This is a genomic window from Gemmatimonas sp. (assembly GCF_031426495.1).
Classification (GTDB): domain Bacteria; phylum Gemmatimonadota; class Gemmatimonadetes; order Gemmatimonadales; family Gemmatimonadaceae; genus Gemmatimonas.
Genome location: NZ_JANPLK010000051.1, coordinates 1 through 57,671, shown reverse-complemented (window position 1 = coordinate 57,671; position 57,671 = coordinate 1). Strand labels below are relative to the sequence as shown.

At 64.8% G+C, this 57,671-nt stretch carries 38 protein-coding genes, 5 tRNA genes and 1 pseudogene; 32 read left to right on the top strand and 12 right to left on the bottom strand.

What is annotated here, in order from left to right:
• Window positions 1-94 precede the first annotated feature (94 nt).
• From RMP10_RS13735 to RMP10_RS13675, 13 genes are all read left to right on the top strand, one after another.
• Complete coding sequence (locus RMP10_RS13735) at window positions 95-1,411, top strand: efflux RND transporter periplasmic adaptor subunit (protein ID WP_310570794.1); 1,317 nt, start codon at window positions 95-97, stop codon at window positions 1,409-1,411.
• A 12-nt stretch (window positions 1,412-1,423) separates the two neighbouring features.
• Entirely contained in the window at window positions 1,424-4,558 is a 3,135-nt protein-coding gene (locus tag RMP10_RS13730) for an efflux RND transporter permease subunit (RefSeq protein ID WP_310570793.1), read from the top strand.
• Window positions 4,555-7,629 (top strand): efflux RND transporter permease subunit, encoded by a 3,075-nt coding sequence (locus RMP10_RS13725; RefSeq protein WP_310570792.1) that lies wholly within the window; start codon window positions 4,555-4,557, stop codon window positions 7,627-7,629. Before RMP10_RS13730 ends, RMP10_RS13725 begins: the two co-directional genes overlap by 4 nt.
• 208 nt (window positions 7,630-7,837) lie before the next feature.
• Window positions 7,838-8,623, top strand: coding sequence for a DUF547 domain-containing protein (locus RMP10_RS13720; RefSeq protein ID WP_310570791.1), 786 nt, complete (start codon window positions 7,838-7,840; stop codon window positions 8,621-8,623).
• Complete coding sequence (locus tag RMP10_RS13715) at window positions 8,620-10,038, top strand: radical SAM protein (protein WP_310570790.1); 1,419 nt, start codon at window positions 8,620-8,622, stop codon at window positions 10,036-10,038. Before RMP10_RS13720 ends, RMP10_RS13715 begins: the two co-directional genes overlap by 4 nt.
• Window positions 10,038-10,898, top strand: a complete 861-nt coding sequence (locus RMP10_RS13710) for an NAD(P)-binding domain-containing protein (protein ID WP_310570789.1) — start codon at window positions 10,038-10,040, stop codon at window positions 10,896-10,898. Before RMP10_RS13715 ends, RMP10_RS13710 begins: the two co-directional genes overlap by 1 nt.
• Window positions 10,899-10,974: 76 nt before the next feature.
• Window positions 10,975-12,204 (top strand): hypothetical protein, encoded by a 1,230-nt coding sequence (locus RMP10_RS13705; RefSeq protein ID WP_310570788.1) that lies wholly within the window; start codon window positions 10,975-10,977, stop codon window positions 12,202-12,204.
• 54 nt (window positions 12,205-12,258) lie between these two features.
• Window positions 12,259-12,441: a hypothetical protein gene (locus tag RMP10_RS13700; RefSeq protein ID WP_309672943.1), complete on the top strand. Its 183-nt coding sequence runs from the start codon at window positions 12,259-12,261 to the stop codon at window positions 12,439-12,441.
• A 238-nt stretch (window positions 12,442-12,679) separates the two neighbouring features.
• Window positions 12,680-14,206, top strand: a complete 1,527-nt coding sequence (locus RMP10_RS13695; RefSeq protein ID WP_310570787.1) for a serine/threonine-protein kinase — start codon at window positions 12,680-12,682, stop codon at window positions 14,204-14,206.
• A gap of 214 nt (window positions 14,207-14,420) precedes the next feature.
• Window positions 14,421-17,327, top strand: coding sequence for a TonB-dependent receptor (locus RMP10_RS13690; protein ID WP_310570786.1), 2,907 nt, complete (start codon window positions 14,421-14,423; stop codon window positions 17,325-17,327).
• An 11-nt stretch (window positions 17,328-17,338) separates the two neighbouring features.
• Entirely contained in the window at window positions 17,339-18,619 is a 1,281-nt protein-coding gene (locus RMP10_RS13685; protein ID WP_310570785.1) for a RagB/SusD family nutrient uptake outer membrane protein, read from the top strand.
• A 114-nt stretch (window positions 18,620-18,733) separates the two neighbouring features.
• A complete protein-coding gene (locus RMP10_RS13680; protein WP_310570784.1) occupies window positions 18,734-19,561 on the top strand; it encodes a creatininase family protein in 828 nt (275 codons plus the stop codon).
• Window positions 19,561-20,376: a creatininase family protein gene (locus RMP10_RS13675; RefSeq protein ID WP_310570783.1), complete on the top strand. Its 816-nt coding sequence runs from the start codon at window positions 19,561-19,563 to the stop codon at window positions 20,374-20,376. Before RMP10_RS13680 ends, RMP10_RS13675 begins: the two co-directional genes overlap by 1 nt.
• A 102-nt stretch (window positions 20,377-20,478) precedes the next feature.
• Here the strand turns inward: RMP10_RS13675 and RMP10_RS13670 are convergent, their stop codons facing one another.
• The 6 genes from RMP10_RS13670 to RMP10_RS13645 all read right to left on the bottom strand — a co-directional run bounded on the left by RMP10_RS13670 (window position 20,479) and on the right by RMP10_RS13645 (window position 32,534).
• A complete protein-coding gene (locus tag RMP10_RS13670; protein ID WP_310570782.1) occupies window positions 20,479-23,223 on the bottom strand; it encodes a TonB-dependent receptor in 2,745 nt (914 codons plus the stop codon).
• 155 nt (window positions 23,224-23,378) lie between these two features.
• On the bottom strand, window positions 23,379-23,876 hold the full coding sequence (locus RMP10_RS13665) for a hypothetical protein (protein ID WP_310570781.1): 498 nt from the start codon (window positions 23,874-23,876) through the stop codon (window positions 23,379-23,381).
• A gap of 50 nt (window positions 23,877-23,926) precedes the next feature.
• Window positions 23,927-26,746: an Ig-like domain-containing protein gene (locus tag RMP10_RS13660; protein WP_310570780.1), complete on the bottom strand. Its 2,820-nt coding sequence runs from the start codon at window positions 26,744-26,746 to the stop codon at window positions 23,927-23,929.
• Window positions 26,731-28,566, bottom strand: a complete 1,836-nt coding sequence (locus RMP10_RS13655) for an ankyrin repeat domain-containing protein (RefSeq protein ID WP_310570779.1) — start codon at window positions 28,564-28,566, stop codon at window positions 26,731-26,733. Before RMP10_RS13655 ends, RMP10_RS13660 begins: the two co-directional genes overlap by 16 nt.
• A gap of 42 nt (window positions 28,567-28,608) precedes the next feature.
• Window positions 28,609-29,985 (bottom strand): DUF1552 domain-containing protein, encoded by a 1,377-nt coding sequence (locus RMP10_RS13650; RefSeq protein WP_310570778.1) that lies wholly within the window; start codon window positions 29,983-29,985, stop codon window positions 28,609-28,611.
• 11 nt (window positions 29,986-29,996) lie between these two features.
• Window positions 29,997-32,534 (bottom strand): DUF1592 domain-containing protein, encoded by a 2,538-nt coding sequence (locus tag RMP10_RS13645; RefSeq protein WP_310570777.1) that lies wholly within the window; start codon window positions 32,532-32,534, stop codon window positions 29,997-29,999.
• Window positions 32,535-32,821: 287 nt separating this feature from the next.
• Between RMP10_RS13645 and RMP10_RS13640 the strand changes: the two genes are divergently transcribed.
• Window positions 32,822-33,142, top strand: a complete 321-nt coding sequence (locus RMP10_RS13640) for a hypothetical protein (RefSeq protein WP_309671282.1) — start codon at window positions 32,822-32,824, stop codon at window positions 33,140-33,142.
• A 3-nt stretch (window positions 33,143-33,145) separates the two neighbouring features.
• Here the strand turns inward: RMP10_RS13640 and RMP10_RS13635 are convergent, their stop codons facing one another.
• Window positions 33,146-33,907: a TspO/MBR family protein gene (locus RMP10_RS13635; protein WP_309671281.1), complete on the bottom strand. Its 762-nt coding sequence runs from the start codon at window positions 33,905-33,907 to the stop codon at window positions 33,146-33,148.
• A gap of 124 nt (window positions 33,908-34,031) precedes the next feature.
• On the opposite strand from RMP10_RS13635, the gene RMP10_RS13630 reads away from it, so the two are divergent.
• From RMP10_RS13630 to RMP10_RS13615, 4 genes and pseudogenes are all read left to right on the top strand, one after another.
• Window positions 34,032-34,475 (top strand): hypothetical protein, encoded by a 444-nt coding sequence (locus tag RMP10_RS13630; RefSeq protein ID WP_310570776.1) that lies wholly within the window; start codon window positions 34,032-34,034, stop codon window positions 34,473-34,475.
• 200 nt (window positions 34,476-34,675) lie between these two features.
• A pseudogene (locus tag RMP10_RS13625) lies at window positions 34,676-35,057 on the top strand (type II toxin-antitoxin system RelE/ParE family toxin).
• Window positions 35,041-35,364 (top strand): DNA-binding transcriptional regulator, encoded by a 324-nt coding sequence (locus RMP10_RS13620; RefSeq protein ID WP_309671278.1) that lies wholly within the window; start codon window positions 35,041-35,043, stop codon window positions 35,362-35,364. Before RMP10_RS13625 ends, RMP10_RS13620 begins: the two are co-directional and overlap by 17 nt.
• Before the next feature lie 22 nt (window positions 35,365-35,386).
• Window positions 35,387-36,382 carry a carboxypeptidase regulatory-like domain-containing protein gene (locus RMP10_RS13615; protein ID WP_345785797.1) on the top strand — a complete coding sequence of 332 codons (996 nt, stop codon included), beginning with the start codon at window positions 35,387-35,389 and terminating at the stop codon, window positions 36,380-36,382.
• 263 nt (window positions 36,383-36,645) lie between these two features.
• Here the strand turns inward: RMP10_RS13615 and RMP10_RS13610 are convergent.
• The 5 genes from RMP10_RS13610 to RMP10_RS13590 form a co-directional block, all read right to left on the bottom strand.
• Window positions 36,646-36,719, bottom strand: a tRNA-Pro gene (locus RMP10_RS13610).
• A gap of 36 nt (window positions 36,720-36,755) precedes the next feature.
• Window positions 36,756-36,829, bottom strand: a tRNA-Arg gene (locus RMP10_RS13605).
• 134 nt (window positions 36,830-36,963) lie between these two features.
• Window positions 36,964-37,037: transfer RNA gene (locus RMP10_RS13600), tRNA-Val, on the bottom strand.
• 19 nt (window positions 37,038-37,056) lie between these two features.
• A tRNA-Gly gene (locus RMP10_RS13595) sits at window positions 37,057-37,129 on the bottom strand.
• Window positions 37,130-37,171: 42 nt separating this feature from the next.
• Window positions 37,172-37,244: transfer RNA gene (locus RMP10_RS13590), tRNA-Ala, on the bottom strand.
• A gap of 294 nt (window positions 37,245-37,538) precedes the next feature.
• On the opposite strand from RMP10_RS13590, the gene RMP10_RS13585 reads away from it, so the two are divergent.
• From RMP10_RS13585 to RMP10_RS13520, 14 genes are all read left to right on the top strand, one after another.
• Window positions 37,539-38,426, top strand: a complete 888-nt coding sequence (locus RMP10_RS13585; protein ID WP_206044389.1) for an RNA polymerase sigma factor RpoD/SigA — start codon at window positions 37,539-37,541, stop codon at window positions 38,424-38,426.
• Between the two features lie 145 nt (window positions 38,427-38,571).
• A complete protein-coding gene (locus RMP10_RS13580; RefSeq protein ID WP_310570773.1) occupies window positions 38,572-39,345 on the top strand; it encodes an ABC transporter ATP-binding protein in 774 nt (257 codons plus the stop codon).
• 37 nt (window positions 39,346-39,382) lie between these two features.
• The gene (locus RMP10_RS13575; protein WP_310570772.1) at window positions 39,383-39,907 is read left to right on the top strand and encodes an NUDIX hydrolase; all 525 of its coding nucleotides are present in this window, start codon (window positions 39,383-39,385) and stop codon (window positions 39,905-39,907) included.
• Entirely contained in the window at window positions 39,907-40,722 is an 816-nt protein-coding gene (locus RMP10_RS13570) for a helix-turn-helix domain-containing protein (RefSeq protein WP_310570771.1), read from the top strand. The genes RMP10_RS13575 and RMP10_RS13570 overlap by 1 nt, the downstream gene beginning before the upstream one ends.
• Before the next feature lie 337 nt (window positions 40,723-41,059).
• A complete protein-coding gene (gene atpA / locus RMP10_RS13565; RefSeq protein ID WP_310570770.1) occupies window positions 41,060-42,625 on the top strand; it encodes a F0F1 ATP synthase subunit alpha in 1,566 nt (521 codons plus the stop codon).
• A gap of 1 nt (window position 42,626) precedes the next feature.
• Window positions 42,627-43,496, top strand: coding sequence for an ATP synthase F1 subunit gamma (atpG, locus tag RMP10_RS13560; RefSeq protein WP_310570769.1), 870 nt, complete (start codon window positions 42,627-42,629; stop codon window positions 43,494-43,496).
• 25 nt (window positions 43,497-43,521) lie between these two features.
• Entirely contained in the window at window positions 43,522-44,952 is a 1,431-nt protein-coding gene (gene atpD / locus RMP10_RS13555) for a F0F1 ATP synthase subunit beta (protein ID WP_310570768.1), read from the top strand.
• Window positions 44,953-44,956: 4 nt separating this feature from the next.
• Window positions 44,957-45,226: an ATP synthase F1 subunit epsilon gene (gene atpC, locus RMP10_RS13550; protein ID WP_310570767.1), complete on the top strand. Its 270-nt coding sequence runs from the start codon at window positions 44,957-44,959 to the stop codon at window positions 45,224-45,226.
• Window positions 45,227-45,459: 233 nt separating this feature from the next.
• Window positions 45,460-46,491 (top strand): LytTR family DNA-binding domain-containing protein, encoded by a 1,032-nt coding sequence (locus RMP10_RS13545; protein ID WP_310570766.1) that lies wholly within the window; start codon window positions 45,460-45,462, stop codon window positions 46,489-46,491.
• 637 nt (window positions 46,492-47,128) lie between these two features.
• Window positions 47,129-50,245, top strand: coding sequence for a TonB-dependent receptor (locus RMP10_RS13540; RefSeq protein ID WP_310570765.1), 3,117 nt, complete (start codon window positions 47,129-47,131; stop codon window positions 50,243-50,245).
• An 89-nt stretch (window positions 50,246-50,334) separates the two neighbouring features.
• Entirely contained in the window at window positions 50,335-54,645 is a 4,311-nt protein-coding gene (locus RMP10_RS13535) for a hypothetical protein (RefSeq protein WP_310570764.1), read from the top strand.
• Window positions 54,646-54,655: 10 nt separating this feature from the next.
• On the top strand, window positions 54,656-55,762 hold the full coding sequence (locus RMP10_RS13530) for a PorV/PorQ family protein (RefSeq protein ID WP_310570763.1): 1,107 nt from the start codon (window positions 54,656-54,658) through the stop codon (window positions 55,760-55,762).
• Window positions 55,759-56,466 carry an outer membrane beta-barrel protein gene (locus tag RMP10_RS13525; RefSeq protein WP_310570762.1) on the top strand — a complete coding sequence of 236 codons (708 nt, stop codon included), beginning with the start codon at window positions 55,759-55,761 and terminating at the stop codon, window positions 56,464-56,466. Before RMP10_RS13530 ends, RMP10_RS13525 begins: the two co-directional genes overlap by 4 nt.
• A gap of 12 nt (window positions 56,467-56,478) precedes the next feature.
• Window positions 56,479-57,585 (top strand): hypothetical protein, encoded by a 1,107-nt coding sequence (locus RMP10_RS13520; RefSeq protein WP_310570761.1) that lies wholly within the window; start codon window positions 56,479-56,481, stop codon window positions 57,583-57,585.
• Window positions 57,586-57,671: the final 86 nt, after the last annotated feature.

Sequence of the window (57,671 nt, the reverse complement as noted above, 5' to 3'; positions counted from 1 at the left end):
TCTCGCGCTGCTTGGCGCGCTCGAATCACCCCGTGCGCAGCATTTCGCCATCGCGCGATCCCGCCCCTCTCTCCATACTTGTCTCGCCTCCGCCGTGGCAACCTTTCCGCGCTACGGCGACTCCAATTGCGTGCCATCGCTCGGCGTCGCGCATCCGCACGCGCCGGCTTCGCTACTGACGATCCCAATGCAGACACCTCCCAGTCGTCCCGCTCGTGTTCTCGGCCCGCTGGTGGTCGCGCCACTGCTCGCTGCGCTCACGTTCACCGCCTGCAACAAGGGCGACGCCGCCGCTACCACCGATTCCGCCAGCGCCACCTCCACCGCCGCTCAGGAAGCGGCCGAGGAAGCCGGCCGCCCGGCCTTGGCCCTGCCGGTGATGGCCGAAGAGGCGCGCGACGGCGACCTGGTGCTGCGGGTAACCACCACGGGGCAGATCCGCTCCGACGCGGCGGTAAAGCTGCGCGCCGAAGTGGCGGGCACGGTGGCGCAGCTCGTGGTACGACCCGGGCAGTCGGTGTCCAAGGGACAGGTGCTGGCCCGTCTCGATGGGTATCCCTTCGATCTCTCGGTGCGCGACGCGCAGGCCAGCACCGATGAAGCCGAGCAGCGCTTTCTGGAAAGCTTCGTGCCCGAGTCAGTGGTCACGGGCCGTGGCCCGACGCCGGAACAGCGCAAGGCCCTGATGAACAAAGCCGGCCTGGTTGGCGCGCGATTGCGCCTCGAACGCGCCAAGTACGAGCAGGATCGCGCCACGATCCGGAGCCCCGTAAATGGCATCGTAGACGCCATCGAGATCTCGGCCGGCGAGAAGGTCAGTGCCGGGCAGCCGCTGCTCACGGTAGTCGACACGCGCAATCTGCGTATCGAGGCGCAGGTGCTCGAGCATGACTTGCCGCTGGTGCGGGTGGGCGGTGAAGCCAGCATCAGCAGCGCTGGCGCGCAGGGTCGATTGCTACGTGGTCGGGTGGATGCGCTGTTGCCGTTGGTAGACTCCGTCACGCGCGCCGGCCGCGCCATCGTGCGCGTGCAGGGCGACGGTACGCTACGCCCCGGGATGTATGCCGACGTGCAACTCGAGGCCACGCGATTGCCGGGCCGACGCATGGTACCGTCGCGTGCCGTCATCGAGCGCGATGGACGACCGCTGGTGTTCGTGGTGAAAGACGGACGCGCGCAGTGGACCTACATCGTGCCGGGTCGCACGAATGGCATCGACACCGAGGTGCTGCCTGATTCCACCACCGGGCAGATTCCGGTGAATCCGGGCGATCAGATCATTACCGAAGGACATCTCACGCTCACGCACGACGCGCCGGTACGCGTGACGGCGCCGCGCGAAGCGTCGCCCGCTACCGGTGCGTCGGGTGAACGTGCGCCGAGCGATCGTGCGCCGAAACTCAAGCGATAGGGAGGGCGGCGCGTGAGTCTCGCCGCCTATGCGGTGCGTCGCCCCGTCGCGACGCTGTCCGCGATTCTGGCCGTCGTTCTACTGGGCTCGGTGTCGCTGAGTCGATTGCCGGTGTCGCTGCTGCCCGATGTGTCGCTGCCGGTGCTCACCATTCGCACGGTGTACACCGGCGCCGCCGCGCCCGAAGTGTCGCGCTTCGTGGCCGAGCCGATTGAAGAAGCGATCGGTGCCACGCCGGGGCTGACCGAACTGCGCAGTGTGAGTCGCAACAATGAAGTGACCACCACCGCGCGCTTCGAGTGGGGCACTGACATGCGCGCCACCGTGCTGTCGGTGCGTGAACGGCTCGACGCGGCGCGCAGTCAGCTACCGGAACGCGCCGATCGCCCCACGCTGCTCACCAGCGATCCGGGTGAACGCCCCATCGCGGTGCTGGCCATCAAGCAGTCAGCGTCGCAAGCGGCAAAAGCTTCGCGGGCACAAGGTGGTGGCGACCTGCGCAGCTTGGCGCGCACGGCCACCGAAGTGCACGCGCGACGTCTCGAGCAAATCGAAGGCGTATCGAGTGTAGCGGTGGTGGGGGCGCCCGACGATGAAGTCCGCGTAGAGCTCGATCCCGAGAAGCTGCGCGCTCTCGATCTCACGCCGGAAGATGTAGCAGCCGCGATCCGGGCCGAGAATGCCACCGGTGCCGGCGGCACCATTCGGAAAGGACAGTTCCGCTTCTCGGTGCGGGCGCTCACCGAGTTCCGGAACCCGTCGGAGATTCTCGACACGCCGATCGGACCCTTGGGCGCCGGCATCACGCTGCGCGATGTGGGCACGGTGTCGCTGGGGCTGGCCGATCCGCAAACGCTCACGCGTCTCGATGGTACGTCGGCCATCGGCATGGTGGTCTACAAAGACGCCGGCTCGAATACCGTAGCGGTGACGCGTCGCATGACCGACGCCATCGCGCAGCTGGAAAAGGAGTTCCCCGGCGTGTCGATGACCGTGGTGGCGGCGCAGGCCGACTTCGTGGTGGATGCGCTGTCGAATTTGGGGCAGGAAATCGTGGCTGGCGGGCTGCTGTCGCTGCTCGTGATCTTCGTGTTCCTGCGCAACTGGCGACTATCGCTCGCCATCGGAGTGACGGTGCCGTTGTCGGTGCTGATGGCGCTGGTGGCGCTGCAAGCCCTTGGTGTATCCATCAACGTGCTGAGTTTGGGTGGCCTCGCGTTGGGGACCGGCTTGTTGGTGGATACGGCGATTGTGGTGGCCGAGTCGGTGGGACGACGGCGCGAAGAAGGGATGTCGCTGTTGGAGGCGGCTGTCACCGGAACCGATGAAGTCGCGGCGCCGCTGTTCGCCGGCACACTCACCACGGTGTTGGTGTTCGGCCCCATCATCTTCGTGCGCGGCCTCGCGGCGGCGCTGTTTCGCGATTTGAGCTTGAGCGTGGTCACCACCGTGGCGGCGTCGCTGGTGTTGGCGCTCACGCTCATGCCGGTGATGATCGTTGGGCGGCGCAAGCTCGCGAACTCGGCGCCGGCGCCCATTGCGCCGCCGAAGGAGCCGTCGGCTGCCGCGCGCACGCTTGACGGCTGGGGGCGCACGCTCACCGCGTGGTACGAACAGGGCATGCGGTGGTCGCTGACGCATCCGCGATCGGTATTCGGCATGGCCGGCGCGTTGTTGGCGATCACGGTGGTACTGATCTACACGTTGCCGAAGGAGATTCTGCCGCGGGTGGACGAAGGCGTGCTGGTGGCGGCAGTTCAGCTGCCCGAAGGCACCAGCATTCAGGCCACGGCGGCGCAGGTCGCGCGTGTAGAGACTGCGGCACGGTCGCTTGGTGCCACGGGCATCTATGCTCGCGTGGGCAAGGCCACCGACGAAGAGATCCTGGCCGGTGCTGATCCGGGATCGAGTGCCACCGCGCAGCTCATCGTGCCGGTGCCGGCGAGCGCCGATGCCGCCCAGTTTGCGCAGCAGCTGCGGGCCAAGTTGCCGGATTTGGCCAAAGGTGCGCTGGCAATCGATCTGGCCGGGCAGTCGGAGTTCGGGTCGTTGATCGGCCGCGAAGGACGCCTGGTTCGCGTGGAGCTCTCGGCCCCCACGTTGGTGGAATCACAGCGATGGGCTGACACCGTGCGCCGAGCCATGCAAACGGTGCCCGCACTCACCGATGTGCGCGATGCGTTCGCCGCCACGCAGCCTATCGTGGAGGTGTCGCTGGAGCGTGCGCGCATGGCCGAGCGCAACATCGTACCGCAACAGGTGGCGAGTGCGCTGGCCGGCGCGTTGGGTGGTGTGAGTGCGAGCGAGCTGCGCGAAACCGACCGTCGCACGCCGATCATGGTACGCTATGCCGGTCTGCGCAACGAAGAGTTGGAGACCGCGCTCAAGACTCCGCTGCGCGGCGTACCGTTGGCGCAGTTGGTGCAAGTGCGAGAAACACGGGCGCCGTTGGAAGTGGTGCGCGTGGGGCAGCGCCCGGTCACCATCATTGAAGGGTTGGTGGAGAGCGGTGGCACGGCTAAGGCCACCACCGATGTGCAGTCGCGCATGGCGGCCCTCACGCTGCCGGCCGGGGTGTCGTGGCAAGTGGGTGGCGCCGACGCAGAGCGAGAGCGCACGAGCAATGAACTCACGCTGGTGGCGGTGCTGGCGGCGCTGCTCATGTTCCTGGTGTTGGCGGGCGAGTTTGCCAGCTTCACGATACCGCTGGTGGTCATGCTCACGGTGCCGTTGGCTGGTGCGGGCGCGGTGATCTTTCTGTGGCTCACCGGGCAGTCGCTCAACGCCGTGAGTTTGATCGGCATCGTGGTGATGATCGGCATGGCCGACAACGAAGCGGTGGTGAAACTCGATGCCATTCGCAAATTCCGCGAAGACGGATATGGCATAGACGAGGCGATCGTACGGGGCGGTGAACAACGCCTCCGCGCCATCGCGATGACGTCGATTACCACCGTGACCGGTGTGCTGCCGCTGGTGTTCGGTTGGGGCAGCGGTGGCGCGTTGTATCAGCCGCTGGCGGCTGGCATTATCGGTGGCAGTATCAGCGCGCTCTTGGTCACGTTTTTTTTGCTGCCCACCGCGTACGCGGTGCTCGAGCGGCGCACCGAACGCCGCGCGCTGCGTCGTGCTGAGCGCGCCGCATGATTCGCTTCGCGACCCACCGCCCGGCGGTGGTGTGGGCGATCTGCGTGGCCCTGCTCTTGGCCGGCGCGATCTCCTTCACGCGACTGCCGCTGGCCACGCGCACCACCGTGGAATTGCCGCGACTCAGCGTCTTCGCCAGCTGGCCCGGCGCGTCGCCGGAAGTGATCGAGACGTATCTCACGAGCCCGGTGGAAGCGGCCATTCAAGGCGTGCGCGGCGTACGGCGCGTATCCAGCAATTCGAACGACGACTACGCCAGTCTCACCGTGGAACTGGAGGAGCGCGCCGATGTGCAGATGGCGCGCCTGGCCATTCTCGAGCGACTCGAGCTGCTTCGCGCCGATTTGCCGCCCGGGGCGAGCGCGCCCACCGTGGCCAACTATGTGCCGGAAGGACTCGAAGAAGCGCCGCTGATGTCGCTGTCGGTGTTCGGACCGTACACGTCCGGCACGTTGCAGAAGTTGCTGGAAGAACGCGTAAGTCCGCGGTTGGGCAGCATTCCTGGTGTGGCCGGTGTAAGTGTGCGGGGCGGCACCGACATGGGGGTGTCGGTGTCGTACGATCCGGTCCAGCTGCGACGTATCGGTGTCTCGCCGCAGCGACTGTCGGAAGCCATTGCCGGTGCGCGCGTGGTACAGGCCCTGGGGGCGCTCGATCGCGGCAGTGATCCGGCCAATACCACTACACAGAACGTGGTCTTGCGCGACCAGCCGAAGGCGCTGGAAGATCTGCAGGCGCTGCCGGTACGTGGACCCGGAACGCGCGTGTTCAAGCTGGGGGAACTGGCCACGGTGCGGGCCGAAGAAGACGCCCGCGGCCGCTTCTTTCGCATTGATGGGGCCCCAGCGGTGGCGGTGGAGATTTCGCGGCATCCCGGCGCCGATGCCATCAAGACGGCGGCGGCACTGCGCGCGGCGATCAAGCAGCTCGAGCCCACCATGCCGGCGGCGGTGCGGCTGCGCATCAACAATGACGAAAGCGAAGACCTGAAAGAGGAGCTCGACGATCTGGCGCTGCGCAGTACGATCGCGTTCGGGTGCGTGCTGCTGGTGCTGGCGTTTACGCTGCGGCGCTGGCGCGCAGTGGCGGTGGTGATGGGGACTACGGCCGTCGCGATCGCGGCTACGGCGCTTTCGTTGTACCTGTTCAATATCCCGGCGAATCTGCTCACGCTGGCCGGGCTGGGCATGGGCGTCGGCATTCTGGTGCAGAATGGTCTCGTGGTGGTGGAGCGCTTGGGCACCGAGCCCGATACGCCCGACGGCCGCGCGCGCGCCACGCAGCGCATCATGCCAGCCATCATCGGGAGCACGCTCACGACGGCAGTGGTGCTCTTTCCGTTTCTGTATCTGCAAGGCGACACGCGGGCCGCGTTCGTGCCGTTCGCGGCGGCGTTCGTGTTCGCGCTGGGGTGGAGTGTATTCACCGCACTGCTCGTGGTGCCGGCCCTCGGGAAAGGCGTGGCCGCGCAGAATGCGTCGTGGCCACGATTGCGGCGACTGTACGCGCGCGTGCTCATGCGGCTGCTGCGGTGGCGTGCGGTCACCATGGTGAGCGCTGTGGCCGTGCTGGCGGTGCTCACCTGGGGCTTCATCAAGAAAGTGCCACGCTCATCGTTCGGTGGTTTCGGCGAACGACGCACGTCGTTAAGCGTGGGGCTGTCGTTCCCACGCGGATCCGATCCCGGTACGCTCGACCGTGGCATGGCGGAGTTCGAACGGCTGGTGGTGGGGCGCCCCGAGATCGAACAGGTGCGCGCCGCCGCGCGATCGGGCACGTCGGCGCAGATGTCGGTGCTGTTCACACGCAGCGGTGGCCTCACCGCGGTGCCACTCGAGCTGCAGGAGCTGCTCACGCAGCGCGCCGTATTGATCGGCGGCGCGAGTGTGAACGTGGTGGGTGACGGCCCGGGATTCTCGAGCGGTGGCGGCGGGTCGAGCTTCGCCACGTTTCGCATTCAGGTACGCGGCTACTCGTACGACGGTGTCGGGCGCGTGGCCGATGATCTCAAGTCGCGCCTCGAACGCATCACGCGCGTGCGCGAAGTGCGCATCACCAGCGGCGGCTACTTCGGCGGCGAGCGCGGCTATCAGGTCACGCTCGAACCCGATCGCGCCGCGCTCACGCGCTACGGATTGAACGCGTCGCTGCTGACCGGTGCCATCGCTCGTGAAGTGCGCGGGCCGGTAGGTCGACAGCTGCTCGAAATCGGCGGCGACGAACTGCCGGTCACGGTGAAGGCGGCCGGCGCGCGCGACCGCAGTCTCGAGGAATTGCAGGACGCCATCGTGCCCACGCTTACCGGCGCCCCGGTGCGCATCGGCGACGTGGCCATCGTAAGCGCGCGCGAAGCACTCAGTACGATCGTGCGCGAAGACCAGCAATATATCCGGCAAGTGTCGTACGATTTCCGCGGACCCGCCAAGCTGGCACGTCGTACGCACACGGCGTTCATGAAATCGCTGGCCGCTCCCGCGGGATACAGCATCATCGACCTCACCGACGGCTCGCCGTTCGATCGCGATGAAAGCGAGAAGGGCCTGTATCTCGTGTTCGCGATCGGCGTGGTGTTGGTGGTACTCGCCGTGGCGCTGGTGTTCGACTCGATGTGGGGCGCGGCACAGGTGTTCCTGTCACTGCCGCTCGCTATCGGCGGTGTCGTAGCCGCCTTCTGGCTGCTCAAGGCGGCGTTCACGCGCGAAGCCGCCGTGGGGGTAATTCTCGTGATCGGCCTGGCGGTGAATCAGGCGATCCTGCTGGCCGATGCGGCGCTCGAGAAGCGTCGGGCGTTGCATGCCGCCGGGCTCGATGCGCGCTTGCATGCGGGGCAGGTGCTGCACGCCGCGCTCGATCGCGCCGGCATGATTCTCATTGTCACGCTCGCCGCCATGGCATCGCTCATTCCGCTCTCGGTGGGCACCGACGCCACCCGCCTGTTCGGTGCAATCGCCCTCGCGACCGCCGGTGGAACCGTCGCGGGGACGTTGGGCGTAATGTTTGTGATGCCGGCGCTGCTGGTGGGGCGGCGCGTGCGGCGTACACGGGCCGTCGTGCCGGCCGCGAGTCCGTAGGTTCACGCGAAGTCCGCGAAGGGCCGCGAAGAGCGCGAAGAACAGCAACTACAAAGACTTTTCTTTTGCTGTTCTTCGCGCACCATCGCGGCCTTCGCGCCCTTCGCGTGAACTTACGATAGCTGGAATAGCCACCAAGCCCGGCTCCCGCACGTCCAATCCCCCCGCCACAAATCCAGCTGTGCGCGGTCGGCGTAGACACTTCACCATGCTGACTGCCGCCCTGTTCGCCGCCGCCCTCTCGCTTGCGACCCCGCAGCCCGCTCCGTCGCATGCCCCGTTCGACGCCCTGCTCAAGGCACATGTGCGCGGCGGGCTCGTCGACTACGACGCGTTCAAGCGGGCCCCGGAGTTCAAGGCCTACCTCGCCTCACTCGCGAAGACCGATCCGGCCTCGCTCAACAAAGCCGACGCCCTGGCCCTGTGGATCAACGCCTACAACGCGTACACCATCCAGCTCATCAATGTGCATGACGAGCGCGTGTCGATCCGGAACATCAACAAGAGCTTTGGCGTGGTGAAGGCGTATGGGCCGTGGAAGGAGAAACTCGCCGTGGTCGGCGGACGGGCCTACGGGCTGGATGAGATCGAGCAGGAGATCATTCGCAAGCGGTTCGCCGAACCGCGCATTCACTTCGCGCTCGTGTGCGCTGCCATGGGCTGCCCACCGCTCCGGAGCGAAGCGTATGCGGGCGCGACGCTCGACGCGCAGCTCGATGATCAGGCGCGTCAGTTCCTGCTGCACTCGCCCACCAAGAATCGGGTGGATGTGCCAGCCCGCGTGGCGTATCTCAGCCCGATCTTCGTGGAGTTCCGCGACTACATCAAGGACTTCGGCGGGTCGCAGGCGACCGTTGGTCGGTTCGTTGCGCGCTACTTCCCCGCTGGGGCCGAGCGCGAGCTGCTGAACAGCGGTCGCTTCACGGTGCGTGTCACTGACTACGACTGGTCGTTGAACATCATGCGGGCGTATACGTCGCCGCGCGGTTCATGAGCACGCAGTCGGGTTGGTCGGAGTTCGTGCAGATCGTGCGCGCGCCGGTTCGTGCCGAGGCGAAGCAGATGCTGGCCGAGAACTGGGCATCGTTGGCCCCCTCCATGCGCGTCCCGCAGCAAATGTTCGGGAGGCAGGGCAACGGGTGTGGTGCCACCATCGGTGCGATGCCTCGCTGCGATTTCGCCTGCCGCGGCTGCTATCTCAACGCCGGGGCCAACACGATTCCGGCGGCGAGCCTCGACGAAATCAAAGCGCAAATCCGCGCGCTGCGCCCCGTGCTCGGCCATGCCGGCAACCTGCAGCTCACCGACGGTGAAGTGACACTGCGCCCAGTCGACGAGATCGTCGAGCTGCTGAGGTACGCGCAGTCGCTCGGTCTCATCCCCATGCTCATGACACACGGCGACAGCTTCCGTCGTCGTCCGGGGTTGCTCGAAGACCTCATGGTCCGCGGCGGCCTTGTCGAAGTCTCGATTCACGTCGACACGACGCAGCGAGGCCGGCTGGGTGACCAGTGGCGGCGTGCCACGTCGGAATGGCAGCTCAACCCGTTGCGCGAAGAGTTCGCTGACATGATTCGGGCCGCGCAACGCACTACCGGGCTCCCCCTGCGCGCCGCGACCACGATGACCGTGACACGCGAGAATCTGCACGGCGTGGGGGATGTGATGCGCTGGCTCACGAAGCACAGCGATGCATTCCGCCTGATCAGTTTTCAACCGATCGCACAGGTCGGTCGGACCGAAGATGGTTTCGGTGGTGGTGTCGACGCCGAGTCGGTGTGGGAAGAGGTCGCTCGTGGCTTGCACGTGGATGGCGGGGCGCGGCGCATGAATGAGATGGGCGTCTGGTTCGGTCACGAGGCGTGCAACCGCATGGTGAACGGGGCGGTGTTGCACGATCCTGACGGGCGTCATCGCTTTCGCTCCATCCGCGATGCCGCGAATGCGACGGATGTGGCGATCGTTGACGGGTTTCTGGCGCGCTTCGGCGGCATCTCCTTCCGCCTCGACGGGCGCAAGCAGGCGCTCGCCCGCGCGGTGGGTCTCGTGCGCCACGCCCCCGGCTTCATGCTGCGTGCTGTACCGCGGTTCGCGCACCGTTGGCTGCAGCACATCGGCGGCGGCAATGCGTTGCGCGGGGCGGTCGGCCTCTTAGCCGGCCGGCGTCGACTCACCCCGCTCACCATCGTCAGTCATCACTTCATGAGTCGCGAGCAGATCGCGACGGCCGAGGGACAGGAGCGTCTCGCGCACTGTGTGTTCCGCGTCCCGGTGCGGGGAAAGATGCTGTCCATGTGTGAAGTCAATGCCCTCGGCTATCGCGAATCCTATTACGAAACGCTTCAGGCCGAGCGCTTGGCTGAACCTGTTCCGGCTTCACGCCGGGAGAAAGTGGCTATCTTTCAGTAATGACCACTATCGCGTTTCTCGGAACGGGGCTGCTTGGTAGCGGCTTCGTGGAAGCCGCCTGTCAACGCGGCGAGACGGTGACGGTATGGAACCGCACCATCGACAAAGCCCGCGCGCTCGAGTCGTTTGGCGCGATCGTTGCCGAAACACCGGCCGACGCCGTCCGTGGAGCGTCGCGGGTGCATCTGGTGCTCAAGGATGACGCCGTGGTGGACGACGTCGTCGCGCAGCTGCGAGCCGGACTGTCGCCTGACGCGATCATCGTCGATCACACCACCACGCAGCCGGCGCTCACCGCCGAGCGTGCCACACGTCTGAACGCCGAAGGGGTGCACTATCTGCACTGCCCCGTATTCATCGGACCGGCCGCGGCGCGACAGAGTCAGGGCATCATCCTCGCCGCCGGCCCCACCGCGTTGTACGACTCGGTGAAGGACGCCCTCGGCCATATGGCCGCGCGCGTGGAGTACTTCGGTGAGCGCAATGACCTCGCCGCGGCCTACAAGTTGATGGGCAACGCCTTCATCATCGGCATGGGCGCCCTGCTCAGCGACGTGTACAGCATTGCCAAGGGCAGCGACATCGCTCCAACCGATGCACTCAAGCTCCTCGAGTTCTTCAACCCCGGCAACATCCTGCAGGGGCGCGGTCGCACCATGGCCGCCGGCAAGTTCGACGCGAGCTTTGAGCTCACGATGGCGCGCAAGGACATCCGCCTGATGATGGAAACCGCCGGTGACCTGCCGTTGGCCGTGCTGCCGTCGCTCGCGACCCGCATGGATGCCGTGATCGCCGAAGGGTTCGGTGCCAGCGATTTTGCCGTCATCGCCAAGGACGCGATTCAGGGCACCGTCGCGTAGTTCGAGGAACCCAGGCAACCGCAGGCGGGGGGTGTGGTGACGAATTATCGTTCGTGACCTCCACCCCCCTCCGCCCATGCGCACTCCCTGCGTCATCGCGCTGTTGGCCGCAGCCGCCCTTCCCGTCGCCGCCCAGCAGCCCACCCGTACGCTGACGAAGCCGCTCGCCGAATACGGCGAACCCTTCTCGCAGATCGCCGCCGTTCGCGAGTTGAAGGACGGCCGGTTGCTCGTCGTCGATAGCCGCGACAAGCTCGTGCAGTTGATCAATCTCACGGCGAACCGTGCGACCAAGGTGGGTCGCGAGGGCTCGGGTCCCGGTGAGTACGGCATCCCCACGCAGCTGTTCGCCCTGCCTGGCGACAGCAGCGTGATTTTCGATCCGCTGAACCAGCGGTATCTCGTGGTGCACCCCGACGGCAAGCCCGGCGCGTCGTTCCGCGTGGGTGACGAGCCGTCGGCGCCGCCGCGCCCGCAACAAGGCCAGCGCCCCGAAGGCGGCGGACAGATGATGCGAATCGGAGGACTCGGGTTCGGCATGCCGCGCGCCGCTGACGCCCGGGGACGTCTGTATTTCGAAGGTGGCGGGATCTCGATGGGGCCGAACGGTCCTGTTACCGCCGACACCGCCCCCATCGTGCGGTATGATCGCACGACCAAGGTCGCGGATACGCTGGCCTGGGTGCACCTGCCCAAGAACAACGCCTCGGTGAAGTCCAGCGGCAGCGGTGGCAACCAGCGCATGGAGGTACGGATCGGTGGACGCACACCGTACCCCGCACGCGACGCCTGGACGGTGCTGCCCAATGGGACGGTCGTGATTGCCCGCGTGGGCGACTATCACCTCGATCTCGTGTCACCTACCCGTGCCGTCACGCGTGGCGCGTCCGTCGCGTTCACGCCGGTAAAGGTCGGGAACGCCGAGAAGCAGGAGTACAGCGATCAGTCGAAGAACGCGGGCGGGATCGCGATCATGCGTACCGAAGGTGGCCCCGGCGGCTCGCAGACGCGCGCCAGTACCGCGCCACCACCGTTCGAGGAGCCAGCCGAGTGGCCGTCAACCAAGCCACCCTTCAATTCGAACGGGATCTTCGCGACCCCCGCGGGAGAGATCTGGATCGCCCGCAATCGCGCGGCGTCCGATCCCATTCCCACGTATGATGTTTTCTCGGCGGCTGGAAAGCTCACGGGCAAGGTCGTCCTGCCCAGGCAGACCCGCGTGATCGGGTTCGGCGCCGGCGGCACGGTCTACACGATTCGGGTGGACGACGACGACCTGCAATACCTCCAGCGCTTCCGGGGCTGAGCGGGACCAGCTAATCTTCACCCGTTGTCGTTCTGAACCTTCGCGAGACTATCCATGCCGTTCTTTTCGTATCCCGCCAACGCCGATTGGCTCCTGCCGATCATCAAGCTGCCGTTGATGCTCATCTCGGCGATCTTCGGTCTGATCCGCGTGATCGGTCCGATTGGGCAGGTCGCGTTGGTCGCGATCATCATCGCGCTGTACGCCAGGAACATCATGGGTCCGGCTCGCCCGTAAGCGGTACGACGAACGGGTCAGGCATTCCGATCGAATGCTGAACCGATCACACAGAGACAAAGAGTGAAAGAGAAAAGGAGAACACCGGAGCCGGTCGCTCTGTGTTCTCCTTTTCTCCTTATCTCTGTGTGATCAGTTTATCTCTGTGCGATCAGTTCCGAGAAATCACCCAATCCTGCACACGGTACGAACGTTTTGGCGTATTCGGGGTGTCCAATCCAGTGTCCCCCATCACGCCATGACCGCCCTTCAAGACCAGATCCAGCGCCGACTCGGCGACGACTTCGCAATCGAGCGAGAACTCGGAGGCGGAGGGATGTCGCGCGTGTACGTGGCATACGACCGGCGTCTCGACCGGCGTGTGGTCATCAAGCTCCTGCGTCCCGAGCTATCGGCCGGCGTGAGCGTCGATCGGTTTCGGCGTGAGATTCTCACGGCGGCGGCGCTGCAGCACCCGCTGATTGTGCCGGTGCTCGACACCGGCGAGATCGACGGGCTGCCGTACTTCCTGATGCCGTTTGTGGAAGGGGAGTCGCTGCGCACACGGTTGCAGCGCGGGTCGCTCGGGGTGGTGGACACCGTGCGTATTCTGCGGGATGTGTCACGGGCGCTCACCGTCGCGCATGCGCGCGGCGTCGTGCACCGTGATATCAAGCCGGACAACGTGCTGCTCGCCAATGGAGCGGCCGTGGTGGCCGACTTCGGTGTGTCGAAGGCCTTCGCCGAAGCGCGTCACGGCGAGCGCGGCGATACCTCTGATGACGTTGCCGGTGGCCCACACACCACAGCGGGGGTTTCGCTAGGAACGCCCGCCTACATGGCGCCGGAGCAGGTGGCGGCCGATCCGGACGCGTCGTACCCGATGGACATTTACGCCGTCGGCGTGATGGCGTACGAGATGCTCGTCGGTGCGCCGCCGTTTGGCGGTCGATCGCCGCAGCAGGTGATGGCCGCGCACATTGCCGAGGAGCCGGTGCCGGTGCAGCGGCACCGGCCCGATATCCCGGCGGCGTTGGCGTCGTTGATCATGCAGTGTCTGGCCAAGGATCCCCTGCAGCGACCTTCCAGCGCGGCGGCGTTGGCGCAGGCGCTCGATGATCCGCAGGTGATCAGCGGCTCGTTCACGCCGATTCCCGACGACGGGTCCGGCCGCGACGCTATTCGTGCGCTCACCGGCGCGCGCGCATCGACACCGGTCGGCACGCCGTCGAAGCGTTGGCGTGCGCTGCTGGCTGGCGTGAGCGCGCTGCTGGTGGCGGCGCTGGCGTGGATTGCGGGTACGAACGACGGAGCCTCCGCGTCGAACGATGCCGGTGCGGTGCGACCGGCGATGACCGCGCTAGACACGACGCCAAGTGTGGCGGTTCTCCCGTTCGTGTACCTCAGTGCCGACTCATCGCAGGCCTTCGCCGCTCAGGCAATCGCCGACGCGATCACCGATGCGCTCTCGCGCGAGAAGGGTCTGCGCGTGAGCTCGCGCTCGGCGGCCGACGCCTTACAGAAGCGCATCGCCGCTGGCGATACCACCCGTCTCCCGGTGCGCACGCTGGTGGAAGGCGTCGTGGAAACCGAGGGAGACAAGTTCCGGCTCACCGTGCGACTGGTGAACGCCGCCGACGGGTTCACCCTGTATGCCGATCGACTGGAAGGCACGAAGGGCAATCTCTTTGCGATGGAAGACGAAGTCGCTGGCGCGATGCGGCAACTGTTGCGGTCACATTTCTCGCTGACTCCCACGGACAGCGGAGTACCGCGACCATCGTGACTGGGCGCGAGGGCGCGCCGCTGGGGCTCAACCGTGTGTTTCGTTCGTCAAATGATTGACAAGTTATTGCCTGAGGCCGAATCTAGTCGCGAGTCCGTTCCCGCGATTCGCGCGAGGCGCCCGGTCCATACCGATCTCGCCCAGCCGTTACACATCGCCTGCCTCCCTTCCCCGGCAGTGCGACGCGCTTCACCCCATTCCCCGTATGGAGGTCATGATGCGCTTCCGCCGTTACGTTGGCGGCCAAGCTTTCGCGGCGCTGGTCGCTGCGATTGCCATTGGCGGCTCGATGACGCCACTCCGCTCCGAGGCGCAAGGCGCGCTCGGCACGGTCCGTGGCACCGTTAGCAACAGTGGCACCGGTGCGCCGTTGGCGAACGTGCAGATCGCCATTCCCGGCACCACCTTGGGCGCGATCACGAACGCCAGTGGTACGTTCACGATCGCGTCGGTGCCCGCGGGTAACCAGGTGGCGCGGGCACGACTGATCGGCTATCAGCCGCTCGACAAGCCCGTTGTGGTGACAGCAGGAGCCACGACGACGGTCACCTTTGCCTTGACGGTCAGTGCGCTATCGCTCGACGAAATCGTGGTCACCGGCACCGGTGGTTCGGCGCGCAAGCGTGAAGTCGGCAACTCCATCGCGCAGGTCAAGGTGGCGGATCTCCCGGAGGTCCCCACGAATCTCTCGAATATGTTGTCGGGTCGGCTGGCCGGCGTCACGGTCGGCGGCGGCGTCGGCAACGCCGGCAGCGGCTCGGCGATCCGTCTTCGCGGCACCACCAGCGTGTCGCTCACGAATCAGCCGCTGATCTTCATCGACGGCGTGCGTACGCGCAGCGACGAGTATCCGCGCAACGGCATCTTCACCGGCACGACACAGCGCGGCGCGAACTCGAATTCCAGCCCGCTCAACGACATCAACCCCGAAGATATCGATCGCATCGAAATCGTGAAGGGCGCGGCCGCCGCCACACTGTACGGCACCGACGCCGCCGCGGGCGTGATCCAGATCTTCACCAAGCGCGGCGCTGGTGGTGCGGCCAAGTGGCAGGTGCGCTTCAATGGCGGTGTCAGCAGCCTGCAGAAGTTCGGCACCGACTCCGTACCCCTGATGTTCATGGATCCGTTCCTGCGCAACAGCGAAGGAACGGGCTGGATCCCGGGACTCGACAACTATGCCGCGCGCTATGGCACGGCCATTCAGGTGTCCGGTGGCAGCGGTGACAACCTGAAATACCTGCTCTCCACCAACGTTGAGAACGTGGATGGCGTGCTGCCGAACGACCGGGACCGCAAATATCAGGTGCGGGCAAATCTCGATTTCCAGCCCATGAAGAAGCTGGCGATGAACTGGAGCAGCGCTTACACCAACAATCTCATCGATCAAACGCCGGCCGGTAACAACGCGCAGGGTATCACGCTCAACGCCTTCCGTCGCGACCGTAATTATTTCGGGAGCGCCAACGCGGACACGATCCGCCTGGTGTTGCAGCAGAAACTGGCCACGAACATTGACCGCCTGATCATGGGCGTAACTAGCACGTTCACGCCGTTCACGCGCTTCTCGAGCCGCCTCACGGTTGGTTTTGATCGCGCGGCGCTGGAAAATCGTAACGTGCGCCCGTTCGGCTTCCCGGCGGCTCCCCTCGGTGTCATCCAGAATCAGCGCTGGTCGAACACGACGCTCAGCACCGACTGGGTGAACAACTATGATTTCAACCTTGGCGACGATTTGAAGATCACCGCCTCGGCGGGTACGCAGTATGTCAACTCGAATGTGGGCGATGTCGTTGCGCTCTCCGAGAACTTCGCGACGCCTTCCGACCCGACCGTACAGAGCGGCGCGATCAAGAACGCCGACGAGAATCGGCAGCGCGTCATCACCGGTGGCGCCTTCGGTACGGTGCTTATGGGATTCAAGGACCGCTACTTCGTGACGGTCGGCGGTCGACTCGACGGCAACAGCGCCTTTGGTAAAGACTTCGGCCTGCAGTTCTATCCGAAGATCAACGGTTCCTGGGTGCTCTCCGAAGAGTCCTTTTGGAAGGAGAAGTACGGCACGCTGAAGCTGCGCGGCGCCTTCGGTTCGGCCGGTCGCGCGCCCGGGGCCTTTGCCGCCGTGCGGACATACAGTCAGGTAGGCTGGGGTGCGTCGACGGCGGTACGGCCAAGCAACATCGGCAACGCCGATCTGGGCCCGGAGCGTACCACCGAGCTCGAACTTGGCTTCGATCAGACCTTGTTCAGCGGCCGTACATCGGTCGACTTCACCTACTTCAATGCCACCACGACCGACGCGCTGTTCAGCGTGCGCTCGGTGCCCAGCGAAGGGTTCCTCGCCAACACGTTGAAGAACGTGGGCGAAATGCAGAAGTCGGGCATCGAGCTCGCCGTCAACCACGACATCATCAATCGCGAGTCGTGGGGTTTGAAGGCTGGCATCAATCTCAGCACCAACGACAGCAAAGTGGTGAGTCTCGGTGGCGCACCGTCGTTCACCGTCGGCAACTCCGGCTGGGTGGTGGTGAACAAGCCGGCGCCTGTTGTGCGCGGCAAGCTCATTAAGAACTCCGATGCCCGTGGCGTCGCACCGGACACGCTGTCGAACTACGACTTCGGCCCGAGTCAGCCCACCAAGATCATCGGTGGCAACATCAACGTCCGCGGCTGGAAGAACATCAGCCTGTCGGTGCGCGGCGAGTATCAGGGCGGGCACTTCATCGAAGAGGGCGCGTCGTACAACGCCTTGTCGCGCTCAGTGCTGTGGCCGACCTGCTTCGACGCCTACGCCAACATTGCGGCGGGTAAGCCGATCACCGCCCGCGAAACGCTCACGTGCATTCCGGCAAACGTGCGCCCGGACATGTTCATCTTCAAGGCGGATTTCTTCCGTATCCGTGACATCTCGCTCACCGTGCCGCTGGGCAGACTCATTCCGCGCACGGCGAACAGCACCTTTGTGTTCTCGGCGCAGAATCTTTTCCGCAAGAACTACGGCATGCCGCTCTTCGATCCCGAAATGACGAACAACGACTCGTTCAACGCGGTCGTGCGTGGTATCAACGAGCAGATCCCAGCGCCCGCGATTTTCCAGATGTCGCTCCGCATCTCTTACTGAGGAACGCGCTGATGACTACTTCGATTTCCTCAGGGCGCGCTTTCGTGCCCCGTCACCTCCTTCGCGTCGCGGCACCGCTGTGCCTGCTGTCTGGTCTTTCAGGCTGCGCACTCGACGCCACCAATCCCGGACCGATCCGGGCAGAAGCATTGAACTCACCGTCGGCATTGAGTTCGCTGGTGAATGGCTCTGGTCGTGACTTGGCCGAAGCGCTCAACTGGGTCACGTACACCGGCGCTGCCGCCACCCGTGAGATTTTTCCGGCTGGTTCCACGGCGGCCTTCGGCATCTCCGTGCTTCACCAAAATGGCAAGCTGGTCGACAATGACGGTGACAACTATTGGAATTTTTCGCAACGCGCCCGCTGGACCTCCGAAGATGCCGTGACACGCATCAAGTCGGTGCTCGGGACCCCTTCCGCCAGCAGCGCCACGCTGGCTCAGGCTCTGGTCTGGGCGGGATACTCCAATCGGCACCTGGGCGAGAACTTCTGTGAAGGGGTGATCAACGGTGGCGCTCCCGGCCCGCACACGGTGTATTTCGAGCGTGCCGAGACGTACTTCACCGAAGCGATCACGGTGGCCACGGCCGCGAACAACGCCAACCTCGTTTCGGCGGCCACGGCTGGTCGGGCGTCGGTACGGTTGCTGCGCAACAACACGGCCGGTGCGGCGACGGACGCCGCGACGGTGGCGAGCACGTACGTGTATCGCATGCCGTACTACCAGAACGAACTCGATCAGTACAACCGCATCTTCTGGGCGAGCGCCAACCAGCCGTATCGCGCTCATACCGTGTGGAACACGTACATCGAGACGTATCGCCGGGCTACGCGTGATCCGCGAGTCCCGTACGACAGCAGCCTCACGGTGCTGGTTGGCGACGCGGCCGTCGGTAGCCTCGGTCGCGTGCGCTGGTACTTCCAGACCAAGTATCCCACGCTCACGTCGAACATCAATCTCTCGTCGGGCTGGGAGATGCGTCTGATTGAAGCCGAGCTGAAGCTGATTGCGGGCGATCTCAACGGTGCGCTCACGTCGATCAACGGTCGTCGCATCGCGCTGTCGCTGACGCCGGTAACGGCGACCAGCCTGACGGAAGGCTGGGCGGCGCTCAAGCGGGAACGCGGTATCGAATTGTGGCTGGAAGGACGCCGACTCGGCGATCTGCGTCGCTGGGCAGCGCTCGCCCGTCCGGGGGCCCTCGATCCCAAGGAAGAAATCCCGGGTCGTGACCTGTGCTTCGCCACGCCGCTGTCGGAGAAGCAGACCAACCTCAACTTCCCGCGGTAAGACACAGACATGCCGCGCGACGGCGTTGAGTGCGCGGCATGTACAAGCGTGGCGCCCGGGGATTCCGGGCGCCACGTTTGTCTTTCCCTATCCAGACACACGGAGATGTAGTCGATGCGACGGCCCGTACTCACCTTGTTGGCCATTATGCTTGCTGGCGCGCGCCTCGACGCGCAGCCCGCCGCTCCCCCTCGCACTCCGCCCGTGTTCATCGACGAGCTCACATGGATGGAGATCCGTGATCGCCTGCTCGCCGGGACGAAAACGATCATCATCGGCACCGCGGGTCAGGAGCAGAAAGGGCCGCACATGGTGACCGGTGAACACAAGTATGTGCTGCAGCATACCACCGAACGCATCGCTCGTACGCTGGGCGACGCCTTGGTGGCGCCGATCATCACCTACGTTCCCGAAGGAAGCTGGGAAACGCCACTTCGCGGGCACATGGCGAAGGCGGGCACGATCACGCTCCCCGAGGACCGTTTTATCGAACTTCTCGTGCATGCGGCCAAGAGTTTGCGCGCCGGCGGCTTCACCACCGTGATCCTGATCGGCGACTCCGGTGGCAACCAGAACGGCCTGAAGGCCGCCGCCGACCAGCTCAACGCGGCGTGGAAGGACACGGGCGGTCGCGCCCTCTTCATTGGCGATTACTACACGAAGTCCAGCGCGGATATTCGCACGTATCTCGGCAGCCTCGGCTTCCCCCTGGAGACCATCGGCAGTCACGCCGGGATGGTGGATACGTCGGAATTGCTCTTCGTGAATCCGTCGCTCGTGCGCCGTGACCGACTTGCTCCGAACGGCGGCTCCCCCGACAGCGGTGTGAGTGGCGATCCCACGAAGGCTACGGCCGCGCTCGGAAAGGCGCTTGTGCAGATCAAGATCGATAACGCGTTGGCGCAGATCCGTGCGTCGCGCCCCACATCAGGAGGATTCTGATGCGCGGACTGCTTCTGAGCGCGCTCGTCGCGCTGGGTACGACGCCTGCACTGCAGGCGCAGGATCGCCCGAATCTGCTGGCAGCGCCGTATCTCGAAGCGATGACGTGGACCGAAATCCGCGATGCTATTCAGGGCGGCAAGCGTGTGGCGATTATCCCCACCGGCGGCACCGAACAGAACGGACCGCACATGGTGATGGGCAAGCACAATTACATCGTCACCTTCGCCGCCGGACAGATCGCGCAGCGTCTCGGCAATGCGCTAGTGGCGCCCACGGTGCAATACGTACCCGAGGGCGACTACACGCGCCCGAACTTCGGCGACAAGCCCGGTGTCATCTCGCTGCCGTCGCCCAGTTACGATCGATTGCTCGACGCCGCCGTGCGATCACTGCGCGTGTCCGGATTCACCGACATTCTGTTGATCGGCGACAGCGGTGGTAATCAGGCGGGGCTCACCGCCGTCGCAAATACCCTCAATGCCGAGTGGGCGGGGACGGGCGTGCGCGTGTACGCACTGGTCGACTACTACCAGAAGGGGCGCGTGCAGATCCGTGACTACCTCAAGGCCACCTACGGCTGGGATGAGCAGATGGTCGGATCGCACGCCGGCACTAGCGATACGTCGCAGCTGCTCTACGTGTTCGGCGACGGGATCCGGCTCGACAAGCTCATGCCGAACGGTGGCGGACCGGATGCAGGTGTGACCGGCGATCCGACCAAAGCCTCAGCGGCGATCGGCAAGATCGCCGTCGATCAAAAAGTGAACGCGGCGCTCGCGCAGTATCGCGCCTTGAAGGGCGGCACGCCGTAGCGCAGTGACACGAGTGGTGCGACCAGCAAACGCCCCGCCGCATCCATGGATGCGGCGGGGCGTTTGTCGTGCGTGACTGGTTCGGGAGAACCAGACGATCGGTCAGAGACCGAAGCTCACACGCGCATACATGTATCGTCCGTTGAAGCCGAACGGCGAGAGACCGGAGAATCGGTATACCCCGAAAGTGCCCTGGCCACTGTAGCCCGCCGCGACGTCGCCGAGATCCTTGATGGCATCCGGGTATACGTCGAAGACATTGTCCGACCCGAGGGTCAGCGTGGCGCGCTTGAGCACTTTATACGACGCGCTGATGTCGGTGACGAACTTCGGGCTGAGCACCAGATCCGGCACCTGACGTGCGGTCCCGGTGGCGAGCGCCTGCACGCCGGTAACCTGCCCGAACCGCTGACTGCGTAGCGACAACGAGAGGTCACCCCGCTCGTAGGTCCCGTTCATCACCAGGTTATTGCGCGGCTGCCCTAGCTCGATGCGGCCACGTTCGGCACGGCCGAACAACGTTTCGTTCAGGTTGCCCAGCTGCGCCGGCGTGTTCACCACAACCTTCGTCACCTTCGTCCGATTCTGGTTGTAGCCCGCCGTGAGGCGCACGATGCCATTGGCCTTGAGGTCCAGGCCGTAGTTCACGACCACATCGAGCCCCTTGGTCTTGGTGTCGATCGCGTTGGTGAAGTAGCGTCCCCCGCCCACACCCGTGAGGCCATTCTGAGTGAAGAAGTTGACGACGCCCGGGCCGATGAAGTTCTCGGAGAGCACGACGCGGTCGCTGATGGCGATGTTGTAGTAGTCGGCCGTGACCGTGAGGCTCTTCGTGGGCTGCATCGTGATGCCGGCGCTCAGATTCACCGAGCTTTCCGGCTTAAGGTCGGTGGCCCCGAGTAGGCGTGCCTCCCTGCTGGCCACGGGGAGCGTCTTGATGTCCACCGGGAGGCCGTTCACGAAAGTGGTTGCGGTGGACGTGAAGTAGCTCTGTTGCAGCGACGGCGCGCGGAAACCGGTCGACGCCGCGCCGCGGATGGCCAACTTGTCCGTCAGCGCGAAGCGGGAGGTGAGCTTACCGGTCGCCTTCGAACCGAAGTCGCTGAAATTCTCGAAGCGTGCGGCTGCGCCGACCAGCCACTTCGTGGTCAGGTCGCTCTCGATGTCGAGGTACGCCGCACCGGCCGTGCGCGATCGGTCCAGCGCATCCTTCGGCGAGAAGCCGGGAAATACCTGTGAACCGACCAGCGCAATCGAGGTGTTGCCGGCGCCGTTGCGCACTGGATTCCCGCTCGCATCGAGCACCGGCACGCCGCCGTTCACGTACGAGGCCAGCTCACCCGCTTCGATAGAGTAGTTCTCCCACCGGAATTCCGCGCCGCTCGACACGCGAAGCGGGCGACCGTTCAGGTCGAACTTGCGTGTGAGGTCGAGGTTCGTGAGCGCCTGGCCGAAGCCGAGCGTCCCGGCGTCGAACTGCGTCGGACTGGCGAGCCCCAACGAGGCGTTATTCGAGTTCGAGATGATGAACTGGAACGCGTTGTTGCCGTACACCTGGCTGAGATCCCAGTCCCATCCCTTGGCCGTACCCTTCGCGCCGCCGCCGATCGAGATATCGTCGATGTTCGACTCGATGTTCGGCAGAAATCCGTTCGGGTAGAGCTTGGCGACCACCTGTGCGGTCTGAATTGGTCGGCGGAAGAAACCCGTGGAGCGGCCGTCACGCTTGCCGAACGAGCCAAACGTGTAGAGTTGCAAGTTGTCATTCACGGTGTGCGCGGCGTTGAACATGCCGACCAGATCCACCGTGGCCGCGTCACCTGACCAATGGGTGGCACGCTGCGCAGTCGCTTCACGGGGGTCGCCCGTGGGATACTGCTGGCGCGGATCGTTGAACGTACGGTTCGTCATGGCGCGGTTGCGCCATTCCACGCCGGCGTGAAAATAGCCGCCGTTGCCCCACGAGATCCCCTGATTGGCGCTCACCACCGTGTTGCTTCCGTCATTGCGCTTGCCCAGCCCCGGCACGTCGGTGTTGAATTGGCCGGTCTGGCTGAACACATCGCCCGTGCTCGCGCCCTTAAGGATGATGTTGATGACACCCGCGATGGCATCGGAGCCGTACTGCGCTGCCGCGCCGTCACGCAGGATTTCGATGCGGTCGATCATCGACGCCGGGATGGCATTGAGGTCCACCGCCGAGGTGCCACGACCAACGGTGCCGTTGTTGTTGATCAGCGCGCTCGTGTAGCGGCGCTTGCCGTTCACGAGCACCAGCGTCTGATCAGGCGCAAGGCCGCGCAGCGTGGCCGGGCGCACGTGGTCGGTACCGTCGGCCACGGCGGGGCGCGGGAAATTCAACGACGGTGCCGCCGCCTGCAGCATCTGCGCCGTCTCGACGCGTCCTGTCGACTTGAGCGCCGCCGTGTTGATCACGTCCACCGGCACAGGGCTTTTCACCAGCGTCCGCTCGCCGCCACGGGAGCCCGTCACGGCCACGGCCTCGAGCTGCGTGGTGGACTTCTCCAACACGAAGTTCTGCGTCACACGCCCGCCCGACGCCACCGTAATGCTGGCCGTCTTGCCCGCGTATCCCAGCATGCGCACACGCAGTTCGTACGTGCCCGGGCGGATCGTAAAGCGAAAGCTGCCGTCGGCGCGTGTGATAGCGCCGACCTGCGTACCCACCACGCCGATGGAGGCGCCTTGTAGCGCCTCACCGGATACACTCAAGGTGACCTTACCTTCCACCGTCCCGGTGGCCTGCGCACCTACTGGCTCGGCGCGGCCGAGGGCGGCCAGGCTGGCACTGCAAATGAGAACTGCGCGGTAGAGTTTACGTGTCATCGCGTACCATCCGGAAACGGGGGGAGTAGGCAATCGACCGGTTCAGGTTGACTGACTGCGATAACATCCGTCCGGTTGGGACTATGCGCAATATTCCGCCCATGAAGCGTGTTGGGCCATGGACAGTGAGAGCACCGCCACGGCCGACGTCTTCGTTAGCGTCCGCGCAGGATACCGTACGCGTTTGGGGCGCGGTCTACCGGACCAGCCCACCAGATTCTGGCCCCGCTCTGGTCGCGCAACGTTCGGGGAACGGCGGTCAAGGCCAGTCGGCGGTCATCGGAGAGGCGCAGCGCGAAGCCGCTGCCGTCACGTTCAAGGACACCGTCCAATGCGGCGAGACCATCCGCACTGCGAACGCTGAACCGTAGCGCCTCATACCGTGCGATCGGACGTGTCGCGCTGTCCGGCGCGGCCACGTGGCCGTGCACCGTCACCTCCAACCCAGCGGCGGCGCGCAATTCGGGCGTCGCTGTCCCGATGAGCTGCCATGCACGGCCGGCTGCCGTCGTCAGCTGCACGATCGACAATGGGTCGCTGCCGGTCACCGCGACGATGCCCCGCAACGTGTCGGCAACTGTTGCGGCGTCACGTGCCGGTATCGCACCGGACCGGCGGCATCCGTCGAGTGGAGCCAGACTTGCGACGGCCACGACGGCCGAGCTGACGAGGCGCCAACAGGACGGCACCTTAGGAGAGCGCATCACTGCAGGCGGAGGATGGACAGACGCAGATTCGTCGACGGCACGCCACCGGTGATACTGCGCAGCTGCAGCAGCTGCGCAGCGGACGACGTCCCCGATAGCTCGAAGTATGCATGCGCACCGCCACGCAGCCCGGTGCGCGAGGCCTCGAAGCTCCCGAAGGGGACCGACACCGGCGTGATCGGGAATGCACTGCTCCAACGCGTACGCCACGCGGGATCGGCGTTCAGTCCAGCGTAGATGTCACGCAGGTTCCAGGTTGGGAAGATCACGTCGGCGTTCGCGGTACCGAGGCCGGGATAGTCGTCGGCGAACAGTGCCAGTCCCCAGCCACCGATGAGTCGATCCATCGGCACGCCGGACACCGCGGCGAGATTCGTAGTGCCGTTTGTGAGGCTGTTGGTGAGCGCACCGAGAAAGGCGGCGTCGCTCGCGCCATAACGGTCAATCGCGTAGCGCAAGAGCGACCACACCGTTTGATAGAACACTGACCCCGATTGGCCGGTTGCATCGCCGTACGGCGACCAATCCCACGGATCGAGCAATTTGGGCCTGATCTCGTTGAACTGGCGGCGCATGCCGTAACTCGGCCGCCGCAAGGCATCGGCGGCGTTGCAAGTCGCATTGGCCGGGTTGAAATCGCAGAACAATCCGTTGGTGCCAGCGTTGCCGTAGCCGCTGTTCCCCTTCCACGGCACGCGCTGCAGCGATGAGCGCACCCAGATCTCCTCGGCATGACGTGCCGTACCCTCCTCCAGCCACGAGGTCTCGAACGCCGGGGCACCGTTCGCCACGCGCGCGGAGAGCGACGCGATATGCTTCACCTCATGCACCACCGTGCGTGCCATGAAGTAGAACCAGCCATCGGGGAACGCGGTGCTGTTCACATTCGACCCGGCGCTCGTGGGCACGGTGCCGTAGAACAGTTCTCCGAAATTGCTGCCCGCGCGATTCGTCGTGTTGCGCGGCGATTGATCGCATGACGTCACGTAGGCCGCGGCTCCGCTGCCGTTCAGCCGCTGCGTAAACACCATCTGTATGCGGCCGTCGTTGTCGAGTAGTGCATCGCGGCGCAGCGGGTCACCGAACGTGCTGCGAATGGCCTCGTATTGGTCGCCGTCGAAGATCTGCCCGAGTCGCGCGTAATAGTCGGCGAGCGCCGTGTCGGCCGACGACTGCAGCGTATTCGCCGAATCCTCCCAGAGGATCGCCCGCGTGCCGATGTGGATCGCGCGGCCGCGGAACGTCCTGGTGGAGTCGGCGCAGCCGCCGAAATTGTAGTAGAACTCGCGCATATCGCCCGCGGCGGGAGGGGCCACGATGCGCGCGGACACGGCAGCGGACGCGATCGAGCGGGCCGTGCGCTCGCGAAACGCGCCACTGGCCTGGAGCGAGGCATACAGTGCCCGTTCCCGCTCGAGATGCGCGAAGTGGGCGTCGGCGGGCTCTCGCGACGCCACACCCGTCGAGGCATCGCGGGCGCTCGACGCGGTGAGTCGCACCACGGTGGCGGCTGGCGACGGCGTATTGCCGGCGAGGAGAAAGTCGGTTTGCGTGTTCGCCGAGGTGGCGGCGCTCGACACGACCACGAGATAGCGGGCGCCAGGGGCGAGCGATGGGAGTTCGTTGCAGGCGCTGGCGTCGGCCGCGGTGAGAATCAGCGAAGCCCCGCGGTCGAGCGGCCGCGAGGTGACTGACACCGCGGCAACCAACGGGACACCGACGCCCAATGACGTGGTCGCCTGAACCGACACGGGCCCACCGTTCACGCACGGCACCACGAACGTGAGTTGTGTCGCCGATGCACTCACGACCGTCGCCGGTGTGCCGCGCACGGTGATGGTATTCCCGCCCGTCGACTCTGCGAAGCCGATGCCGGTGAGCGTGGCGGTCTGGCCGGGCGTCAGCGTAACGGGCGAAATTCCCGAGAGGACGGGGGCCTGTGACACCGTGACGGTAATCGTTGCACTGCCACTGCGTCCCTCGCTGGTTGCCACAATTGAGACGGTGCCGACGCCCAGCGCTGTCAGCACGCCGGATCCCGACACCGATGCCTTCGTCGCATCGCCCGACGTCCAGGTGATGGCCCGACCGACAAGCACTCCGCCCACGCTGTCGCGCATTGTCGCCGACAGTTGCAGCGTCCGCCCGATCGGAACGAGCGTGGCCGGCGTGGTGATTGCCACGCTCGCCACCGGCACAGGAAGCACCGAAACCGCAGCAGAGCCACTCCACCCTTCACTCGCGGCTGAAATGACGACAGGGCCTGTCGTGAGGGTCGTGACGAGGCCGCTGGCGGACACCGTTGCCCGCGACGCGTCGTTTGATGACCACGTGATGTCGCGACCAGACAGGACACTACCGATGCTGTCGCGCGCGGTGGCCGAGAGTTGCAGCGTCTGGCCCATCAGCAGCACCGCTGCGGAAGGCGTGACGTTGACGCTCGCCACCGGAACGGGAAGGATCGTGAGGGTCGCCGATCCGCTCCGACCTTCGCTCGTCGCGCTGATCGTGGTGGAACCGGTCGCGACGCCCAGAAGCAATCCAGCGTCCGAAATCGTGCCGACGGCGGCGTTGGAGGAACTCCACCGTACCACGCGGCCGGTCAGCGTCGCACCACTCGCTGCGATCGTCGATGCCGAGAGTTGCTGCGACTGTCCAACGAGCACCGTACTACTACCGGCGGCGATGACCACCGACGCGACGGGAGCCGGCGCGGTTGGCCCCTTTTCACCCCCGCCGCACGCCGCGGCGAGCAAGACGAGGCTAGTCGCGACGAGGCGCTTCGCAACCAGCGACCGGATCAGCAGGACACGCACTTGTGGCTATTCTTTGCGCCCAGCTTCTCGAGCAACGCCACCGTGTCCAGAAACGGCGAGATGCGCTGCACGGGTCCGTTCGCCATATCCACCGTGGTCTGTCCGGTGCGCGCGACCGCCATGACGTCGGCCCCCTTCGAGATGAGATACTCGATCATCGCGTTGTCGCCACGCGCGGCGGCGTGATGCAATGGCGTATAGCCGTTGAAGTCGCGCATGTTGACATCGAACTTGAGCTCTTCGACGAGAAAGCGCATGGCGGGCAGCCAGCCATCGGGCGTATGCCGGTGGTCGTTGGCCGCAAAGCCTTGTCCATAACCCACGCCTGCGGCGGCATGAACGGCGAACACGCCGAGGCCTCCTTCGGGGATCGGCGCCAGACCGGACGGATCTTCGCGTGTCACGGCCACGGCGCCCCGGCGCGCCCGCGGCTTGGGCTTCACCGTGGCAACCATCGGATCGGCACCGGCGGCGAGTAACAGTTTCATCGCCGGGATGTCGGTCGCGTACGCCGCGCGGAAGAAGGGCGTGGCACCAGTGAAATCGACGCCGAGATTGTCGCGATTGTAGGTGGTATACCAGAGCGAACGCGTAAGGCGCGCGTTGGGATTCGCCTTCGCCTTCAGCAGCGCATCGACCACCTCCAGATACGTAGCCTGCTGCTGCAACTGAAACGCCGGCTGCGGCGTGCGCGTGGTGGGCGCCCATTCCTTGTTCAGCACGGCGAAGAGCGGTGCGGCCCCGGCGTCGCTGGCCAGGTTCGGATTCGCCCCGCGCTTGACTAGCCGCATCACGAGGTCGTAGTGGCCATTGATCGAGGCCATCAGCATCGGACTCGTGTGGTCGCCGGCGCTCACCTGATCGATGTTCGCCCCACCATCGAGCAGCGCATCGACCGCGGCAACCTGTCCTTCGCGCACCGCCAGCAGCAGCGCGGTATGGCCGCCCTGCACGCCAAGCTGTTCGTTGTACGCCGGATTGTCGTCGTCCAGGCCTCGGCCACCCTGCGCGGCGAGGCGAGTTTCTTCGGCGGCGGCTGCGGCGGCCGCTCCTTCAAGGGCCGCCTTCGAGGCCGCCTGCACCTCCACTTCGCGCGACGCCTTCACCGCCGCCTGCACCTGCTGCGGATTCGGCATCCAGTTGGGATTCTTGGTCTGCCCTTGCTCCTCACGCAGCTGCGCCAGCACGGCGTCGCGCTTCGACTTGGCCTGTCGGTCCTGCGCCGCGGCGGCCATGATGTCCACCGTCTTTGCCGTGATGGCCGGGTCTGCCCCGGCCTTCAGCAGCGCACGGACCGCGTCGGCTCGACCTCGAGCGGCGGCGGTCATCAGCGGCGTTTGACCCCACGAAGGTTCCTTGGCGTTCACGTCGGCGCCTGCCGCGATCAACGCGGTGATCGTGCCGGGCACACCAGCGACGGCTGCGAGATGCAACGGCGTCGCCCCGTCGGTCGTTGCGGCGCGGGCATCGGCCTTCGCCGCCAGCAGGGCGCGTACCACGCCAGTCGCGCCGTTCTGACTGGCCACGTGGAGTGGCATATACCCGCCCACTCGCGTGGTGGCCGTGATTCGGGCTTTGGCGCGCAGCAGCTCCACGGTGAGTGACGAGTCACCACGATTCGCCGCCCAGTGCAACGCCGTCATACCGTCGCCTTGCGCCACGTTCACATCGGCGCCGCCCGCCACCAACGTGCGCACGGCGGTCGCATCACCCCGCATCGCGGCATCGGCCACCGGCGCTGATGGAGCGCGCACGATCGATGCGGTGCCGGGCAGGCCCAACGCGATCACACCGAACACGCTCAGCATCGCTCTATTCATACGTCGTTCGCTCCGCTTGGTCAGAAACAGGTCACAGACAGATCAGAACGTGAACTCACCGGTGCTGTCGCCGAACGTGTTGATGTTGTCCATACCCAACTTGTGCATCAGACTGAGCATCACGTTGGCCATCGGCGTGCCGTCGGGCGCCTTGAGGTGCTGATTGCCGGAGGTGAGTCCGTGTCCGCCGCCCATGATGATCAGCGGGCAACGACGGTGGTTGTGCGTGTTGCTGTCCGACATCGGCGAGCCGTACACGATCGTCGTCTTGTCGAGCAAGGGCGTATCGCCATCCATCGTGGTCTTGAGCTTCTCGAGCAGATACGGCAACAGGCTCACGTGATAGCGATTGATCTCGGCGAACTCGCGCACACGAGCGGGGTTGTTGCCGTGGTGTGACGATGGATGGAAACCGGTTGCCACGCCGCTATCAGGATACACGCGGGCCGACGCATCACGCCCCATCTTGAACGAGAACACGCGCGTCATGTCACTCTGCAGCGCGAGCACCTGCAGGTCGAACATGATCTTCACGTGATCGGTGAACGAGTCGGGTACGCCCGCCGGTGCACCGGCCAACTCGCGTTCCTCACCCGATGCGTTGCGTGCTTCGACCTGCTGAATGCGACGCTCGATTTCACGGATGTTCTCGAGATACTGCTCCATGCGACGACGGTCGCCGGCGCCCAGCTGCCGGTTCAACTGCGATACGCGACCGGTGATCCAGTCCAGCACACTCCCCGTACTGCGCGTGCGGTCCGCCCGTTCAGCCGGCGTGCCACCCGTGCCGAACAGTTGTTCGAACGCCACGCGCGGATCACGGATCATCGGCAGCGGCTCGGTGGGCGAGCTCCAGCTGATCGAGTCGGTGTACATGCACGAGTATCCGTACGCACAGCCACCGGCCCGATCGAGCGGTTCGATGCACAGCTGCATCGATGGAATCGGCGTGGCCTGACCGAAGCGCTGCGCGTACATCTGGTCGAGCGAGGTGCCCGCGAAGATGTCGGAACCTTCCGTCTGCGTGGGATGCGCCTGCGTGAGGAACACGGCGCTCGAGCGGAAGTGGTCACCGCCGATTTCTTCCGACTTGTACGCCTCTGCCATGCGTACATCGGTGTTGCTCACGATGGTCAGATACTTTCGCCACGATTCCAGCGGCGAGAGCGACGTAGCGCTCAGATCGAACGCGCGCCCGGTGGTCGGCGGAGCCCACAGATGCTCCGTCAGTCCGAATGGACTGCAGCCGGCCGCGCCGTGCACCATCTCGAGGCAGAGCAAGCGCGACGGATTGAGTGGCGCACTTGACGCGAACGCGGTCGTGGGAATCATCGCGTCCAGATACGGAAGCGCGACCATCGTGCCGAGTCCCTTGAGGAACGTGCGGCGCGGCAGTGGTTGGCGACTGATGAACGCCATGAGGCGGCTCCTTACCGGGACGACGAAGACGACGCGCCGGATGACGCGTCGGTGGCTTTCGGAATAGCACCTTCTGCCCGCTGCATGCGGAACGCTGGGCTGCGGACAACTCCGAGGATATAGGCCGACATGCGATGCTCCTGCTTCGACGCATCGCGCACGATCGCCCGCACCGACGGCATGTCGTAGGCCTCGATGCGACGGCCGATGGCGTAGGCCATCAGGTTGCGCGTGAAGGTGCGCAGCAGGGCGTCTTCCCGACGCAGGAGCGCCTGCTGCAGCTCGGCCACCGTGGTGGCCGTGGTGCCGTCCCACAAGTCGCCGCGCGAGTCGATCGGCATGCCGTTGTCGCGCACACGCAATCGGCCCGTCACGTCGTACTGCTCCATCGCCAGGCCGATCGGATCCATCATCTTGTGGCAGCTGGCGCAGGCCGGGCTCTTGCGATGTTGCTCCATCCGTTCGCGCACCGTGAGCAGGCGACCCGATGCGCTGCCGGGTGTCGCTTCAAGGTCCGGCACGCCCGGTGGCGGCGGCGGGGGCGGGGAATTGAGCAGCACTTCCATCACCCATTTGCCGCGCTCCACGGCCGACGTGCGGCCGGCATGCGAGGTCAGCGTCAGCACGCTGGCGTGCGACAGAATGCCGCGCCGTCCTGCGTCAGGATACTTCACCCGGCGGAACGACGGTCCGACGATGTTGGGTATGTCGTAGTGCTCGGCCAGCCGTTCGTTCACGAACGTGTAGTCGGCGCGATACAGATCGAGCAGCGGACGATCGCGGCGTACGAGATCGTCGAAGAACAGCTCCGTCTCCTGTCGCATGGCAATGCGAAGCTGCTCATCGAAATCCGGATACTGCCGAATGTCGGGCTGTACGATGTCGAGGTCGGGCAGGCGCAGCCACTGCGCCGCAAAGCGCGTGGACAGCGCCTTGGCCCGAGAGTCGCCGAGCATCCGACGGACTTCGCGCTCGAGCCCTGCCGTCTGCGACAGCGTGCCACGGCTGGCGGCGGTGAGCAGCGCTTGATCCGGCGGGGCCGACCACAAGAAGAACGACAGCCGCGACGCCAAGTCGATGTCGCGCAGTTTGTAGTTCGCACCGGCGGCCACGTCGCGCGGTGCCTGTTCGAAGCGGAAGACAAAATCGGGACTGGCCAGCATGCCTTCGAGAGCGGTGCGCACGCCGGTCTCGAAGGTGCCGCCCTTGCGGCCGGCATCGTACAGCGACATCAGTCCGCCGCGATCTTCATCGGTGAGCGGACGGCGATACGCCATCGTGCCCAGGCGATTCACGATCGATTGGGCGCAGGGCCGTTCGGCGGACACGGTGGCGGGGCGACAGCTGAAAATGTGGCGACGCACCGGCGTGTCCGACACGCCGGTCACCGCGTACGGGCCGTTCACCGTGAGTTCGCGCAGGTGCGGCAATAGCGAGAACCCATAGGCCACCGCATTCGACGTGCTGTTCAACGAATACTTGAGTGGGCTGATGAGATCCTGCACGACGCCCTGAAACGCCGGTGGCACGAAGGCGGCAGCGATCTTGTGCGGGCCGGCGGTGACGCGCACGCGCTCACTGCCCATCGCGACGCCATTCGGATCCGACGCGTGCATGAAGCGATCGATCGACAGCAGCGCGACGCGCTCACCGTCCACCGAAATCTCGATCTGTTCGCCACGGGCGAGGCCGCCGGCAAAGGCGCCCGTGGTCTCATGGAAGAAGTTCACGTCGAAGCGGTACTCGCCGTCGGCGGGGAACGTGTGCACCACGGCCATGCCGCCACGTGAGCCGAACGGCGTGCCTTCCACGTGGTCCACCTGCGACGCCATTTTCGGCATCGTATACGTATTCGACGCGGCACTCGCCGCCGCGTTCCCGATCGCCAGTCGGCTCAGATCACTCGCCGCGCGCAGATACGCGCTGAGCAGCGTAGGCGACAGCGCCTGCACATCGGCGATGTTGTCGAAGTTGTCGCTCTTGGTGTCCGGCGGGAGATATGCGGTGGCATCGACGTCGAGCTTCAGCAAATCCTCGATCGCCGCGCGATACTCGGCGCGATTGAGCCGCTGAAAGGTGCGCCGTCCTGGATTCGGATGCGCGAGGGCACTCGCGTCGAGTTGCCGCTCGAGGGAGATGACGAGCGCGTCGAGCGTGTCCGCACTCGGCCGCGCCGATCCCACTGGCGGCATCATACCGGAGCGCAGCTTCGCGACCACTTTCTCGGCGACATCGGCCTTCGCGTCGGGCGCCCCCACGTCGAAGTCGGCCAGCGAGAGATTGCCGCGCCGCATGGTGGGATTGTGGCACTTCTGGCAGTACTGCTTGACGACCGCATTGAGCTCCGCCGGCGCCATCCAGGATACCGGTGGCGACTTGGGGGCACCCGCGCGGCGTGCGACGGAGCGCCCCGAAACAGGGCGCGGCAACACCGGATGGCCCACCACGGCACGAGGCGCCGTGGGAGGGTCGGTGGGCCGAGAATCGCTATGGCCGGGAAGGGCGACGGCGAATGAGAGCGTGACCGCCAGTGCGGAGATCGCCTTCATGCCTGACCTCGTGCGGGGGGGAACTACAGGTGGGAACTGCCAACAGTGAACATTCAGTGCCGAAACCCTGGATGGCAAGCATAAAACGCATTGTGTCGCGCGGCCGTTGACGCCCGGTCCCGGGCGGCCGAGCTTCCGTCGGCGGTGTGGTGTGTGCCGCCTTCATTTGGCTCCCGGAGTCTCCTGTGCTGCGTGGTCTCGTTTCCGTGCTGGCGATCGGCTGTGCCACAATGGGTGTTCCTCACAGGCTCCAGGCACAGTCGGCCCCGCCTCCGCCTCCGCCGGCGATGGCGAGCGCGACGACCCAGGGAAAAGCGGTTGTGCCGCCGCACCCCGACAGCGTCTCGGCGATGCTGCCGTGCGCCCGGGCACACGTCGCCCTGATTTCCTTGCGGGAGCGGGCCGACGCCGAGTACGCGGAGCCCAAGAACAAGAAGCCCGAGGTGTTGGCCGCGTTGCGGAGCAAGTATCGTGCGGAGCGTGAACGTCTGCTTACGGCGCAGGGGCTGGCTGAGGCGACCTACAGTGAGCTGATCCGTCGCATCAGCAGCGATGACGCGGCGCGAGTCGCGTTCGAGGCCGCGCTCGCCAAGGTGACGGCGAAGTAAGACTCAGCGGCGCGTGCGGCGACTCGCGACCCACGCCAGGCCGCCGATCACGATGCCCGCCGGCACGAGCCAGCGCGTCGTGTCGGCAATGGGCGCGACCTCGGGGTAGCGTGCGCCAATACCGCGCAGCGCCCACGCCACCACCAGGGGAAAGAGCCAGTTGCCGCGCCCCCACGCCATGATCGCACCGAGCAGCGTGGCCACGAACATCATGGCCACCGCCCACGTCGATTCCGCGAGGCCGAAGCCGCTCCACTGCACGGCCTGCGCGAACTGAAAGCTGTTCGCGATCAGCGCCACCGAGATCCACGCGAGGTAGATGTCCTGCGGCCAGACCACGAAGGCGTGGTCAGCTCGCGACAGCGGTGCGCCCGAGCGTACCCGTTCGCCGATCACGACCAGCGTGATGAGAAAGATCACCATGACCATCAGCGCGAGTGCGAACTGCCCGAACGAGAAGAGTGAAATCCACGCTACGTTCAGCGCGCCGGTTACCGCCCACCACATGCCAAGTCGATGCACGGCGCGCTCGGCACCGGCGGTGGGGAGTGCCTGGTACACGGCCGAGGAAATGAGCCCGAAATAGATCACGCTCCAGATGCCGAACACGTAGTCGGCCGGTAAAAAGAGCGAGCGGTACCGGTTGGCGATCACGCCGATGGAGTCTCCGCTCATCGCACCGCTGGCCGCGAGCCCGTTGAGGGCGATGACCATCACGAGGGCGACTACGTTGCCCGCCTTTCGGCGTGACAGCGACATGGTCATCGGCATCGATGCGGGGAGTCGGGAGAAAGAATCAGCGCGGCGTGTGCACGCAGGATAACATTCCCCGGGCGGGAGACCGCAACACGACGCGTCTTGTGCGTCTCATTCTTCGGAGGACGATCGGATGTACGGGATCTTGATTGGTGCGCACAACCTGCTGGCCTGGGCCGTCCTCATCGTCGGCGTGCTGGTCCTGTCGCGGGCGGGCAGCCGCAGTGCCACGTGGTCGGAGGCCGATACCGGTCTGGTGCGGAAGCTGACGCTGCTCGTACACTTGCAGCTGCTGGCCGGCATCGGCCTGTGGTTCGTGAGCCCGGCGGTGGCCGCGGCGCGTGCGTCGATGAGCAGCACGATGAAGGATCCCGCCCTGCGCCGACTCGTGGTCGAGCATCCTTCCCTGATGGTGCTGGCCGTCATCGCGGCGACGGTGTCGAGCGTGATGGTGAAGAAGGCGTCGGACTCAGCCACCAAGGCCAAGCGGGCGCTGGTCGGCACGCTGTTCACGTTGGCGTTGGTGGCCGCGGTGATCCCGTGGCAGCGGCTGGTGACCAAGTGGACGCAGGGGTGACCGGCCCTAAACGGTGACACAAAGAACCCCGCAGCGACCGAAGTCGTTGCGGGGTCTCTATTTATACAGTCGGGGCGACAGGATTTGAACCTGCGACCTCCTGCTGCCGAAGCCGGATCGAGGCATCTGGGTCCCCGACAGACGCGACGCGTCATTCGTTTTATTTTGCTTTGTGTAGCACTTGGTGCTACAATTTATGTATGGCTGGCGCGCCCCGACCCTCCCGCATGTTCAAGACTGCCTGGTTCGCCAAGGCGGCCCGAAAAGGCGGGAATCGGTAACGAGGAGCTGTGCCGGGCCGTGAAGCAGGCCGTGGCGGGGCAGTGCGACGATCTGGGCGGCGGAGTTTACAAGAAGCGAGTGAGTCGGAACCTCTACCGGAGCATCATCCTGGCCAAGGGTGGTCGTCATTGGGTGCTGACATACCTCTTCGCGAAGAAGGACCGGGCCAACATCGATGCCGCCGAGCTGCAGGCGTTTCGAGAGCTGGCCAAAGGATACGAAAAGCTGACGGCCGCGCAGCTCACGGCGTTGCTGAAGACCAAGGAACTCGAGGAGATCTGTCGTGACGACCAAGCGTAAGTACAAGAGCGACGCCTTCGAGGCGATTCACTCCGCCGCGGCGGCACTCCACCAGGTGGGTGCCATCGGCAAGACCACCATGCGCCAGTTCGACGAGGCGGCGCTGAGTGCCCCAGAGCCGCTCGCGCCTGGGCAGATCAAGAAGCTCCGTGAGCAGGCCAAGGTTAGTCAGGCCGTGTTCGCACGGCGTCTGAACACCAGCGCCAGCACGGTGGAGAAGTGGGAGACCGGAGCGAAGCGGCCGAGCGGCGTCGCGCTCAAGATGCTCGCGGTAGTGAAGAAGCACGGGCTGGCAGTGTTGGATTAACCTGCTGCCGCACCGTCAGCGAATGTGCTTTGGGAATCTTTGGCCTATTGGTGCTGTCGCGCTCGTAATTCTTTCAGCGCGCAATGTTGACGCTCAACAGCGGGAACTAGTGCGCGGTACGGTACGCAGCACTGCGGGTGACTCTATCCCGAACGCGCGTGTCCGCGCGCTCGGGCTCGGTGTCGACACAATCGTGCGTACCGATTTCAGAGGACGCTTCTCGGTTGTGCTTCCGCGAGGCCGCGCGCAGTTAGTCACGACTATGCTGGGGTTCATGCCGGATTCTACAAGTTTCGAGATTCTCGGCGCCGATACTTTGTTCCGCGTTCAGCTGAGACGGCTGGCGCAGCAGATCGCCGAGGTTACGGTGCGCGCTGAGGCGTGGATCGGCATACGAGGAGTCGTCGGCGACGAGCAAACAATGGCTCCGCTCGCCGGCGTGCAGATCCGGTCGATGAAACGCGACGTGCGCGTTGTCACGGACAGCCTCGGTCGCTTTGAGTTCCCCTTGCCGAAGGCCGAACTCTCCACTCTCCAGCTTAGCCACGCTGGATACCTCTCCCGCCCCGCTATGACCAGGGTACAACGCGGCGACACCACGTCGCTGGTGTTGCTCATGAAGCGTGGAGAGGACCCTAAACAGCTTCGATTCGCGCTGTCCGACCTTAGTCACCGAATGGCGTGGGCAGGTATCGGAACGCTTGTGGCTAACCGGGCGCAGCTTAGCCGCTACGGTGCGCGGACTCTGGAAGACGGCATTTTTCTATCGGGACTATTGACACAACGTGGCATACAGCTGACTCGCCCAGTGTGCCTATTCGTAAACGGCGAGGCACAGCCGAATCGACCACTCTGGTCGATCGAGCTCGCCAGCGTGGACTTCATTGAGGTGTGGGGCCGCAACACAGAGCAATTCGGTTCGTTTCAAGCACGTTGGCCCGGAGGTCGGTGCGGTGCTGCCGCCACGACTCATCGCGGAGGCGGTCCATGGGTCTCGGTATGGCTCATAAGCCAGTAGTGACGAACCCATCGCGCATTCCTCATCGCCGACGAAACACCTTCTGACCGTGGTCACGAGCTGCCCCGGCAAACGGACGGCCAGAGCGTAGCGGGGAAAGCCCGCTGCCTGTTCCCGTAGTCGAGACCGAGTGGGTGTTCTCAACTCGACGCGTCGCATTCGAACCCGTGGCGATTCCGCTGGACCGATCTGATATTTTGACATGCTTGGACACAAAGAACCCCGCAGCGACCGAAGTCGTTGCGGGGTCTCTATTTATACAGTCGGGGCGACAGGATTTGAACCTGCGACCTCCTGCTCCCGAAGCAGGCGCTCTACCGGGCTAAGCTACGCCCCGTGCGATCTCATGGTGCGACCTGCATCCAAACCACTACGCGCCTAGAAGGACTCGAACCTCCAACCTTCTGATCCGTAGTCAGATGCTCTATCCAATTGAGCTATAGGCGCAGAACTCCGATGCACCACGATCAACGCACAGCCTCTCTTCACAGAGAGTCCCGGAACCTAGTGAATCGGACACGCTCACGCTACTGACGAGCAGTCACCAGGCCATCCAACAGCTACACCAGCAGACCAGCATATGGGTCGTACAAGACTCGAACTTGTGACCTCCACGATGTCAACGTGGCGCTCTAACCAACTGAGCTAACGACCCAAGACACCGCTGTACTACAAGCGGGAAACGGGACTCGAACCCGCGACCCCAACCTTGGCAAGGTTGTGCTCTACCAACTGAGCTATTCCCGCAGACGCACCAAAACCCTTCGAGCACACCTTCACCAACCGGAGTGGAGACGAGCGGGATCGAACCGCTGACCTCTTGAATGCCATTCAAGCGCTCTCCCAACTGAGCTACGCCCCCGGTACTGGCCTCCCGTGCATCCGCCGCGCCGCACCCCGTTCCAGCGGTACCGTGCCGGCGAGGGCATCAGGAACGCGCAGTCTAGTGAGGTGTATGTCCGGCGTCAAGCAGAGTTCCGCAGAATTAGACTGGCGAAAGACTCTCGTCGGCGTATCTTGCAAGGCTACCCTCGGAATTGCCCAGCCGCCGCCGGCTGGGATCTCGTGGGTCGCCGGCGCCGTTTGTTGGCAAGCCGTTTCCATTTCGTTTCCTCCTTCAGGGGTGATGTCTCATCCCAAGGTCTCATAGAACGCCATGACTGAAGTCAAGCGGAAGCGCCGTCGTGCGGCACCCGCGGGCATCGCGCCCAGTGAACCCGAGCGCGATATCCTCGACCAGTATCTCTACGAAGTCAGCACGTATCCGCTCCTGAAAGCGGCCGAAGAGATCGAGCTCGCGAAAAAGATCCGTACCGGTGACCAGGATGCGCTCCAGGAACTCGTCAAGCGCAACCTCCGCTTCGTGATTTCTGTTGCCAAGAAATATCAGAATCGCGGCCTGCCGCTCATCGACTTGATCGGTGAAGGCAACGTCGGCCTGCTCACGGCGGCGCGGAAGTTCGATCCCGATCAAGGCGTGAAGTTCATCTCGTACGCCGTGTGGTGGATCCGTCAGGCGATTCTCTCGTCGCTCGCGCGTCAGGGTCGTACGGTGCGTGTGCCGCTCAATCGCACCGCCGACCTGTCGCGCATCATCAAGGCGTCGGAAATCCTTCGGCAGAAGCTCCGTCGCGAGCCGTCGCCTGAAGAACTCGCGCAGGTTACCGGCCTGTCGGTCGACGTCGTGCAGTCGCTCGCCGCCCTGAACACGGGCGATGTGCGTCTCGATGCCCCGATGGATCCCGATGGTGATCGGTCGCTCATCGAGCGATTCGTCGCCGACGAGATGCCGGACACCGAAGAAGAAGCAATGAATCGCTTCCTCACCGATGAAATCGAGCAGGCGCTCTCCACCTTGCCGCCGCGCGACGCCAAGGTGCTTCGACTCTACTTTGGCCTCGAAGGCGGCCGCGAGCACACGCTCGAAGAGATCGGCAGCATGCTCGGTGTCACCCGCGAACGCGTGCGTCAGCTCCGTGACCGGGCCCTCAAACGCCTCCGCGAAGGCGATGTGGGTCGCGCCCTGTCCAGCTTCGCCGCATAACGCGCGTCTCACGCGTCACGAAGCAACGCGGCGCCAGCGGGGTATGCAGAAACGAGGGGCGCCCGACGGTCGGGCGCCCCTCCTGCGTTTCGCCGGCGGATGCACGCCTACCTTCGCCGAACTTTGGCGGTACATTTGTGACCTCATGATCGAGTTCAAGAACGTCCATAAGGCTTTCGGGCCCAAGCAGGTGCTCCGCGGTTTCTCCCTTCAGGTCAACGAAGGCGAGACCATGGTGATCATCGGCTATTCGGGAACCGGCAAGTCGGTGGCGATCAAACACATCGTCGGCCTGCTCGAGCCAGACGAAGGCGAAGTGTGGGTTGATGGTCTCCGCATCGATCAGCTCTCGCGGAAAGACTTGTACGCCCTACGCGGACGCATCGGGTACGTGTTTCAATTCGCCGCGCTCTTCGACTCGATGACGATCGGTGAGAATGTCGCCATGGGTCTGCGCAAGCAGGGTGAACTCAGCGAGTCGGAAATCACCGCGCGCGTGGACGAAGCGCTCTCGCTGGTCGATCTGCCCGATGTAAAAAGCCGCATGCCGGCCGAGCTCTCGGGCGGTATGCGCAAGCGCGTCGGGATTGCCCGCGCTATCGCGCTGCGCCCCAAGTACATCCTGTACGACGAACCCACCACGGGTCTCGATCCGGTCACCTCGGCCACCATCGATGCGCTCATGGTGCGCATGCGTGAGCAGCTGGGCGTGACGGGCATCGTCATCACACATGACATGCGCAGCGCCTATACCGTGGGCACGCGCATCGCCATGCTGTACGAAGGCCAGTTGCGCGCGGTCGGCACGGTCGACGAGATCCAGCATAGCACCGATCCGCTCGTGCGGCAGTTCATCGAAGGACGCGCGACACTCGAAGGCAGTGCGCCGCTCATTGGCGTCGCAGCCACGGCGAGCTGAGTCGTGTCCTCGCGCGGCATCCGCCGGTAGCATCGTCGTGACGTCATCGCGGGATCCGCAGAAACGCTCCGGGCGCGCCACGCTCGAGACCTCCGCTGGCGGCGTGGTGTATCGCGTGCAGGACGGCGAGCCGACGTTCTTGCTGATTCGCGACAGCTATCAGAATTGGGGATTCCCCAAAGGGCATCTCGAAACCGACGAGCCGCCTGACGCCGCCGCGTTGCGGGAAGTGCGCGAGGAGACGGGGTTGGATGACGTCGCGCTCGACGGCGCGATCGATACCATCGACTGGTTCTTCCGCTTTCGCGGTCGCCTCGTGCACAAGGTCTGTCATTTTTACCTCATGCGCAGCGACGCATCGGACACCACGCCGCAGCGGGCCGAAGGGATCACGGCCTGCCGCTGGGCGAGCTTCGACGAAGCCACGAAGCTCGTCTCCTACGCCAATGCGCGCGACGTGCTGATGCGCGCCAACGCCATGGTGCGTGGGGAAGACCCGGCGGCCGATCCCGCGCAACGCCCGACGCCGCGCGCCGGCGTGCACACCGAGCACTCCCGCTGATGGCGGCGCGTACCGGGGCCGACAGTAGCGCACCCCCGATGTGCGTGGTCGCACTGCTCAAGCGCGAGCGCGCGCGGGCCCTCGTGCGGGCGGCCTTTCCGCGTCGTCGTGCCCACGTGCATGCCGCCAAGAGTGCGGCCGATGTCGAGGAGTATCTCATCAAGGAACTCGTCGATGTCGTAATCATCGATGCCGGTGCCGGCGACGACGCGCAGCGGTTGATGGCGCGCGCCGAAGAGTTTCCGAGTCTCCCGTTCGTACTGATCACGACGCTGCTGCCGGCCGATGCGCCGCTCGTCGCGCGGGCGGCCGATGCCGGCGTGACCGACGTGCTCGTGGAAGGCGTGGACGACAGCGTCGCCCGCGAACTCGTGCTCCGTCGCGCCTTCTCCAGCCGCTTCGAGCGCGCGCTGTCGCAGCCGCCGGCCATGCTGCATCTCGAAACGCCGTTACAAATTGCCGTCTGGCAGAGCGTCGTCCGTCGTGCCGGCCGACCCGTGCGCACCGACCAGTTGGCCAAGGAGCTGAGCGTGTCGCGCGAGCACCTCTCGCGCAGCTTCGCCGTGGGACAGGCACCGACCCTGAAGCGCGTCATCGACTTGGTTCGGGTGCTGGCCGCCGCCGAGCTGTCCAAGAACGCCGGCTTCGACGTTCGCGATGTGGCGCAGGTGCTCGGGTTCGCCAGCTCATCCCACCTCTCCAGCACCACCCAGCGCCTGGTCGGCGCCCGCGCCTCCAGCCTGTCCCGCCTGCGGGCTGTCGACCTGCTGGAGCGCTTTGGCCAAGCCGCGTTCGGCGATCCGGCGGGCAGTTAGGGGCAGGCCGCAGCACCAGCATCCGCGAAGTCCCACACAACAACAGCTTCACCGCGAATTTCCACTGATATGGCGCGGATAGTCGCGACCGTGCCGACTGCCCTGTGGGCCATTACAAGTCGTTGCGTTTCTTGTTGTTAAGCAAAAAAAGTGACAGCCTGACGTCGATGTGCCGATTGTCGTCGATGACGATACCATCGGCGTGTTGTCGGCGAAAATCAGCGGTAAAGCTGTCGCTGTTGTTGTCCCGCACAGCCGGGTTGCACCGACTCACCCCTTGTGATAATTTTCACAAGCTGTCCCCGAATCGTTACCACGCATATAAAGCCCCTGCCTCATGGCTACTCAGACCGCCCTGCGCCCCGGCGAAATCAAAGACATCCTCCTCCGCGAAATTGAAGCGGCGGATCTCGCCGATCTCAATGTCGAGGAAGTCGGTTCCATCCTCGAAGTGAAGGACGGCATTGCCCGCGTCTATGGCCTGGGCAAGGTCATGGCAGGCGAGATGCTCGAGTTCACGGCCTCGGAAACGAAGGCCGTCATCACCGGCATGGCGTTGAACCTCGAAGAGGACAACATCGGTGCGATCATCCTCGGTGATTACCTCCAGCTCAAGGAAGGCGATGAAGTCCGTCGCACCGCCCGCGTGCTGGAAGTGCCCGTCGGACCGGAGCTGATCGGTCGCGTCGTTGATCCCCTCGGCCGTCCCATCGACGGTCTCGGCGAGATCCGCAGCACCGCGTTCCGCAAGGTCGAGTCGCCCGCCCCCGGCATCATCGTGCGGCAGCCGGTCAAGGAGCCCATGCAGACGGGCATCAAGGCCATCGACTCGATGATCCCGATCGGCCGCGGTCAGCGCGAGCTCATCATCGGTGACCGGTCCACGGGCAAGACCGCCGTGGCCATCGACACGATCATCAATCAGAAGGGCCAGGGCGTCGTGTGCGTCTACGTCGCCATCGGTCAGAAGGCCTCCACGATCGCCACGGTCGTGGAACGTCTCCGTCTGGCCGGCGCGCTCGACTACACCATCATCGTCGCCGCCTCGGCGTCCGATCCGGCGCCCATGCTCTACATCGCGCCCTATTCAGGCTGCGCGATGGCCGAGTACTTCATGTACAACGAGGGCAAGCCCACGTTGTGCGTGTACGACGACTTGTCGAAGCAGGCCGCGGCGTATCGTCAGCTGTCGCTCATCTTGCGCCGTCCGCCCGGCCGTGAAGCCTATCCCGGCGACGTGTTCTATCTGCACAGCCGTCTCCTCGAGCGCGCGGCCAAGCTGCGCGAAGACGACGGTGTGGTCGATGGCAAGACGATCCTCAAGCCGGGTGGTTCGCTCACCGCGCTGCCGATCATCGAAACGCAGGCCGGCGACGTCTCGGCGTACATCCCAACGAATGTCATCTCGATCACCGACGGACAGATCTTCCTGGAAACGGACCTCTTCAACGCCGGCATTCGCCCGGCCGTGAACGTCGGTATCTCGGTGTCGCGCGTCGGTGGCTCGGCCCAGACCAAGGCTATGAAGAGCGTGGCTGGCCGTCTCCGCCTCGACCTCGCGCAGTTCCGTGAACTCGAAGCCTTCGCCGCCTTCGCGTCGGACCTCGATCCCGCCACCAAGCGTCAGCTCGAGCGTGGTGCGCGTACCGTGGAAATCCTCAAGCAGGGGCAGTATCAGCCCATGCCGTTCGAGGAGCAGGTGATGGTGATTTACGCCGTGACCAACGGTCTCCTGGACACGATCGACACCGGCAAGGTGCGGGCGTGGGAGAAGGGATTCCTCGAGTTCATGCGCGCGCAGTTCCCGCAGGTCGCTGAGACGGTCCGCACCAGCAAGGCGCTTTCGAAGGAAATGGAAGCGGAGCTGAAGCGCGGCATCGAGCAGTACTCCAAGAGCCTGTAAGATGGCCAAAGGCCGCGAACTCAAGGGGCGCATCAAGTCCGTCGAGAACACGCGCAAGATCACGCGCACGATGGAAATGGTCGCCACTTCCAAGATGAAGCGCGCGGCGGATCGCGTATCGTCAGCGCGTCCGTACGCGCTGGCGCTGGGCGAGGTGCTGTCGCATGTGTACACGCCGGAACTGGCGGAGCGTTTTCCGCTGCTGCGTCGTCCGGCGCAGATCAAGAAAGTGGCGCTGGTGGTGCTCACGGCGAACCGCGGCCTCTGCGGCGCGTTCAACACCAACCTGCTGCGTGAAGCGCGCGCGCGTCTCGCGGAGCTGGAAGGGAAGGACGTCAGCGTCGAGCTGCACATCGTGGGTCGCAAGGGCATCGGCTTCTTCAAGTATCTGGGACGCGAGCTCGCGTCACAGCGCGCCGACATCAGCGACAAGCCCACGTCGGCCGATGCGACGTCGCTCATCGACACGCTCATGACGCGCTTCGCGTCGGGCGATCTCGATGCGGTGCACGTCACCTACGCCAAGTACAAGTCCGCGCTCTCCACGCCGCCGGCCACCGAACAGGTGTTGCCGGTCGTGGCACCGACCACGGCCGGTGCCGGGTTGTCGCGCGATTTCATTCTCGCTCCGTCGGCCGACGAAATCCTCGAAGCGTTGTTGCCGCTGTACGTGCGCAACACCGTGTACCGGGCGCTCGTCGAAACCGCCGCCGGTGAGCAGGGCGCGCGTCGGACGGCAATGAAGAACGCCACCGACAACGCGACCGAGATGCTGCAACTGCTCAAGCGCACGTACAACTCGGCGCGGCAGGCGCAGATCACGCAGGAAATCGCCGAAATCGTCGGCGGCGCATCGGCACTGCAGGGCTGATTTCCCTATCTCCATATAGAGTCTCATGGCTACCACTGCCGCGCCGACCACTGTCGGCAAGATCATTCAGGTTATCGGTCCCGTCATCGACGTGGCCTTCGAAAACGATCATCTGCCCGAGTTGTACAACGCGGTGCGGGTGGAAGGCACGGCGCCTGATGGACAGGTGATCTCCGTGACCGCCGAAGTGCAGCAGCACATCGGTCGCAATCAGGTTCGCGCCGTCGCCATGTCGAGCACCGACGGCGTCACGCGTGGCATGGATGTCGTCGACACCGGTGGCGCGATCACCGTGCCCGTCGGCGCGCCCGCGCTCGGCCGCATTCTGAACGTGCTCGGTGAGCCGGTGGACGAAGGCGCACCGATCCCGAAGGACGCGCTGCGCTGGCCGATTCACCGCAAGCGTCCCGACTTCGTCGATCTGCTCCCGAAAACGGAAGTGTTCGAAACGGGCATCAAGGTCGTCGATCTCGTCGCCCCGTTCGTTAAGGGTGGAAAGATCGGACTCTTCGGCGGCGCCGGCGTCGGCAAGACGGTCATCATTCAGGAGCTCATCAACAACGTCGCGAAGGGACACGGTGGTAAGTCCGTGTTCTGTGGCGTCGGTGAGCGTACGCGCGAAGGCAACGACCTCTATCTCGAATTCCAGGAAGCTGGCATTCTCGACAAGGTTGCGTTGATCTACGGACAGATGAACGAGCCGCCAGGAGCCCGTCTCCGCGTCGCGCTCGCCGGTCTTACCGTCGCCGAATATTTCCGCGACGTCGAGAACGCCGACGTGCTCGTGTTCGTCGACAACATCTTCCGCTTCACGCAGGCCGGTTCGGAAGTGTCTGCGCTCCTGGGCCGCATGCCGAGCGCCGTGGGGTACCAGCCCACGCTCGCCACGGAAATGGGCGAACTGCAGGAGCGCATCACGTCCACGCGCAACGGCTCGATCACGTCGGTGCAGGCCATCTACGTGCCGGCCGACGACTTGACCGACCCGGCGCCCGCCACGGCGTTCGCGCACTTGGACGCCACGGTCGTGCTCAACCGGAAGATCACCGAGCTCGGCATCTATCCCGCCGTGGACCCGCTCGACTCCACGTCGCGCATTCTCGATGCGCAGTACATCGGTGAGCGCCACTACAATGCGGCGACCACCACGCAGCGCATCCTGCAGCGCTACAAGGAGCTCCAGGACATCATCGCAATCCTTGGCATGGACGAACTGTCCGAAGACGACAAGAAGATCGTGGGTCGTGCGCGCCGTCTGCAGCGTTTCATGTCGCAGCCGTTCGCCGTGGCCGAGCAGTTCACGGGCATCCCCGGCAAGTATGTGAAGCTCGAGGAGACGATCTCCTCGTTCGAGCGCATCTGCGCCGGCGAGTTCGACAACCTGCCGGAGCAGGCGTTCTTCATGGCCGGCGGCGTGGACGACGTGGTCGCCAACGCGAAGAAGTTCCAGAGCTGATAGCATGAGCGACTTACTCAAGGTGTCGGTGATTTCCCCCGAGCGCGTGTTGTTTGAAGGCACCGCGCGGGGCGTCATCGCGCCGGCGTTCGATGGCGAGATGGGCATTCTGCCGATGCACGCGCCGCTGATGACGCTGCTGGGCAAGGGCACGCTGCGTCTCGATACGGCAGAGGGCGAAAAGCGCTTCGGCGTCGAGGGTGGCTTTCTCCAGATCATCGACGATCAGGTTCGCGTCGTGACCGAGCACGCCACGGCGACGACCGCGGCGTAAGTCGTCGAAGCCGAGGGACCTCACACGTGGGACATGGGTTTGACCATGTCCCACGTGTTTTGCTTGTGGCGACCCCGTACGCGGCGATTTCTGATGGTTTCGTCATTTGGACGCAACGTCCAGACGCCGTGGTCCGTATGCTCTATGGCGCCCCCGGTGTGCACTGTCGTCTGGCAGCTCGCGACGCCGCGGTCGTGATCGCAGCATGTCTGCTCGCGTTTACACCAACACTCATGGCTCTCCGTGTCGTAGTTCTCGGCCAGATTCCGGCATCCTTGCCCGAACAGCTGGCCCACCTACCCGCTTCGCTCGACGTGTCGGTACTCGGGTATCACGCCGATTCCGTCTCGGCGCGTGCCGCGCTCTCTCCTATTCCCGATATCGCGCTGGTGAGTGCGGAGCTGGCCGACATGTCCGGCTTTGCGTTCGTGCAGTCACTGTCGACATCCGAGCGTCCGACCGCGATCGTTTTCGCCTCGGCGCGTGAAGAAGACGCCGTGCACGCGTTCGAGTTGCAGGCGACCGACTTCGTGCCGGTACCGGTCGTTGCGGATCGTCTGGGCGACGCGATCGCACGCGCGCGTCAGCAGGTGCTGCAGGTGGCCTTGCTGCGTACCGCCGACGAATTGCAGCGACTGATCGGCGAAGCGAACGCGTCGGGAAATCTCGAGCTCGGGGCGTTGTTCACGCGTGCGACCAGTAACGGGCATGCCAACGGCAACGGGCACGCCCATGCGGCGACGATGGAGCAGGAAGAGGGGGCCGATGCGCGCCGCCGCAAACGCGCGAGTGGCCAATCCACCGGGACGTTGATTCCGTCCACGCCGTGGCGTACCGCGCGGAATGCCGAACACTCGCTCGCGCGCTTCACGCGTGACGAGGCAGAAGAACCGGTGCTCGACCTCACGCAGGATGACGGTGGCCGTGCCTCATCGGGCAGCGGCGATGCCCGTCCGCTGCGCGTGTTGGTGCGCGAAGGACGACGCACGCGGTTCGTGCCGCTGTCCGATGTGGATTGGTTCGAAGCCGACGGCAATTACATCCTGGTGCATGCCGCCGGCGAGAAGTACCGCACGCGAGGCACCATTACGGCCATCGAGTCGGCGCTCGATCCGCGCCAGTTTGTGCGCATTCACCGCCGCATCGTGGTCAACATGGATCGCGTGCGGGAAATGTCGCCGCTGCCCGGGGGCGATGGGCTGCTGATGCTCGGCAACGGGTCCACGCTGCGTCTGTCACGAACCTACCGGTCACGGGTGCGCTGATCAGCGCTGTTCGTCCCAGAATATTTGCAATGCACGAGGCCGTCTGATTTCAGGCGGTCTTTGTGCGTTTGTGGGAATACTTCCGCGCGCGGACGGCGTCTACCTCAGTGGTGCGACTGGCCGGTGCAGACTGCGCGATCTCCGTTTAGAAATCGCTGTGGAACGTTTCGGCCCATGTTTGTCCCAGCGAGGCGGGGCGAAATGCCTCGGTGACGTGGCTCATCCCAGCGCTGTTCCTCACCTTATCGGTGCGTGGTCGCCCTCGGGTGCCGACGTCGGGAGCGAATCGCGTCGTAGAGCGGCGTTGTCGCGCCCACGATCTGGCGACTACTCCACTCGCCGGTGATTGACAGTCCCGTGCGGCCTGCTAGCTTGCCGCCACGGTTGCGTCACAGTCATCCCCTCAGTGATGAGCGGAAGTGTGTGCCGTGCCAACCACTGTTGTCCCTACCACTGTTGTTCCCACCCCACGTGTTTTCCCGCCGACGCGCCCCTGCGCCGGCGTTTTCCAGTGTCATGTCAGTACCCTCACCCTTCCCGAAGGTTGCCCGGGTCCTGGCATGGCGTTGCAGACGTTCTCGACTCGGTCCCACCGGTCGAAACGTTGTCCCGCAGTACTAGCCTCCCGGAGGAGCAGATGAGGGCTTTCGGACGTCGTATGTGGTTTATCGCGACGGTCCTAGGCGTGGTGGCACTTGCCGCGCCGATCACCGCCGCCCAGGCACAGACCGGTAAGTTGACCGGTGTTGTGACCGACGCGGAATCAGGCAAGCCCGTCGAGGGCGTTGCGGTGGTCATTCAAGGGACGACGCTGGGTTCGAATACGAACGCCAGCGGCCGCTATTTCATCATTCAGGTTCCTCCCGGATCCTACTCGGTTCAGGCCCGTCGCCTCGGCTTCCAGAGCGTGACCGCCACGAACGTCACGATCTCGATCGACGCGACGCGCGAACAGAACTTCAAGCTGCGCTCGTCGAACCAGACGTTGGCCGCCATCACCGTGCAAGCCGACGTCGCCCCGCTCGTGGAGCGTGGTCAGGTTGGCTCTCGCACGACGGTCACCGCCGAGCAGATCACGTCGCTGCCGGTCACCAGCATCGCCGGCGTGCTCGCGTTGCAGCAGGGGTTCACGGAAGTCCCGCAGAACACCTCGGTCGTGTCGCTCGCGGAAGAACAGCGCAGCACCACGCCCGCGTTGCGCGTTCGTGGTAGCCGCGGTGGCGCGACGCTGTCGATGATCGACGGTATCGCCATCAACAACCCGCTGTTCGGTAACGACGCCGTGGGCATGAGCGCGTTGGCCGTGCAGCAGGTCGACTTCCAGCGTGGCGCGATGGAGCCGCAGTATGGCAACGCGCTGGCCGGTGTCATCAACCAGGCCGTGCGTGAAGGCGGCTCGGAAGTGTCGGGCTCCATCGACTTCCAGAACTCGACGCTCCCCGGCAGCATCTTCGGCACCGAGCAGGACAAGCTCCTCGGTTTGAACCTGCTTCGCGGTTACCTCTCGGGGCCGGTGCCGGGTACCAAGAGCAAGCTGCGTTACTCCGTGGCCGGCCAAGTGCAAAGCCAGGCCCAGCGCGTGTTGGAATTCGACAAGGACGTGTACACGGCCAATGCGCCGCTCGTGCTTGGCGACATCCTCGGCGTGTCCACCAAGGACCTTGTTCCGGGCTTCCAAGCGTTCGGCGGCACGCAGAATTCGTCGGTGGTCGGCAAGCTCACGTTCCTGCCGTTCGACAACACGACCATAAAGTTTACGGCTGTCGGTTCCGAGCGTCAGAACCGCGGCTACGATCGCCGCTACTTCTTCGCCTACCGTGGCGATCCGCTCGGCCTCGTGAACAACCGCACCGACTCGCTCTTCGCGCTCACGGGCGCCGACAACCGCGCCTCTCGCGACCTGATTCAGCCGTCGGTGCGCGATCAGGGCAAGCTGCTCATCGGCTCGCTCGAACAGCGCTTCGGCCGCTCTAACCTCACCATTCGCGTCGCCCAGACGGACTTCGAGCGCACCACCTGCGCTGTGTTCCTCGGCACGTGTATCCCGGGTCCGTTCGCCTACGGCAACTTCGACCAGTCGTTCCTGTCGATCTGCGGCGGCTTCACTGGCTGCGACCGCGTCCCGTACCAGGGTATCGCGTCGGGCATCTACGGTGGTGAGAAGTACACCACCCGTACCATCAAGGCCGACCTCCAGTCGCAGGTCACCGATCACAACAACATCCAGATCGGTGCCCAGTTCGTGAACCACGACTTCGCGTACAGCGACGTGCAGCAGGACGCCAGCACGACGTCGGGTATCAAGAACAACGTGTACCAGGTGTACCGTGGCAAGCCGATCGAAGCCGCAGCGTACATCCAGAGCGTGATCGAATATGACTTCATCACGATCAAGCTCGGTGGTCGCTTCGACTACGGCCGTGCTCGCGGCCAATCGCTGGCCAATCCATTCGATCCGTCGAATGGCACCACGGCGCGTGAAGTGTGCTCGGGTGCGTCCGTGGCCGGGAAGCAGATGCTCAACTCCGCCGGACAGCCCTACGGCCTCGCCGGATGCGCCGCCTCGCCGATCGATCCCAAAACGCAGCGCGCCCGTTTGCTCGACACGGCCACGGCCATCGCTCAGCTCGACGACTTCCGCGAGTCGCCCGCCCGTACGGCGTTCAGCCCGCGCGTGGGTGTGGCCTTCCCACTCACCGAGCGGTCGCAGGTGTTCTTCAACGGCGGCCGCTACACGATGGTCCCGCTGTATGGCAACACGTACCGCAACACCGGGATTGGTACCACGGCCGGCGCGGGCGACAACTACTGCGCCGCCGGTCAGGTGAAGCCCGGTACGTCCGAGTGCACGCCGAACCTGCAGCCGGACAATCCCTCGTTTGTCGGCAATCCGAGCCTCCGCCTCGAGCAGGCCAAGCAGTTCGAAGTCGGCTACTCGGGTGAAATCGGCAAGGGCTACTCGATCCAGGTGGCCGTGTTCAGCCGCTCGGAAACCGGCCTGACGGGTATCCGCAGCAGCCGCGCGGCGCAGGACATCGGCAGCACGTACGCCGGCGCCTTCCCGACGTACAACATCATCGTGAACGGCGACTTCCTGTCGTCGCGCGGTGTGGAAGTGGCCTTCCGCCGTCGCCTCGCCGATCGCTGGGGCTACGACATCAACTACGGCCTCTCGCGTTCCACCACGAACGCGCGCCCGCCCGATCGCGCCAACGAAGTGTCGCGCACCGACGAAGCGCTCCGCGCGCAGAACGTCGAAACGCTCACTGACGTCGACCAGCCGCAGCGCCTCAACGTGCAGCTGTTCTATCGCGTCGGAAACGACGTGCCGAACCTGCCGTTCAACGCCGGGAAGCTGCTCAAGAACTTCAGTGGCTCGATCACCTACAACATCACGTCGGGTATCCCGTACACGCCGACTCGCGGCGCCGCCGCCGGCGTCATCGGTTTGAACAACTCCGGTGAAGTGAACTCGGCGCGTCAGCCGTCCACGCAGGACGTGGGTTTGTTGCTCGACAAGGCCTTTCGCATCGGCAACCTGCGCTACTCGGGCTTCCTGCGCGTGAACAACCTGCTCGATCGCAAGAACTGCCTTCAGGTCTTCAACAACACGGGCACCTGCGACGCCGGTCTGCGTGACTTCGCGAACCGTCGTATCGGCAACTCCGGCGACAATACCTCGACCGCGTTCGACGAGCCCCAGAACATCGGATTGCGTCGCAGCATTTCTACCGGCCTGTCGGTCAACTTCTGAGCATGGACGGCGTAAACCTCATGGGTTTCACTACCAATACTTCCCGCCGACAGCCACAGGGCCTCGGGGCGCGCGGAGTCTCGCGCGCCTTGGGTACCCTTGCAGTGCTGGCCGGCCTCTCAATCATCGTGTCCGGTGTGGCGGAGGCGCAGCGCGCCACGCAGGCCAAGGTCAACTTTCTCGACGAGATGTTGCCCGACGGCACGATCCGCCAGATCCCCATTCCTGCCAAGAACGGGTTCGACCTGTTCGCAGCGGAAGATCTCGCGTTCGGCACACTGCGTATGAGTGGCACCTACCGTGCAGCCATCGCCAGCCAAGGCGGTCCGGTGCCGCAGAACCAGGGCGACATCGCCTTCGGCGCGCGCGCGGTCAGTGCGACAGCGGGCCAGTTCCACGTGTTTTTCCAGATGGGCTTCGTGGTGGCGGCGCCTCCAACGGAATTCCGGAAGATTCGCGTGGTCAATCCACGCATTAACAACATGACCGGTACGCTCGGCTACACGTCGCTCACTTGGGAAACGCTGGTGTCGTCCAGCCGCAAGTGGGGCGCGGCCGACGCCCAGTTCGGCAAGAGCTTTGCTGGCGTTACGGCGCAGGATGGCTCGTCGTGCCGGTCCGACGGCAATGTGTACACGACCACCGGCTTCTCGCTGCTCGCGCAAAAGGATTGCCCGGATACCTGGGGCTCCGAGGGCTTCAGGGGCAAGCTGGTGGTGCAGGACTCGGTGTGGCTGAACACGTTCAACGCGAACAAGAGCACGTTCCGTTGGGACGACTGGCGTCTTCCGGCCGCGCGCCTAGACGCCACGCAGTTCCTGGGTACGCAGAGCGTGTACGGCTTCATCTCCGATTACTATCGTGAGCAGAAGCTCCGCTATGGCGGGATCGTGCCGGGTGGTTCGGGCACGCCGTTGGACGGTGGCTACCCGTTGGGCCTCGAGCTCCGCGTGGACAGCTACCAGTTCGCCTCGCCCGCCACGCGCAACACGCAGTTCTATCAGGTCCAGATGGTTAACAAGTCGGCCGCCGTGTACGGCACGGGCGTCGACTACGATTCGTTGTACTTCGGCACGACTCCGGGCTTCCTGTCGGTCACCGACGGCAACCAGTACATGTCGCTGTACTTCGATTTCGGCACGAACACGATTCTGGCGTCGAAGGCCGGCACGAGCGGTAACTGCAGCACGTCGTATCCGAAGCGCTATCTCAACTCCACGCTCGGTGGCTGCGTCTCGACGGTGGGTTTCCAAGCCGGTGTGTGGAGCATGACGTGGCTCAAGTCGCCCTTGGGCGACGTGCGCAACAAGCGCTTCACGCGCAACCCGGCTGATCCCTACTACAACCCGACCAGCCCGCTCGCCGACGACACGATCACATTCAACCACTCGCACCCCGGCTCCGTCGGCCGTGCGGGACAGGCGATCAATCGTTCGACCCGTGCTGCTTTCGGCTATCTGGCGTCCAAGGAAGACGACTTCCTCGATGGCCGCAATCCGTCGGACTTCTCGATCAACAACTTCACCGGCATGGTCACACCGGAAGAGTGGACCGGCTCGCTGCCCGCGACGCCGGCCGGTGTGAAGTTCCCGAAGTTCGTACCGGGTGGTACTACCAATCCGAGCAACGGGCAGCCGTTCGGCAGGTGGGACTACAACAACGATGGCGTGCAGGACTCGATCTCGGTGCCGGGCTGCGGTTCCCTTGGCTGCCACGGAGTCTACTCCGACACCATCGTGGGCGGCTATCGCAATGAGTATGGCAACATCCTCGGCACGATCACGGCCGGCCCGTTCAAGCTGAAGGCGGGCGACACCACGCAGTTCCTCTGGGCCTTCTCCTGGAACCCCGACTCCGTCACCACGCGCCGGGCCATCGAAGGCCTCACGGAAGCCTACCTCACGAACTACGCCGGCCCGCAGCCCATCGCGTATCCGGAAGTGAAGGCGGGTCTCTCGTATACGATCAACTCGGGGGAACTGCTCGACTCGCTCACGGGAGGCGCGGCGACCTCCATCGGTTCGCAGATCGTGATTCGATATCCGAGCATCAACCCGGTTGACCCGTACATGGTCGGCCTGGTGAACAAGGTGCGCGCCGATTCGCTGGCTGGCGACGTCGCCACCCGACGTATCCTGCGGCTCAACCCCACGCTGCTGGATTCTCTCAGGGCCCGGTCGAACGACAACTTGAGCTCGGTCTATCTGTTCAAGTCGTGCGACGGTGGAACGACCTTCACGAATACGACGGGTAACGCGGCTACCTGTACCTCGGCGCCGACTCGTGCCATCGATGCCGCGATTCCGGCATTTGGCTGGCGCCCGGTCGCCACGGTGAACTACGTGAGGGGCGTCCCGCAGACGGCGAACTATGCCGAGAATCTGCAGGCGGGGCGCACGTACAACTATGTCTTTGTGACCCGTACGCGCGGCTTCTCCGACGCGACGTTCCGCGTCGTCGACTCGCTGCCTGGCCGTGGGCTCTACATCACGAATGCACAGGAGGCCTTCGGCTTCCCGCTCGACACGATCAACTCGGCGTTCGCGACCTCGGGACCGGCATCCCTCACGGTATACGCGCCGATCACCAACGCAGCCGGCCGTCAGTTCGCTCGCGTCGACACGTCCACGGTGGTGGGTAACTCCACACAGCCGGTGCTCGTGCAGGCGGTGTCGAACAGCGTGACCGGTACGTCGCGCCTGGTGTTCGGCAATCAGTTCATCATCCGTAAGGTGCAGGATACGGTCACGCGTGCGGTCTCCTCGACCATCAGTGCCCGTTGGGTGCTGCCGAGTGCGACCACGTCGCCGACCGCACCGGCGACCACGAATTTCGTGGCGAAGGAGCAGTCGTTCACGACAACCGCTGACATCCCGGTTCGTTTCGGTACGACGTTGCTTCCGGGCACGGCGCGCGGCGTGACCGGCGCCTCGCGCGTGTTCGTCGACACGATCTCCTCGCCCGCCGGGTACCCCGGCTACGTCTGGGTGACCGGCGACAACAAGCCGATCTTCGCGATCAACGATCCGTACGGCACCAACGGTGGTAATCAGGTCCGTGACCAGGTTGGCTCACCGCTGTATCCGGGCTTCACCGCCCAGCCGGACGACTCGTCGAACACGGCCAACGGCTTCCGTTCGGAGCGGCTCTCGAACAACGTGCAGCGCGATCGGAACTTCGTGATCCGTAAAAGCGGCGACACACTCTCCGGTAATGCGCGTCAGTTCGTGCCGCAGGTGCAGGGCACATTCACAACGGTCACCACCGGTCCGCTTGTTGCGAATAAGCGGATCAAGGGCGGTCGCTACGAAATGACGTGGCTTACCGATCCGTGGGGCGCGAAGGCGTTCAAGCTCGATCCGGTCGCCGATCTGCAGTCTGCCGTGACGACGGCGTTGGTCGATGTGGCCGCCAAGGCCACGACGATCACCGAAACGACGGCTGCGGTGACCGCGTTGGTTGGCGCCGCGACCACGCGCCCGCTGGTTCGTGTTCGCGTGCCGTTCACGATGAAGTTCACCGACCCGGTCGGTGGTCGCGAAGAGAACGTCAAGTTCGCCATGCTCGCCCGCCAGACCTTCGCGCAGGGTGGCGTCGGCAACACCCGTCTCCTCGGCTCCGGCAACGACACGGTTCGTGTCGCCGTCCCCGATTCGCTCTGGATGCCGGGTGACACGCTGATCGTGCTGCAGAAGGTTGAGAAGGACAGCACGGTGCTGCAGGGCACCACACGCGTCGTGGTGGTACAGGCCGATGGTTCGAACGGCTTCCGTACGATTCCGGTGCTCGCTGACTCGGTCGGCCTGAACAAGTTCCTGGTGGCGTGCACGGGTGGTGTGAACGGATCGGGTACCCGGCCGGCGGCCACGATCGACCAGAACAGCTGCAATCCGCTCGCGATCAACACGCGCGGTGCCACGACGGCCGGCGGCTATCTGCCGGTTGAGCCGACTTGGAAGCAGACGTTCGAACTGACGCGCACGTTCGACCCGCGCTCGAGCATCCAGCTCGTGGCCACGCCGTTCAGCATCAAGGCCGAACTTACCAAGGCCGATCTGGCCAAGGTCTCGGTGGTGCCGAACCCGTACCTCGTGCGCTCGGATAACGACGGCGTGGATGGTGCGCGACTCGCGGTACCGCGCATCTACTTTACGAACGTGCCGGAACAAGGCGTGCTGCGGGTCTACTCGGTGTCTGGCCAGTTCCTCCAGGAGCTGATGTGGACCAAGAGCGACCTGACCTACGCGGGCAACAACTCGACCTCCGGTGACCTGCCGTTCAACCTTCGCACGCGCGAAGGCACCGACATGGCGTCGGGTCTCTACATCTATGTGCTCACTGCGACCGGCACGGCTGGCAAGGACCAGGTGCATCGCGGCAAGTTCGTGATCATCCGCTAAGGGAGCAGCGATGCAAATCACCCGGCTCATCGGCGCCTTCGGCGCCGCCACCCTGCTTCTGGGCACGACGGTTCGTGCCCAGGGCCCCGGTGGACTACTTCCTACGCCAGCGGATACCCCGAATCGTCAGGGTACGCGTGGCGCCAACTTCCTCCACATCGGCGTCGGCGCACGTAGCGGCGCGATGGCCAATGCCACGGCCGCGTCGGTGAGCGGTCCGTTGGCGTGGTTTTCCAATCCGTCGGGCGCCGGCACCTCCGAGTCGTTCTCGGCGGTTGCCGGTCGCCAGAGTCTGTACGGCGATCTCGGGCTCGGGCAGACCTACGCCGCGCTCTCGATCCCCGCACTGGGCGGCAATCTCGGCGTGCACTTCAACACGCTGAGCTCGGGCGACATCAAGCGTACCACGGAGCTCAATCCGTTTGGCGATCGACTGGGTGGCAATTTCTTCCAGTGGACGTCCACGGTGGTCGGCATCGGCTACGCCAAGCGCCTCACCGACCGTCTCCAGGTTGGTGGCCAGATAAAGTTTATCAGCGAGGGCATCCCTGATGCCGGCACGAAGTGGGTGGCTGGCGACATCGGCACCCAGTTCAACACCGGTCTCTACGGCCTTACGCTCGGTGGCTCGATCTCCAACGTCGGTCCCACGGCACGCGCATCGGGCGCGCTGATCACGCGCGTCATCAGCACCGCCGACCGCGGCACCTTCAGCGACAACCGTCGCGTGTCGCTGTACACGTCGCAGGTTGAACTGCCGGTCGAGTTCCGCCTGTCAATCGCGTCGGATCTGCTCGGTTCGGCGAACTCACTGCTCGGCAAGGGCAGCGGCAACAACACGCTCAACGCCGAAGTCGCCGTGAACGAGTCAACCGACTTCACGACGCAGTACGCCATCGGTCTCGAGTACGGCTATCGCAACATCCTGTTCGTGCGCGGCGGCAAGCGCGTGTATAACGATGATCGCGATCGTGGCACCGACACGCCGGTCGGACTGGCCGGTGGTTTCGGTCTCCGTCTCCCGGCGAAGGGACGTAACGTCCGCTTCGATTACTCGTTTGAGTCGGCCGGTGCGCTCCAGAACATTCAGATCTTCTCGTTCGAGGTGGGTCGATGAACCGCGCTGCAGGTATTCTCGCTGCATTGGCGCTGACCGCAGCGAGCGTCGGCGCGCAGATCGCGCCGAAGCAGTTTACGGTCACCACCCGTCTCGGCATCCTTCAGGCCGAGCGAGCCGCCAGTCTCGATCCGGCGGCACTGATCGGTCTTGATGCAGAGTACGCGCTGTCCAAGTATTTGGGCATCGGGACCACCGTCGACGTGTCGCGCGGCAACACCACCAAGAAGGATTTCCTCACGCGTCTGCGCTTCGGTCAGGCTGCGGTAGCGGGTGGTGATTCGATTCGCTACCAGTACGTCGGCCAGCCGGTGAACACGGTCAACCTCGGACTCGCGGCCACGTTGCGGTATCCGGGCAAGAAGGTGGCGCCGTTCGTGATGGCGGGTGCCGGTACCTACGTCATGATTCTCGACGCCCAGGTCAACGGCAAGGAGACGCGTAACAACGACGTGTCCTACACCGGTGGCGCCGGATTCTGGATCAAGCTCAGCGAGCAAGCCGGCCTCCAGTTCGACGTGCGCGCGGTGCAGTATCAGGGTTATGATCGCAATTTCCTGAATCCGGCGCGCGACCGTACCGAACTCATTCAACCGTTCCCGGAAGACTTCCCGACGCCTCCTGCGGCGAAGACGACTGCGTTGAACACCATGTTCACGCTGGGCTTCCGGTACGTCCCCGGCGGCATTGGCGGGGGTAAATAACCGATGCGCAACATGCGTCCTTTCCTCTTGGTAGCCGGCGTTCTTGCCGTTGCTGTTTCCACGGCCTGTGGCGACGAACGGTCGATCACGACCGAGCCCGCGGGTGCTCTCGGTTTCGGTACGAATTTCCTCCGTACCTCCACCAACCTGCCGCGTGGCACCGTCACCTATCCCGTTGGCATCGTGGCGTCCGCCACGCCGGCCAATGACTCGGTGATCATCACGCTCGCCGGTCTCGATACGCTGACGACCGGCAGCTACACGGTGTGGTTCGCCAACGACTCGGCCACCAAGTTCGCGCCGGCGACGGCGCTCAACATCGTGGCCACCCGTCGTGACTCGACGCTCAACGCGGCGGGCGATCCGGTGTTCACGAACACCGCGTTCACCACCACCGGCGCCAGCTTCAGAGCCGGCGGTGCGAACATCGCCCTGCGCGTGGCCGTGTCCCGCGTGTCGGCTCCGGCGCTCGTGGCAACGGATTCGCTCAACACGGTGCTGATCAGCATCGAGTCGGGCGCGGCCGGTGCCGCGCCGGGTGAAGTGCGTCCGTTGTGGGCGCGCCGCAGTCAGGCCAATGCGAACCGTGTCGCGAGCCTGCGTTTCGGCACGTTCGGCCGCGGAATTCCTGTGCAGCCGGGCAACCCGGGTGCCAATCAGGAGTTCGTGGTCGCCACAAACGGTGCAATGACCATCGTTCCGCGTGGTCGCGTGGAAGTGCGTGGCAACATCATGATCCTGAACGACTCGAACTACTTCCGCCCGCCTGTTGGTTACTACTACAACGCGTACGGGATCAAGCTCGACACCACCGGCCGGTTCAACGACACAACGTATCTTGGCCGTCGCACCGCGCCGTTCCCTGATCGCGCGATCTCGTTGTACGAAGCCGACAAGACCAACCCGGCTCCGAGTGTCGTGTTCGACAGCCCCCGCGTGATCTTCGCGATGGCGTCGCGCCTCTCGGCCGACACGATCCCCGACGCGACCGGCTCGCCGGCGTGGAAGAACTACGGGTTCGTGCGCGTGAATCTGCAGCCCAAGGCTGGCATCGAAGGTCGCATGGGCTCCGCGACGATCCTCGAAGCCACCCTGCCGCCGTCGATTCGCGGTCGCTGATCCAGAAGGCGTGCTTCGCATAGACCGGCCGGCAGGTGGCGCGCGCGGCCGAGCGTGGTGGAGGGAGTGTGTGTTTTAAGGCGTGT

Bases quoted from the DNA above. Each gene is read 5' to 3' on its own strand.
- RMP10_RS13725 (WP_310570792.1), top strand. From the start codon at position 4,555: ATGATTCGCTTCGCGACCCACCGCCCGGCGGTGGTGTGGGCGATCTGC.
- RMP10_RS13720 (WP_310570791.1), top strand. From the start codon at position 7,838: ATGCTGACTGCCGCCCTGTTCGCCGCCGCCCTCTCGCTTGCGACCCCG.
- RMP10_RS13715 (WP_310570790.1), top strand. From the start codon at position 8,620: ATGAGCACGCAGTCGGGTTGGTCGGAGTTCGTGCAGATCGTGCGCGCG.
- RMP10_RS13710 (WP_310570789.1), top strand. From the start codon at position 10,038: ATGACCACTATCGCGTTTCTCGGAACGGGGCTGCTTGGTAGCGGCTTC.
- RMP10_RS13705 (WP_310570788.1), top strand. From the start codon at position 10,975: ATGCGCACTCCCTGCGTCATCGCGCTGTTGGCCGCAGCCGCCCTTCCC.
- RMP10_RS13700 (WP_309672943.1), top strand. From the start codon at position 12,259: ATGCCGTTCTTTTCGTATCCCGCCAACGCCGATTGGCTCCTGCCGATC.
- RMP10_RS13695 (WP_310570787.1), top strand. From the start codon at position 12,680: ATGACCGCCCTTCAAGACCAGATCCAGCGCCGACTCGGCGACGACTTC.
- RMP10_RS13690 (WP_310570786.1), top strand. From the start codon at position 14,421: ATGATGCGCTTCCGCCGTTACGTTGGCGGCCAAGCTTTCGCGGCGCTG.
- RMP10_RS13685 (WP_310570785.1), top strand. From the start codon at position 17,339: ATGACTACTTCGATTTCCTCAGGGCGCGCTTTCGTGCCCCGTCACCTC.
- RMP10_RS13680 (WP_310570784.1), top strand. From the start codon at position 18,734: ATGCGACGGCCCGTACTCACCTTGTTGGCCATTATGCTTGCTGGCGCG.
- RMP10_RS13675 (WP_310570783.1), top strand. From the start codon at position 19,561: ATGCGCGGACTGCTTCTGAGCGCGCTCGTCGCGCTGGGTACGACGCCT.
- RMP10_RS13670 (WP_310570782.1), bottom strand. From the start codon at position 23,223: ATGACACGTAAACTCTACCGCGCAGTTCTCATTTGCAGTGCCAGCCTG.
- RMP10_RS13655 (WP_310570779.1), bottom strand. From the start codon at position 28,566: ATGAATAGAGCGATGCTGAGCGTGTTCGGTGTGATCGCGTTGGGCCTG.
- RMP10_RS13650 (WP_310570778.1), bottom strand. From the start codon at position 29,985: ATGGCGTTCATCAGTCGCCAACCACTGCCGCGCCGCACGTTCCTCAAG.
- RMP10_RS13645 (WP_310570777.1), bottom strand. From the start codon at position 32,534: ATGAAGGCGATCTCCGCACTGGCGGTCACGCTCTCATTCGCCGTCGCC.
- RMP10_RS13640 (WP_309671282.1), top strand. From the start codon at position 32,822: ATGGCGAGCGCGACGACCCAGGGAAAAGCGGTTGTGCCGCCGCACCCC.
- RMP10_RS13635 (WP_309671281.1), bottom strand. From the start codon at position 33,907: ATGACCATGTCGCTGTCACGCCGAAAGGCGGGCAACGTAGTCGCCCTC.
- RMP10_RS13630 (WP_310570776.1), top strand. From the start codon at position 34,032: ATGTACGGGATCTTGATTGGTGCGCACAACCTGCTGGCCTGGGCCGTC.
- RMP10_RS13615 (WP_345785797.1), top strand. From the start codon at position 35,387: ATGTGCTTTGGGAATCTTTGGCCTATTGGTGCTGTCGCGCTCGTAATT.
- RMP10_RS13585 (WP_206044389.1), top strand. From the start codon at position 37,539: ATGACTGAAGTCAAGCGGAAGCGCCGTCGTGCGGCACCCGCGGGCATC.
- RMP10_RS13580 (WP_310570773.1), top strand. From the start codon at position 38,572: ATGATCGAGTTCAAGAACGTCCATAAGGCTTTCGGGCCCAAGCAGGTG.
- RMP10_RS13570 (WP_310570771.1), top strand. From the start codon at position 39,907: ATGGCGGCGCGTACCGGGGCCGACAGTAGCGCACCCCCGATGTGCGTG.
- atpA (WP_310570770.1), top strand. From the start codon at position 41,060: ATGGCTACTCAGACCGCCCTGCGCCCCGGCGAAATCAAAGACATCCTC.
- atpG (WP_310570769.1), top strand. From the start codon at position 42,627: ATGGCCAAAGGCCGCGAACTCAAGGGGCGCATCAAGTCCGTCGAGAAC.
- atpD (WP_310570768.1), top strand. From the start codon at position 43,522: ATGGCTACCACTGCCGCGCCGACCACTGTCGGCAAGATCATTCAGGTT.
- atpC (WP_310570767.1), top strand. From the start codon at position 44,957: ATGAGCGACTTACTCAAGGTGTCGGTGATTTCCCCCGAGCGCGTGTTG.
- RMP10_RS13545 (WP_310570766.1), top strand. From the start codon at position 45,460: ATGGCTCTCCGTGTCGTAGTTCTCGGCCAGATTCCGGCATCCTTGCCC.
- RMP10_RS13540 (WP_310570765.1), top strand. From the start codon at position 47,129: ATGAGGGCTTTCGGACGTCGTATGTGGTTTATCGCGACGGTCCTAGGC.
- RMP10_RS13530 (WP_310570763.1), top strand. From the start codon at position 54,656: ATGCAAATCACCCGGCTCATCGGCGCCTTCGGCGCCGCCACCCTGCTT.
- RMP10_RS13525 (WP_310570762.1), top strand. From the start codon at position 55,759: ATGAACCGCGCTGCAGGTATTCTCGCTGCATTGGCGCTGACCGCAGCG.
- RMP10_RS13520 (WP_310570761.1), top strand. From the start codon at position 56,479: ATGCGTCCTTTCCTCTTGGTAGCCGGCGTTCTTGCCGTTGCTGTTTCC.